Annotated in this window: 51 protein-coding genes and 3 tRNA genes (1 of these 54 only partly in view); 10 read left to right on the top strand and 44 right to left on the bottom strand. The window is 39.4% G+C overall.

Annotation, left to right across the window (positions count from 1 at the left end; all coding sequences use genetic code 11):
• On the top strand, positions 1–962 hold a 962-nt coding region (locus tag VAHSUH02_RS00855; protein ID WP_105112023.1), incomplete at its 5' end, for an ISL3 family transposase.
• Positions 963–1,034: 72 nt separating this feature from the next.
• Here the strand turns inward: VAHSUH02_RS00855 and VAHSUH02_RS00850 are convergent.
• From VAHSUH02_RS00850 to VAHSUH02_RS00835, 4 genes are all read right to left on the bottom strand, one after another.
• A complete protein-coding gene (locus VAHSUH02_RS00850; protein WP_005382223.1) occupies positions 1,035–2,282 on the bottom strand; it encodes an L-cysteine desulfidase family protein in 1,248 nt (415 codons plus the stop codon).
• 1 nt (position 2,283) lies between these two features.
• A complete protein-coding gene (locus VAHSUH02_RS00845) occupies positions 2,284–2,655 on the bottom strand; it encodes a RidA family protein (RefSeq protein WP_005375663.1) in 372 nt (123 codons plus the stop codon).
• A gap of 74 nt (positions 2,656–2,729) precedes the next feature.
• Positions 2,730–3,554, bottom strand: a complete 825-nt coding sequence (locus tag VAHSUH02_RS00840; protein WP_005382221.1) for a hypothetical protein — start codon at positions 3,552–3,554, stop codon at positions 2,730–2,732.
• Positions 3,554–4,498, bottom strand: a complete 945-nt coding sequence (locus VAHSUH02_RS00835) for a hypothetical protein (RefSeq protein ID WP_005382219.1) — start codon at positions 4,496–4,498, stop codon at positions 3,554–3,556. Before VAHSUH02_RS00835 ends, VAHSUH02_RS00840 begins: the two co-directional genes overlap by 1 nt.
• Positions 4,499–4,700: 202 nt before the next feature.
• On the opposite strand from VAHSUH02_RS00835, the gene VAHSUH02_RS00830 reads away from it, so the two are divergent.
• Together VAHSUH02_RS00830 and VAHSUH02_RS00825 are read left to right on the top strand one after the other, a co-directional pair.
• A complete protein-coding gene (locus tag VAHSUH02_RS00830) occupies positions 4,701–5,597 on the top strand; it encodes a prenyltransferase (protein WP_005382211.1) in 897 nt (298 codons plus the stop codon).
• Positions 5,598–5,832: 235 nt separating this feature from the next.
• Positions 5,833–6,654: a MetQ/NlpA family ABC transporter substrate-binding protein gene (locus VAHSUH02_RS00825; protein ID WP_005382209.1), complete on the top strand. Its 822-nt coding sequence runs from the start codon at positions 5,833–5,835 to the stop codon at positions 6,652–6,654.
• Positions 6,655–6,736: 82 nt separating this feature from the next.
• Here VAHSUH02_RS00825 and VAHSUH02_RS00820 read toward each other — a convergent pair whose 3' ends face one another.
• The 4 genes from VAHSUH02_RS00820 to VAHSUH02_RS00805 all read right to left on the bottom strand — a co-directional run bounded on the left by VAHSUH02_RS00820 (position 6,737) and on the right by VAHSUH02_RS00805 (position 9,862).
• The gene (locus VAHSUH02_RS00820) at positions 6,737–7,141 is read right to left on the bottom strand and encodes a cytidine deaminase (RefSeq protein ID WP_005382207.1); all 405 of its coding nucleotides are present in this window, start codon (positions 7,139–7,141) and stop codon (positions 6,737–6,739) included.
• Between the two features lie 10 nt (positions 7,142–7,151).
• A complete protein-coding gene (locus VAHSUH02_RS00815) occupies positions 7,152–8,453 on the bottom strand; it encodes a pyrimidine-nucleoside phosphorylase (RefSeq protein ID WP_005382205.1) in 1,302 nt (433 codons plus the stop codon).
• A 53-nt stretch (positions 8,454–8,506) separates the two neighbouring features.
• Positions 8,507–9,169, bottom strand: coding sequence for a deoxyribose-phosphate aldolase (gene deoC / locus VAHSUH02_RS00810; protein ID WP_005382204.1), 663 nt, complete (start codon positions 9,167–9,169; stop codon positions 8,507–8,509).
• Between the two features lie 63 nt (positions 9,170–9,232).
• Complete coding sequence (locus VAHSUH02_RS00805; protein WP_005382203.1) at positions 9,233–9,862, bottom strand: 3'-5' exonuclease; 630 nt, start codon at positions 9,860–9,862, stop codon at positions 9,233–9,235.
• A 231-nt stretch (positions 9,863–10,093) separates the two neighbouring features.
• Here VAHSUH02_RS00805 and pyrF point away from each other — a divergent pair, with 231 nt between their 5' ends.
• Both pyrF and pyrE read left to right on the top strand, forming a co-directional pair.
• Positions 10,094–10,813 carry an orotidine-5'-phosphate decarboxylase gene (gene pyrF, locus VAHSUH02_RS00800; protein WP_005382201.1) on the top strand — a complete coding sequence of 240 codons (720 nt, stop codon included), beginning with the start codon at positions 10,094–10,096 and terminating at the stop codon, positions 10,811–10,813.
• Entirely contained in the window at positions 10,810–11,397 is a 588-nt protein-coding gene (gene pyrE / locus VAHSUH02_RS00795; protein WP_005375671.1) for an orotate phosphoribosyltransferase, read from the top strand. Before pyrF ends, pyrE begins: the two co-directional genes overlap by 4 nt.
• 190 nt (positions 11,398–11,587) lie before the next feature.
• Here the strand turns inward: pyrE and VAHSUH02_RS00790 are convergent, their stop codons facing one another.
• Genes VAHSUH02_RS00790 through VAHSUH02_RS00780 form a run of 3 tightly spaced genes read right to left on the bottom strand, consistent with a single transcriptional unit; the run spans position 11,588 to position 12,857 of the window.
• Positions 11,588–11,956, bottom strand: a complete 369-nt coding sequence (locus VAHSUH02_RS00790; protein WP_005380198.1) for a hypothetical protein — start codon at positions 11,954–11,956, stop codon at positions 11,588–11,590.
• A gap of 9 nt (positions 11,957–11,965) precedes the next feature.
• Positions 11,966–12,541: a DUF1700 domain-containing protein gene (locus tag VAHSUH02_RS00785; protein WP_005382199.1), complete on the bottom strand. Its 576-nt coding sequence runs from the start codon at positions 12,539–12,541 to the stop codon at positions 11,966–11,968.
• The gene (locus tag VAHSUH02_RS00780) at positions 12,528–12,857 is read right to left on the bottom strand and encodes a PadR family transcriptional regulator (RefSeq protein WP_038124780.1); all 330 of its coding nucleotides are present in this window, start codon (positions 12,855–12,857) and stop codon (positions 12,528–12,530) included. Before VAHSUH02_RS00780 ends, VAHSUH02_RS00785 begins: the two co-directional genes overlap by 14 nt.
• Before the next feature lie 223 nt (positions 12,858–13,080).
• Here VAHSUH02_RS00780 and VAHSUH02_RS00775 point away from each other — a divergent pair, with 223 nt between their 5' ends.
• Positions 13,081–14,067 (top strand): IS30 family transposase, encoded by a 987-nt coding sequence (locus tag VAHSUH02_RS00775; RefSeq protein ID WP_005382195.1) that lies wholly within the window; start codon positions 13,081–13,083, stop codon positions 14,065–14,067.
• Between the two features lie 108 nt (positions 14,068–14,175).
• Here VAHSUH02_RS00775 and VAHSUH02_RS00770 read toward each other — a convergent pair whose 3' ends face one another.
• From VAHSUH02_RS00770 to VAHSUH02_RS00730, 9 genes are all read right to left on the bottom strand, one after another.
• Positions 14,176–15,273, bottom strand: a complete 1,098-nt coding sequence (locus VAHSUH02_RS00770; RefSeq protein WP_005382188.1) for a S1C family serine protease — start codon at positions 15,271–15,273, stop codon at positions 14,176–14,178.
• 444 nt (positions 15,274–15,717) lie between these two features.
• On the bottom strand, positions 15,718–16,407 hold the full coding sequence (locus VAHSUH02_RS00765) for a response regulator transcription factor (RefSeq protein WP_005377711.1): 690 nt from the start codon (positions 16,405–16,407) through the stop codon (positions 15,718–15,720).
• Positions 16,400–17,743 (bottom strand): sensor histidine kinase, encoded by a 1,344-nt coding sequence (locus tag VAHSUH02_RS00760; protein WP_005377717.1) that lies wholly within the window; start codon positions 17,741–17,743, stop codon positions 16,400–16,402. The genes VAHSUH02_RS00765 and VAHSUH02_RS00760 overlap by 8 nt, the downstream gene beginning before the upstream one ends.
• 138 nt (positions 17,744–17,881) lie before the next feature.
• Positions 17,882–19,234, bottom strand: coding sequence for a pyruvate carboxylase subunit B (locus VAHSUH02_RS00755; RefSeq protein ID WP_005380179.1), 1,353 nt, complete (start codon positions 19,232–19,234; stop codon positions 17,882–17,884).
• 490 nt (positions 19,235–19,724) lie between these two features.
• On the bottom strand, positions 19,725–20,042 hold the full coding sequence (locus VAHSUH02_RS00750; protein WP_005382186.1) for a hypothetical protein: 318 nt from the start codon (positions 20,040–20,042) through the stop codon (positions 19,725–19,727).
• An 82-nt stretch (positions 20,043–20,124) separates the two neighbouring features.
• A complete protein-coding gene (gene waaF / locus VAHSUH02_RS00745; RefSeq protein WP_005382184.1) occupies positions 20,125–21,204 on the bottom strand; it encodes a lipopolysaccharide heptosyltransferase II in 1,080 nt (359 codons plus the stop codon).
• A 168-nt stretch (positions 21,205–21,372) separates the two neighbouring features.
• Positions 21,373–22,314, bottom strand: a complete 942-nt coding sequence (locus tag VAHSUH02_RS00740; protein WP_005382182.1) for a hypothetical protein — start codon at positions 22,312–22,314, stop codon at positions 21,373–21,375.
• Positions 22,315–22,322: 8 nt separating this feature from the next.
• Entirely contained in the window at positions 22,323–23,261 is a 939-nt protein-coding gene (locus tag VAHSUH02_RS00735; RefSeq protein WP_038148444.1) for a phosphodiester glycosidase family protein, read from the bottom strand.
• Positions 23,262–23,272: 11 nt separating this feature from the next.
• Positions 23,273–24,079 carry a polysaccharide deacetylase family protein gene (locus VAHSUH02_RS00730; RefSeq protein WP_105112022.1) on the bottom strand — a complete coding sequence of 269 codons (807 nt, stop codon included), beginning with the start codon at positions 24,077–24,079 and terminating at the stop codon, positions 23,273–23,275.
• A gap of 176 nt (positions 24,080–24,255) precedes the next feature.
• On the opposite strand from VAHSUH02_RS00730, the gene VAHSUH02_RS00725 reads away from it, so the two are divergent.
• Positions 24,256–25,047, top strand: coding sequence for a carbon-nitrogen family hydrolase (locus VAHSUH02_RS00725; protein WP_005382175.1), 792 nt, complete (start codon positions 24,256–24,258; stop codon positions 25,045–25,047).
• A gap of 42 nt (positions 25,048–25,089) precedes the next feature.
• Here the strand turns inward: VAHSUH02_RS00725 and VAHSUH02_RS00720 are convergent, their stop codons facing one another.
• The 6 genes from VAHSUH02_RS00720 to VAHSUH02_RS00690 form a co-directional block, all read right to left on the bottom strand.
• Entirely contained in the window at positions 25,090–25,302 is a 213-nt protein-coding gene (locus VAHSUH02_RS00720; protein ID WP_005380157.1) for a hypothetical protein, read from the bottom strand.
• 648 nt (positions 25,303–25,950) lie between these two features.
• Positions 25,951–27,384 carry a hypothetical protein gene (locus tag VAHSUH02_RS00710; RefSeq protein WP_005382173.1) on the bottom strand — a complete coding sequence of 478 codons (1,434 nt, stop codon included), beginning with the start codon at positions 27,382–27,384 and terminating at the stop codon, positions 25,951–25,953.
• Positions 27,385–27,455: 71 nt separating this feature from the next.
• Positions 27,456–27,541: transfer RNA gene (locus VAHSUH02_RS00705), tRNA-Leu, on the bottom strand.
• A 14-nt stretch (positions 27,542–27,555) separates the two neighbouring features.
• Positions 27,556–27,631 (bottom strand) — tRNA-Phe (locus VAHSUH02_RS00700).
• A 20-nt stretch (positions 27,632–27,651) separates the two neighbouring features.
• A tRNA-Asp gene (locus tag VAHSUH02_RS00695) sits at positions 27,652–27,727 on the bottom strand.
• A 299-nt stretch (positions 27,728–28,026) separates the two neighbouring features.
• Positions 28,027–29,250 carry an inverse autotransporter beta domain-containing protein gene (locus tag VAHSUH02_RS00690; RefSeq protein ID WP_005382171.1) on the bottom strand — a complete coding sequence of 408 codons (1,224 nt, stop codon included), beginning with the start codon at positions 29,248–29,250 and terminating at the stop codon, positions 28,027–28,029.
• A 147-nt stretch (positions 29,251–29,397) separates the two neighbouring features.
• On the opposite strand from VAHSUH02_RS00690, the gene VAHSUH02_RS00685 reads away from it, so the two are divergent.
• Complete coding sequence (locus tag VAHSUH02_RS00685; protein ID WP_005382170.1) at positions 29,398–30,015, top strand: DUF2939 domain-containing protein; 618 nt, start codon at positions 29,398–29,400, stop codon at positions 30,013–30,015.
• A gap of 161 nt (positions 30,016–30,176) precedes the next feature.
• Here the strand turns inward: VAHSUH02_RS00685 and VAHSUH02_RS00680 are convergent, their stop codons facing one another.
• The 18 genes from VAHSUH02_RS00680 to VAHSUH02_RS00595 form a co-directional block, all read right to left on the bottom strand.
• Positions 30,177–30,554 carry a PaaI family thioesterase gene (locus tag VAHSUH02_RS00680; protein WP_005382168.1) on the bottom strand — a complete coding sequence of 126 codons (378 nt, stop codon included), beginning with the start codon at positions 30,552–30,554 and terminating at the stop codon, positions 30,177–30,179.
• A complete protein-coding gene (gene menC, locus VAHSUH02_RS00675) occupies positions 30,551–31,693 on the bottom strand; it encodes an o-succinylbenzoate synthase (RefSeq protein WP_038148441.1) in 1,143 nt (380 codons plus the stop codon). The genes VAHSUH02_RS00680 and menC overlap by 4 nt, the downstream gene beginning before the upstream one ends.
• Positions 31,686–33,113, bottom strand: a complete 1,428-nt coding sequence (gene menE, locus VAHSUH02_RS00670; protein ID WP_038148439.1) for an o-succinylbenzoate--CoA ligase — start codon at positions 33,111–33,113, stop codon at positions 31,686–31,688. Before menE ends, menC begins: the two co-directional genes overlap by 8 nt.
• 127 nt (positions 33,114–33,240) lie before the next feature.
• On the bottom strand, positions 33,241–34,083 hold the full coding sequence (menB, locus tag VAHSUH02_RS00665; RefSeq protein WP_005382165.1) for a 1,4-dihydroxy-2-naphthoyl-CoA synthase: 843 nt from the start codon (positions 34,081–34,083) through the stop codon (positions 33,241–33,243).
• Between the two features lie 5 nt (positions 34,084–34,088).
• Entirely contained in the window at positions 34,089–34,949 is an 861-nt protein-coding gene (gene menH, locus VAHSUH02_RS00660; protein WP_005377726.1) for a 2-succinyl-6-hydroxy-2,4-cyclohexadiene-1-carboxylate synthase, read from the bottom strand.
• Positions 34,946–36,685 carry a 2-succinyl-5-enolpyruvyl-6-hydroxy-3-cyclohexene-1-carboxylic-acid synthase gene (menD, locus tag VAHSUH02_RS00655; RefSeq protein WP_005382160.1) on the bottom strand — a complete coding sequence of 580 codons (1,740 nt, stop codon included), beginning with the start codon at positions 36,683–36,685 and terminating at the stop codon, positions 34,946–34,948. Before menD ends, menH begins: the two co-directional genes overlap by 4 nt.
• 68 nt (positions 36,686–36,753) lie before the next feature.
• A complete protein-coding gene (locus tag VAHSUH02_RS00650; protein ID WP_005382159.1) occupies positions 36,754–37,896 on the bottom strand; it encodes an isochorismate synthase in 1,143 nt (380 codons plus the stop codon).
• A gap of 171 nt (positions 37,897–38,067) precedes the next feature.
• Entirely contained in the window at positions 38,068–39,330 is a 1,263-nt protein-coding gene (gene purD, locus VAHSUH02_RS00645) for a phosphoribosylamine--glycine ligase (RefSeq protein ID WP_005382158.1), read from the bottom strand.
• A gap of 8 nt (positions 39,331–39,338) precedes the next feature.
• A complete protein-coding gene (gene purH, locus VAHSUH02_RS00640) occupies positions 39,339–40,868 on the bottom strand; it encodes a bifunctional phosphoribosylaminoimidazolecarboxamide formyltransferase/IMP cyclohydrolase (RefSeq protein WP_005377666.1) in 1,530 nt (509 codons plus the stop codon).
• An 8-nt stretch (positions 40,869–40,876) separates the two neighbouring features.
• Positions 40,877–41,497, bottom strand: coding sequence for a phosphoribosylglycinamide formyltransferase (gene purN / locus VAHSUH02_RS00635; RefSeq protein WP_005382157.1), 621 nt, complete (start codon positions 41,495–41,497; stop codon positions 40,877–40,879).
• Entirely contained in the window at positions 41,490–42,551 is a 1,062-nt protein-coding gene (purM, locus tag VAHSUH02_RS00630; RefSeq protein WP_005382156.1) for a phosphoribosylformylglycinamidine cyclo-ligase, read from the bottom strand. Before purM ends, purN begins: the two co-directional genes overlap by 8 nt.
• A complete protein-coding gene (purF, locus tag VAHSUH02_RS00625) occupies positions 42,538–43,956 on the bottom strand; it encodes an amidophosphoribosyltransferase (RefSeq protein ID WP_005382155.1) in 1,419 nt (472 codons plus the stop codon). Before purF ends, purM begins: the two co-directional genes overlap by 14 nt.
• Positions 43,957–43,970: 14 nt before the next feature.
• Positions 43,971–44,699 (bottom strand): phosphoribosylaminoimidazolesuccinocarboxamide synthase, encoded by a 729-nt coding sequence (gene purC, locus VAHSUH02_RS00620; RefSeq protein WP_005377738.1) that lies wholly within the window; start codon positions 44,697–44,699, stop codon positions 43,971–43,973.
• 24 nt (positions 44,700–44,723) lie between these two features.
• Complete coding sequence (purE, locus tag VAHSUH02_RS00615) at positions 44,724–45,215, bottom strand: 5-(carboxyamino)imidazole ribonucleotide mutase (protein ID WP_005382153.1); 492 nt, start codon at positions 45,213–45,215, stop codon at positions 44,724–44,726.
• 383 nt (positions 45,216–45,598) lie between these two features.
• A complete protein-coding gene (locus VAHSUH02_RS00610; RefSeq protein ID WP_005377730.1) occupies positions 45,599–46,039 on the bottom strand; it encodes a hypothetical protein in 441 nt (146 codons plus the stop codon).
• Between the two features lie 9 nt (positions 46,040–46,048).
• Positions 46,049–46,501 (bottom strand): hypothetical protein, encoded by a 453-nt coding sequence (locus VAHSUH02_RS00605; RefSeq protein ID WP_005377736.1) that lies wholly within the window; start codon positions 46,499–46,501, stop codon positions 46,049–46,051.
• Positions 46,502–46,534: 33 nt separating this feature from the next.
• Positions 46,535–47,110, bottom strand: coding sequence for a xanthine phosphoribosyltransferase (locus VAHSUH02_RS00600; RefSeq protein ID WP_005377657.1), 576 nt, complete (start codon positions 47,108–47,110; stop codon positions 46,535–46,537).
• A 113-nt stretch (positions 47,111–47,223) separates the two neighbouring features.
• Positions 47,224–48,129, bottom strand: coding sequence for a LysR family transcriptional regulator (locus VAHSUH02_RS00595; protein ID WP_005377632.1), 906 nt, complete (start codon positions 48,127–48,129; stop codon positions 47,224–47,226).
• A 247-nt stretch (positions 48,130–48,376) separates the two neighbouring features.
• On the opposite strand from VAHSUH02_RS00595, the gene VAHSUH02_RS00590 reads away from it, so the two are divergent.
• A complete protein-coding gene (locus VAHSUH02_RS00590) occupies positions 48,377–52,120 on the top strand; it encodes a phosphoribosylformylglycinamidine synthase (protein ID WP_005382152.1) in 3,744 nt (1,247 codons plus the stop codon).
• A 222-nt stretch (positions 52,121–52,342) separates the two neighbouring features.
• A protein-coding gene (locus tag VAHSUH02_RS00585) for an FprA family A-type flavoprotein (RefSeq protein WP_005382151.1) crosses the window boundary here: on the top strand, positions 52,343–52,588 show its 5' portion. 990 nt of this gene lie beyond the right edge of the window; only the first 246 of its 1,236 coding nucleotides appear in the window; it begins with the start codon at positions 52,343–52,345; the stop codon falls past the right edge of the window.

Genomic DNA, 52,588 nt, shown 5'->3' with positions numbered 1-52,588 from the left:
ATCCATTTGTACGAAAACATATGCAACTAAGTGTAACTAATATTAGAATGCTATTTGATAAACTTACTGAAAGTGTAACCTATACAGCTATTGCTAACGAGTGTGATACATCTATTACTACAGTATTACGTTATTGCTCTATGATCACTATACCTAAGCCCAAGACCTTACCCACTGTGATTGGTATTGATGAGTTTAAAGGAAATGCAGAAGGCTACCAATACCAAGTTAATTTAACTAATCCAGATACACATGAAATATTAGATATTTTACCGAAACGTGATACGCAAGCATTAATCCACTATTTTGCATCATTTAAACATAAGGATCGCCTACAAGTTAAGTTTATTGTAATGGATATGTCCATACAATTTAAGCGCATCATGGAGGCGCTATTTCCACATGCGCATATTATCTGTGATCGATACCATGTATGTCGACTTGTAGATTGGGCGGTAGAGCGAGTTAGAAAGCGTGAGCAACATAAACTGGCTGCTTATTCACGTATGTTAAAACAGAATCGACGTGTACTAATGAAGCATCCAGACCATTTAACGGAAGCCGAACATATTAAACTATGTGAAATACTCAGAATATCTGATGATTTACGAAAAGCATATGCTTTAAAACTTTCTTTTAGAAAAATCTTTTCAATCTATGGTAAACAAAGAATAGCTGCACATTTAACGCATTGGTTGGAATTAGTAAAAGCATCTGGCTTAAATGAATTTAATAACTTCTTTACATCATTTCCTGCATGGATGACGCAATTAACTAATGCATTCTTACTTCCATATTCTAATGGATACACAGAAGGAACTAACAATAAAATTAAAGTATTAAAACGGATAAGCTATGGACTTCGCCACTTTGGTAGATTTAGAGTATGTATTCTACTTTTGAGCAAAAAGAATGGCACCAACCATAACTATGATTGGTGCCAAAGAAGACTCGTAGGGTGAATACCCCAACATTTGACAGAGAGCCTTTATAGAGAGCTTTTATTATATCTAATTTTATTTTCAATATAAAGCTTAATGTTTTAACATCTCATTCAAAATAACGACATCCGTTTCTTTCATGCCTTGAGCCACGGTACCAATACTGCGGATGGTATCATCAACGGAGTGAGCTACAAGGCCATCACCCTTTTGATAACTCTTGTTAAGGCGAGCTTGTTTATAGCCCATGAAAGCTCCATCTAAGGAGATGGCAATTTTACCGGCACAAGATGGTTTCGCCCCATCACATACGATACCGGATAGACTAACAAGGCCATTTACAAGTGTATCTTCGATGATATCTTTGCTATCGCCTTTCAAGAAGGCAATACCAGCTACACTTACAATGCCAGCCGATACAACGCCACAATATGCGGATAGTTTACCAATACCAGATTTAACGTAAAGCGTTAACAAATTGGCAAATACAAGGGATCGATATAATTCCTCATCGGTTTTATCGAGTTCCTCAGCAGTTGTAATGATAGGCATTGAAACGGTCAATCCTTGATTGCCAGAGCCTGAGCAAATAACTACAGGCAACGGGCACCCACTCATGCGTGCATCGGATCCTGCTGCGGCACGAGCCTTACACTTTGTTTCTAGAGATGGGGTTTCATCATCAAGCAATAACAATCGCCCAATATTGGCACCATAATCATTGGATAAACCTTCATTCGAAATGGCCGTATTATATTCTACCTGCTGCTTAATGCTAGGTAAGATACCGGAAATGTCACTAGCTTTTGCAAATTCGTAGATACTATCGAATGTCATCGGACAAGTACTACTTTCAGCCTCTTTAATTTCATTAATGGTTTCAGAAATCACATTTCCATCTACGGACACATAGGTAATATTGGTATGTGCATTTTCAATGCGTACCACTGCCGTATGTTCATCGGTGGTTGCCGTAATTTCAATGTAGAGATTATCAACACCTTCTGCTAGTTCTACAGTGCAAAAGTTAGCCTCTAATAAGGTGCCTAACCACTTACGATCTTCATCGGTAGTCGATTCTAACACCTCTAGTTCTCGTTCTGGATGGCCTACGATGGCACCGAGTACGGTAGCCGCCGCTAAGCCTTTGCGGCCTCCAGAGTTCGGAATGACCACGGATTTTACGTTTTTAATGATATTGGCACTGCATCGTGCATGAATGTGGTTGGGAAACTCATCCAATACGGATGCGGCCTTGGCTGCTGCATAGGCAAGAGCGATTGGCTCTGTACAGCCAAAGGCAGGTCGCATTTCTTTTTGTAATAATGAAATATAATCCATATTATACTTCCGCGATGATTTCCACTTCTACTGCAACGCCCAATGGAAGATCTTTTACAGCCACGCAAGAACGAGCTGGTTTAGATGTAAAATATTTTGCATATACTTCGTTGAAAGGTTTGAAGTCATTGATATCAGCTAAGAAGCATGTTGTTTTGATAACCTTGGAGAAATCAGAACCTGCTTCGGCTAATACAGCTTCAATATTTTTGCATACTTGTTCAGTTTGTGCTTCGATACCTCCTTCAACTACGGAACCCGTAGCCGGGTTAATCGCTACCTGACCAGAAGCGAACAAGAAACCGCCAGCTACTTTAGCTTGGGAATAGGGACCTACTGCTGCAGGCGCTTTATCTGTGTGAATTGTTTTCATAATAGGACTCCTTTTACAATACATACATCATATAGAAATTATTATACATTAATATCGATGTTTTTCAATATATTTTATTTAATAGATTTGAAAGCATCTGCAAAGATTGGCATAAAATATTGACGTTGTACATCACTAGTCAATGCCAAGAACAATGTAGGCTTTTGTGGATTCATTACGAGTGCTGCTTTTGCATAATATGGGAATTTGATACCTTCCGCATCAACTAATACACGAGAACCTACCGTATATGTTTGATACTTTGTATTATTCATTTTCTCCATTTGTTCTGTGTTTTCTACAGTAATTGTAGTAGGTTTTTGGCTTTCACCAACTACACCAACGGCAGTGCTGTAACCTGTACCAGCACTTACATAGATGGAACCGGGTACGTTCTTATCTGGCAATGTAAATGTTTTAGATTCTTTTGGCAACAGATTATTAACCGTAGTCAACATGAGTTGTTCTGTAATCGGATCCAACTCACCATTATTGAGTATGGCTAATACAGGAAGGACAGACGCATTAGCCTTAGGGTTATCAAACAATGCATTGGCTGCTGTTTTCAAATCTACGGCCACTAACAAAGCGTCCTTTTGGCCGGTTTTATCTTCCCCTTGTAATTGATATACATCATAGGAAACGCCCATATAGTTAAGCGCAGATAATGCATCCTCATTACTTTGACGGGTCCGTTTATTCGTAGTTGGTTTTGCATTATCCTTGATAAGCAAATCCTTTATAATATCCACTGAATTTGTATCAGATGCGGTCGCCACCGTAACTGTATTAGGAACAGACATAGTCCCTGCTAATGTTTTTACATCCGTTGCGCCCGCAAAACTAGTCACAGCACCAACTAAACATGCTGCTAATACAAGAGTTTTTAAAGGTTTCATTATTTATTGCCTCCCTTTAGGGTTTTCAATCCATACATGGATTCTAATTGTCCTGACCAGTAATCTCGGCTCGTATCTTCGGTAGCCAAGATTTGTACTGTAAGCCCATCGTTTTGTGGCATTGCATACATAGTTAAGCTACCAGGCAATACAAAACCATCATATTTTAAGCTGCCGCGCACACTCATACCAGCCATAGCACCAAACTTAGATGTATATGGTTTAAATGATATTTCTGTAGCGCCCATTGTAAAGTTAGGGATGACTCTCTTAAACAGATCTACGCCCTCTTGCACACTTTGTCTATTCTTTTGCGACAACGACGCATCTTGCATAGCACTTTGTTGTATTGTTTTAATCATGTCGCGATGCATAGTAGCATTTAAATTTGCCATTTGTGGTTCTAACATCTTGCGATCAAGTGTAACTGTGGCCATTTTTGAAATAAACTTCTCTGCATTAGATTTTGTGTAAGGCTCGCTAACAGATTGTGCTTTCACTTGTTTATCGGCCATTGCTGCGTTAACAATTTGAGTAGCTGTACGATCGAGATAATTAATCGCCTCTTTATTTACATTGTATGTAAGCAACCAACCTGTATGATGACCTAATATACTATCCCCAGATAATTGGTACAAACTATACCCATCTAGAGCAGTACCTTTAAATTCCTCTTTTACCATTGGGTAGGATGTTTTTATGCGGTCATTCATAGATTTTGCAGCTCGCTCATTAGCTGTTTGAAGGGTCTTATTTTGTTCCATCGTTCTGAAAGTAGGATTTGTAGGAATCGCATCTACAGCTACCGCGTGTACACCATTATTAGTGGTAGCATACTGACCATAGCCTAAATCAATTGTATCGGCACAAGCTACAGCCGCCATACCTACCGTTAAGCAGGTCGCGCAAGCTAGTGTCATTACCTTCTTACTCCACGTTTTCATAGTCTCACCTCATGAATATATGAATTGAATTATATAAGTAAGTTAAATTAAGAATTTTAAATATACATATAATATTATACTATACAATTGTACTAACATGATAGGTACACCAAATTTACATTTCTCCTAATGTACTATACAATACTTAAAGATAAGAAAACGTATTTCTAACAGAAAGGAGTTGGCATTTCGCCACACCATTATGATACAAGAATTAATTCCTCTCACTAGACCTCGCACATTGGCTGCTGCATTAGGGCCAACCATCTTAGGTGCTGCATTTAGTTATTATACCTTCGGTGCACTTCATGGCACAGGACTCGCCATATTCCATACAATTCTTATATTTTTAGCCGTCGTATCGGCTCAAATCATTGCCAATTTATGGAATGAATTGAAAGATTTTAAATCTGGTCTTGATGCGGGGCAAAAAATAGGTAATGCTGGTTCCCTTACCCGTGGTGCTGTGACGCCAAAGCTCATCTCCACTATGATTAAGGTTCTTATGATTGTACCTATCATCATCGGCCTATACCTATCAGCCACCATTACATGGTGGTACATTCCGGCCGGCATCATCTGTATTTTAATTAGTTTTTTGTATTCAGGTGGCCCAAAGCCAATTTCTCGCACACCATTTGGGGAGATCTCATCCGGTATCGCCATGGGTTTTGCTATTGTCCTCATTACAGGCTTTGCGTGGACGCGTGAACTTTCACTAGCATTCCTAATCCCTGCACTACCGGCTACTCTATTAGTTGGATCCATCATGCTCACCAACAACATTCGAGATATTCGAAACGATGAAAAACACGGTCGTCGCACATTACCAATTGTATTAGGCCGCGACCGTGCCATCAGCCTAATGAGCATCACCTATATCTTTAACTTCTTCTGGATTGGAGCCTGGATCTATTTGAAAGTCCTCCCAATCCCAGCATTACTCGCATTACTAGCCATCATCCCAGCATTTAAAACCATCAAAACATTCTATACCCATGTGGACGAAATCAAATTAGATAAAGCCATGGGTACTACCGCTGGTGCTGCTATGTTATATCAATTACTATTAGGTATAGGGCTCATTATTAGCCGTTAACCAAACTAAAAGACAATAAGCAAAGGAGCTACCACTCAAAACCTCCACCGGCCGGGTCTGACTCCGGCCTACGGCCTACGCAGGGCCAAAGTCGGTTTTGAATGGCAGCTCCTCTTTCTATATAACTTTTAGTTATGGATAACTACTAATAATACATACTTGCATGATGGGAAATAATTTAGTACTATAAGCTTATCGAATTACATTTAATTTTCTCGAAAAGGAGAGTGTTTGTATGAACAAATTTTTAGCATTAGCGGCTACAGTCGTTCTCGGCGGTGCGCTATTAATCGCAGGTTGCGGCAGCGATAATAATAAAGCGGCTAGCAGCGGTGACAAACAAGTATTAAAAATTGGTGCTACTGCAGTACCACATGCGGAAATCTTAGAACAAGTAAAACCGATTTTAGCAAAAGATAATATCGATTTACAAATCACAGAATTCACTGATTACAATACACCAAATCTAGCATTGGGTGATAAAGAAATCGACGCTAACTTCTTCCAACATGTGCCATACATGGACGAATTTGCGAAAGCTCATAACCTTCCTCTAGTATCTGTGGGTGGCGTTCATCTTGAACCAATGGGCTTATATTCCCGTCAAATCAAAGATTTAAAAGACCTTCCTAAAGGTGCAAAAATCGCTATTCCTAATGACCCTACAAATGGTGGTCGTGCATTAATGTTATTACAAAAAGCTGGTCTTATCACATTGAAAGACTCTAACAATATCTTATCCACTGTACAAGATATCGCTTCTAATCCTAATGGTTACCAATTCGTAGAATTAGAAGCCGCTCAAGTGCCTCGTTCCATCGACGATGTTGCACTAGCAGCTATCAACACAAACTATGCATTAAGTGCAGGTCTTAACCCTGGTAAAGATGCATTGTTCATCGAATCTAATGATTCCCCTTACGTAAATATCGTAACTGTTCTTAAAGGCAATGAAAACGACCCTCGTATCAAGAAATTGATGGAAGCTCTTCATAGCCCTGAAATCAAAAAATTCATTCAAGATAAATACCAAGGTGCAATTGTTCCTGCATTCTAATGGTCATTATCTTATGCTAAAAGGCTGGAGCTACGCGCTCCAGCCTTTTTCTTGTACTACGTATATTTCACTGTAGAAGGATCTATTTACCAGTTACATCGCATTCAGAAAAACTAAATGGTAATAGTTCCTCCATAGTTACTATTTTTATATTCCCCATCAAGTTCCCCATAATGATTAGAGGTATTTTAAATTCAGCCATTACCTGACGACATGCGCCACATGGCGCACAAGGTCCTTCTGTATCAGCAACTACGGCAAGGGCCTTAAATTTTATATGACCTTCGGATACGGCTTTAAAAATGGCCGTTCGTTCAGCACAGTTTGTGAGACCATAGGAAGCATTTTCTATATTGCACCCTTCGTAAAGGGTACTATCTTCGCATAACAAAGCAGCGCCAACAGCGAAATGTGAATATGGAGAATAAGCGTTTTCGCGAGCTTTTATGGCACAATCCATAAGTTTTTGAATTTCTAATTCTGTCATATACGACTCCTTATTCCACAATATCAAGGATTGTATCCACTACGCTCGGCAGTTCGTCACCAATTGTAATCGCCTCTATATAGGTCTTAGCCGCATTAGCAAGTAAGCTTTCATCAGAGGCATACAAGGTCGCAATACTTTCACCTTCAGTAATGGCATCACCAGTTTTTTTATGCATGATAATACCTGCACTATAATCGATAGGGCCATCTTTAATGGTGCGGCCAGCACCAAGCATAACAGATGCTATACCACATTGTTCGGTATTCATATGGGTAATGTAACCAGCCTTAGGCGCTATTACATCAGATGTACATTGGCCGATAACTAGTAGGCTTTCATCATCAATCACAGAGCTATTACCACCTTGAGCGTCAATCATGAGGCGTAGACGTTCGAGTGCAGCGCCAGAATCGAGAGCCTCACGCACACGAGTTAGGGCGGTTTCATAGTCGCAGATGTGGCTTAAAACGAGCATGTGAGCAGCCATGATAATACATTCATGAGTCAAGTCCTCAGGGCCATGACCTTTTAATGTATCAATGACCTCACGAATTTCTAAGGCATTGCCTATGGCATGACCAAGGGGCCGATCCATATCCGTCAAAACAGCCTTAACGGAACGACCGTTTTCACGTCCAATATCTACCATAGCCTTAGCCAAGGAACGGGCCTCTTCAATGGTTTTCATAAAGGCTCCACTGCCGACCTTTACATCTAGTAGAATGGCTTGCGCACCAGATGCCAATTTCTTGCTCATCACGGAGGAAGCAATAAGAGGAATACTGTCCACTGTTCCCGTTACATCGCGCAAAGCATAAAGTTTTTTATCGGCTGGTGCCAAGCCTTCTGATTGACCTATAACAGCAAGGCCTATTCTATTGACTTGGGCGATAAAATCTTCTTGACTTAAGGATACTTTCAAATGAGGAATCGATTCCATTTTATCGATAGTCCCCCCTGTATGCCCTAGGCCTCTACCAGACATTTTTGCGACCTTACCACCACAGGCGGCCACTAAAGGAGCAATGATAAGTGTCGTCTTATCCCCTACACCACCTGTACTATGTTTATCTACGGTGATACCATCAATTGACGATAAATCCACCATTTGTCCAGACTGAGCCATCGAGAGTGTCAACGTACCGAGTTCACGAGCATTCATACCATTAAATACGATGGTCATCAATAGAGCACTTACTTGATAATCAGGAATAGTACCATGTACATAGCCCTCTATGACAAAGCGAATTTCCTCATTTGTTAGTGCTAAATTGGCTCTTTTTTTCAAAATAATATCATACATGCGCATAGTTACACCGCCATTCTAAGAAACCACCTAAGCACTGCCTAGGTGGTTTTTCTTTATACTTCTTCGTCCAAATGATCTTTTAGGAGCTCTACGGCCGCACTCGCCCCGATACGACTACACCCTTCTGCAATATAAGCCTTCATATCAGAAATGGAACGAATGCCTCCGGCAGCCTTAATCTGTACATTAGGACCAATGTGCTTCTTAAATAGTTGCACATCTTCTAATGTAGCGCCACCACTACCAAATCCAGTTGAGGTCTTGATAAAATCTGCGCCGCCTTCCGTTACACAATGGCATAGTTCTATCTTTTCTTCATTCGTTAAGAAACAGGCCTCGATGATAACCTTTAAAATGTTATCACCGCATACGGATTTAAGAGCCTTGATTTCCTCTGTTATAGCATGAAAATCCCCTTGTTTCGCATCACCTAGATTGATGACCATATCCACTTCTGATGCACCTTCTGCAATAGCTTGTTTCGCTTCCGCCACCTTGGATTCTGTCGTTTGATAGCCTAGAGGAAACCCAATAACGGTACAAACATTCAAATTGGGATATGCATTATGAGCGGATGCCACAAAATCGGGGGGAATGCAAACTGATGCCGTATGATAGGCCAATGCATCTTCACAAATCACCTTAATTTCGTCCCATGTAGCAATGGGTCTTAACAATGTATGATCCACATAGGTTAATAGTTCTTTACCTAACATGACTACCTCCAAAACAATCTATTATTCTATCAGGATTAGTTACCATCGTAACCGAGCACGTCTTTAGAAAAAGGACATCTGCTCTGGTTCTGGTTCCTTATGTAATTCTGCTTGTGCAGCTTTATTTTTTTCATCGATAAATGGTTCAAGAGGTACGCCTGTTTTTGAAAGTAGTTCGGGTAGTGAGTTCGCCCCTTTCAAGCGAGCTGCCTCGATAGCAACCTTGGCGCATGTTTCAGCATCATCCAATGCATAATGATGCTTAAATTCTATGCCTAAGTACGCCGCCATTGTGTTCAATTTGTGATTTACCAAATCGGGCCATACGGCACGAGAAATTTTTACAGTACACGCATAGTCAAGTTCTGGCCAAGGAATGTTATAGTAATCAAGAGTGGCACGCAATACATTCATATCGAATTTTGCATTATGGGCAATCATGATTTTTCCCTTCAAATGATTTTCATAGATAGCAGGCCATAGTTGATCAAATGTCTTTTCATGCAACACTTCTTTAGGTTCAATTCCATGAATTTCAATACATTCTGGGTCAAAGGACATAAACGGTGGTTTAATAAGACTATATGCTTTTTTGGTAATCTGCCCATTTTCAACGGTAATGACCGCTAAGGAACAGGCGCTATTTTTATATTTATTAGCTGTTTCAAAATCCAATGCTACAAAATCTAACATGGTAATCCTTTCTTAGCTATTAACAACATATTATATACATCAGTCCGATATACATATATCAACTCGTATTAGGAATCATCTTCACTTCTGTATTTATTATATCATGAACGCGAAGAAAATCGATGTATAAAAGCAGTTCTTAAGCCGACTTTCACAACGGATTTTCATTGACAGGACGCCCTATTCTATGTGAAAATTATTTAGATATATAAGTACTATGGAGGTTATAACATGGCAGATGACAGATTAATCGTCGCCCTCGACGTATCCACAATGGATGCGATGAAATCTATCGCTTCCTCACTCGGGGACTCCGTTAGTTTCTATAAGGTGGGCATGGAATTATTCTACGCCGAAGGGGACCAAACGGTTCGCTATTTGCAAGAGCACGGCAAACATGTATTTCTCGATTTGAAATTACATGATATTCCTAATACGGTGGCCCATGGCGTATCTTCCCTTACTCGTTTAGGCGCCAATTTAATTACCATTCATGGTCAAGGTGGCCCTATAATGATGAAAGCTGCCGCTGAGGCTGCTCGTGAAAGCGCTGAAAAACTAGGCATCGAACGTCCAAAACTATTGGCTATTACCGTTTTAACGAGCTTTGATGACGAATCTTGGACATCTATTGGCGGTCAATTACCAATTGCAGACCAAGTCATTCGCCTTGCTAAACTAGCAAAAGAATCCGGTATGGACGGTGTTGTATGTTCCGCTTTAGAGGCTAAGATGATTCGCGAGGCCTGTGGACCTGATTTCCTTATCGTTACACCAGGTATTCGCCCATCCTTCGCAGCTACAAATGACCAAAAGCGCATTGCTACACCATCGAGTGCATTACAGGATGGTGCATCTCGCCTTGTTATTGGCCGACCTATTACGCAGGCTGAACATCCACAAGAGGCGGTACGTTTAATTATTGAAGAAATGGAGAGTGTATCCAAATGATGTCAGAACAAGAAGTAAAACAATTACTTATCGATACTCAAGCAATTTTAGAAGGTCATTTCTTATTGACTTCTGGTCTACATAGCCCTATGTACGTTGAAAAATTCAACGTATTACAACATCCAAAGTACACTGAAACATTGTGTAAAGAATTAGCTGAACGTTTCCGCGATCAAAACGTAGAACTCGTTATTGGACCTATGACTGGCGGTATCTTATTAGCTCACGAAGTCGGTAAAGAATTAGGCACACGCGCTATCTTTACAGAACGTGAAAAAGGCGTTATGACATTGCGTCGTGGATTCAAAATCGAACCAGGTACACGCGTACTAATCGTAGAAGATATCGTAACTACAGGCGGTTCCGTACAAGAAGTTGTTAACGTAGTTAACCAATCCGGCGGTGAAATCGTAGGCGTAGGTCTTCTCGTTAACCGTTCTGGCGGAAAAGCTGAATTCGGTGTACCAAAAGAAAAAGTACAAGCATTACTTAACCTTGAAGTGCCAACATACAAACCAGAGGAATGCCCTCTCTGCAAAGAAGGCGTAGCTATGACAGAACGCGGTTCTAAACATATTAAATAAAATTATAAACAAATACAAAAAGAGCTCCTTCACTGAGGAGCTCTTTTTGCTTGTGTGTAGTTATTGTGTGTAAGAGAGAGATTCTGATACGAATGTATCACATAGAGTGTGTAGCTCTATGGTGGCCATGAATGCACTTTCATGACCACGCGCTCTAAAAGTGTTGTGAGAGAAAAGAATCAATAGAATACTATAGATTTTGAGTAGTCTGTGGTGCACCTTGTTCCACAGGTGGTTGAGGCGCATTACCATTTGGTTGACCCCCTTGAGGCATTTGGCCAGGTTGACCTTGAGGCATCATTTGGTTTTGACAATTTTGGTACATATGTTGACCATTATTTGGTCCCATACCATCTTGAGGCATCATTTGATTATTTCCATCCATCATATGTTGGTCCATATGCATATTAGAACCATCATGTCTATGTGGTTTTCTAAACTGTTGTTCATTGGTTTTCATCCATTCACCAAAATTTGGTAAATCATTTACAGCAAAGGATGTACCTACCCCTACAGCACTGATTACAGTTAGAATGGCAGCAATTATAATTCGTCTCATAGGTCCTCCTTAATCTACATTGCTGAAATAACGTTCGCGTACACCACGAAGTTCAGCACCGATAAATATACATGTAAGGCCACCAAAAAGGCCTACACCTGCGAGTGCAACTAAAGTTATCATAGATAACGCAGGAAATGCGGTTACATTTTCAAATGGTTGCCATGAGCTACCTAATAAATATAAAATAGCTGGCGTAATTACCAATATAAGTACGCCTACAATATAGGCTAACGCACTGCCAATAGCAACTAATGTCTTCGATGCCTTTTTTGCCATTCCCGGCAGTTGTGGTAATAAGCGTTCTTTATACTCATCAAATCTAGCATAGATTTCTTGCATATTTACAGATTTACTTGTATTACCATCCTCATTTAACGTATCTGTAATAATTCCAGCATCTACATAGGATGCATAAATTTCCTCTGGAGTCCCCAAGGATTTAATAATTTCATCATCTGTAAGGCCTTTTTCATGGCCTACAGCAAAGTGTTCCTCATAAACCTCTATAATACTCTCTACATCGGCAACGTGCGCCTTTTTAAAAATATTGCGCAATGCCTCTAAAAAGCTATTTTTGTCCATTATAGTCGACTCCTTTCAACAGGATATTGATGACACCAGAAAATTCATCCCATTCTTGGCGCATCTGATTGTATGCTGCACGGCCGTTTGCCGTGATGTGATAATATTTTCGAGATGGCCCTGTGGACGACTCTTTCAAATACGTTTCAACATACTTTTCTTTTTTCAATCTATTAAATAATGGATATATCGTTCCTTCAGAAATTTCTATGTATTCCGAAATAGTGCTTACAATTTCATATCCATAGCGATCCTGCTGTGTTAATAATGCTAGCACCAACATATCCATAACACCTTTTTTTAATTGAACTTGCATAGTTCCTCCCTTTAGGCTGTGCCTACTTGCCAATGTGAAAGCTCTCTTACGGTCACTATCATGTACTGACAAATACATAATAACACAAGGTACCTCGAATTGCAAGGTACCTTGTAAAAAACTTTTTATAAACTTGAATTTATAATCTAAGTGCAACTAAAAAAGATTCATGGCTTTCTGATAAAATAGTGTTTGCAAAGACATCTAAAAATCAGGAGGAGCCATGAATCATTATACTCATTTTACACTAAAAGAGCGCGAAATTCTAAAACATTTTATTGATATAGGAAAAAATCAAACAGAAATTTCAATTTTACTTGGGAAAAATAAATCGTCTATATCAAGAGAAATCAAAAGAAATAGTCAAAATGGCGAGTACATACCTTGTGAAGCCCATGACAGATATAAAAATAGACGCTTTAATTGTAAACCAAGAAAAAAGCTAGATAATCCAAGTCTATATGAATGTGTAAAGAATTTATTTTTTAGACATCAATGGTCTCCGGAACAGATCTCCTCTCGATTGAAATTTGAAAATTCAAGCTTCACTATTAGTTACAATACAATTTACAGGGAAATATATAATGGTCGTTTTGATGAAAAAGAATTATCACATGGAAATAGAGGAGTTGTTCGCAAACTACGACATCGTGGTAAAAGTCGTCATACAAAAAATTATGAAGAAAGACGTGGAAAAATTCAAATTAGTAATTTAATTACAGATAGACCAGCTCCTGCAAATAATCGAGAACGATTAGGTGATTGGGAGGCTGATACACTTATGGGGCAGACTGGTAAGGCTTGCTTAGTAACATTAACTGATCGAAAAAGTAGGTATCTGCTATGTAAAAAAATTGCAAAAAAGAATGCATTTTTAGTCAAACAAGCGATGATTAAGCTTTTAAAAAATCAACCTCTAGAAACAATAACTCCAGATAGAGGGAAAGAGTTTTCTAAACATGCAGAAATTAGTCAGGAGTTGAATTTAGTAGAATTTTATTTTCCATTTCCACATCATCCTTGGCAAAGAGGAACAAACGAAAACACCAATGGATTGCTTAGAGAATATTTCCCGAAAACTGTGGATATTAATCAATCAGATAGCTATGTTGAAGCAAAAATGAAAGAAATAAATCTTAGGCCGCGCAAATGCTTAAATTGGAAAACTCCATACGAGGTTTATCATTCAGTAGAGTTGCATTTGACTTGACAATTCAAGAAATAAAAAATCCTTTCAACGTGCTGGAAAATGCAGATAATATCTAGAGTTCCACCAGTCGAAAGGATTTTATATATAATTTTTCTATTTCTAAAACTATTAGTTAGACGAGGATTGCCCTAATGTAACTTGAGTACTTTTCATTTTACCATTATGAGTATAGGATACTAAAATAGTGTCGCCAGGGCTCTTGGCGTCAATTTGCTCTTTCAATTCGATTAATGTACTTACATTCTTACCATCGATTTGAGCAATCGTATCACCTTCTACAATACCAGCTCGAGCCACAGGACCGGTAGAATCCAATTGTACAATAAGAAGGCCTTCTCCTTCATAGCTTACATTATTACGAGCCGCTGTTTGCCGATCTACAGCCCATACGCCTAAATATGGACGAATGACCTTACCGTTTTTAATGATAGAATCAATTATAGGTTTTGCAGAATTAATAGGAATGGCAAAGCCCATTCCTTCTACACCCTCTTTAGAAATTTTAGAGCTATTAATGCCTATTAACTCACCATCAGCATTTAGCAATGCACCACCAGAGTTTCCTGGATTAATAGCAGCATCAGTTTGAATCAATGGGAAACGTTGTCCTTGATCATCAATGGTACGAGCTAAAGCACTAATTACACCAGATGTAACAGAACCTTTAAATTCCAGACCTAGTGGGTTACCAATGGCAATTGCTGGTTCACCTACCTGTAAAGAATCGGAGTCACCTATAACAACAGGTTGAATATTTTTAGGTGGGTCTATCTTTACGACAGCTAAATCAGATTGTTCATCAGTGCCCATAACAGTACCTTTAACGGTAGTACCATCAGACAGCGAAACTGTAACCTCACCATTGCTAGCACCGGATACAACGTGGTTATTCGTTACAATATGACCTTCATTATCTATTAAAACACCTGAACCAACGCCTTCACCTGCATAAATGGTACGATTAAAAATATCCTTTTGGAATACTTGTGTTGTAATACCCACTATGGCGGGGCCCGATTTTTTAGCCGCTTGTACAACATAGGTATTACGAGCTTCAGTCAACGGTTTTGTTTGCTTAGTTTGATTTGTCACAACACTCTGTTCCGTACCTGCTGGTGTACCAAAGAAATAATAACCTCCTCCTACACCTACGCATAGTGCAATAGCACATGCTATAATCTGTTTTTTATAATGTTTTATATTCATATACTGTCTCCTATTTTAATTGCATACAATTAATCCACACTCATTATAGGTCTTATTCCTTAGATTTGCAATACAACAATTTCTACCATTTCTAAATAATATGTAAAAAAGCAAGAAAACAAAAGAGGTATTCATTAGCATTAACTAATGAATACCTCTTTTGCATATAGTTTGAGAGTGTAAGGACTGTGAGAGAGAGTTATATATGAAGACGGAAAAGTTGAGAGAGAACTTATTAAGAGAGAGAAGTTAAGTGTATCTTTTCCGTATATCTTCATAATAATCCTTACAGTTATAGTATACACAAAATCTCTAAAAAATAAAGCATAGTATATAAAAAATATATAAAACTTCGATTATTTCTCTATAAGATAGCCCCTAAAAACATATATAACATCAACAGCTCATCAATCCATGAACTAAAAGTGAATTTATCTATGCTTTTTATACAAACTTGTAACCTACGCCCCAAACTGTAATGATATGTTTACTATCAGATGGATTTTCTTCGATTTCTTCACGCAAACGATTAATGTGAACAGCTACTGTTGCATAATCACCATAAGAATCTAACCCCCATACACGGGAATATAATTCTTCTTTAGAAAATACGATATCGCGGTTACGCATAAGAAATTCTAATAATTGGAATTCTTTTTTCTTAAGATGAACTTCTTTGTCATTTACCCAAACTTTCATCATCTTAGGATCAAGGCGAATATCACCGGATTGAATAGCATTTGTATCAACAACATCTTTTTCAGTAAGTCGTTTATATTGTGCTAACATAGCCTTAATTTTTGCAATCAATACAGATGGAGAGAATGGTTTTTCGATGTAATCATCAGCACCTACGCCAAGGCCACGGATTTTATCAATATCATCGAGGCGTGCAGTTACCATCACGATTGGTACGCGCACTTTATCACGAATGGCGCGACACACTTCAAAGCCGTCCATTTCTGGCAACATAACGTCCAAAATAATTAAATCTACTGGCGTATTCAAAGCAGCTTCAATACCATCAGTACCATTATTCATAACAGTTACGTCATAACCAGCAACCATCAAATAATCACGCTCAATATTAGCAATATCAATATCGTCTTCAATTATTAGAATATGTTCACTCATGATTTTCTCCTTTTTTCGGGAACTCTAAAATAATTCTAAGTCCATGTGGTCTAATATTTTCTATCACTACACGACCTTCGAAAATTTCCATAATACGTCTAATAATCGAAAGACCAAGTCCACTCCCCTCCTGTGGATTAGTGCGGGACGAATCAACTCGATAAAACGGACGCATAAGTCGGTCAAGTGACTCTGGCGGAACCCCAGGGCCATCATCACTTACCACACAGTACACATGACTTTCATCTTCGGTGACATCAATAACACTATGTCCTATATCTGCCATCTTATATTTTGCACTATTATTTAAAATATTTTGCAAAACCCGCTGTAATAACTGCGGATTCGCCATAATAGTAGCATCCTTAACTGTAACACGTTGGCTCAGTTCAAGACCTCTAGACTTATAATGTTCTATATGATCTTCTACAAAACCTTGTACGTATTTCCCTAATTCTATTTTCTCTGATGGTCTAGATTCCTTTTTATAGTTCAATGTTGTAATAAGGAACAATTCCTCCAACATAGAATCTAGATCATTAGCGCGCTTCAAAATGATTCCCATGTAGCGTTTTTGTTGCTCTTCGGTTGGCGCGATACCATCCCGAACGCCTTCTGCATAGGCCTTAATTGCAGTTAATGGAGTACGGATATCATGAGAGATACCTGCAAGCAATTCTTTTTGTTGCTCCTGCTCCATTTCGATTTGGTAATTAGCAGCTCGTAATGATTCCGTCATATTGCGGACGTGAATCATAATGAACTTCGTTACAAATCGGTTGATCGCAAAAAATGTAACTATAAACAAAAGTAATGCAACAATGCTAATGTAGAACGAAACGGTCTCCATCAAGCTATCACTACCATGCACAGCTCGTTTAATAGCTATGTGATATAGATATGCATGACGTCCTTCATTCTTACGCATTTCGTACACAAAGGTATGATTTGACTGATAGACAATCCCTTGTAACTCAGGATTTACATCAATCAAGCCAACGATAGCAGATTCATTGTAAATCTGTTGTGTACCGTAAGAATACAGAACCTTTCCCTGATCGAGAATTTCTACATACACCTCATTAGGGTCTAACAAACTATAGCTTGGTTTAACAAGAGAATCCATTAAACCATTGTCTATACCATAAAAGGTAATAGTCTCAGCCACACGGCTAACACTTTTAAACTGTTGTTCTTGCTCGATACGCAAATAGTATCCGGCATTCGCTAAAATGCGTAGTCCTGAAAAATATAACAAAAATAGAATAATTGCAATTAATATAGGAACTACAAATAGAACAACATTGGATATCCAAATTCTAATTTGTAAATTCACAGGATTACCTCAATATCATAATTAGTAGATACTCCTTATAGTGTACGCTATTTTACTCATGATTAGCAAGAGAAAATATAAAATTCGTATAAACATAAAAACAGCCCTACCAAAAAGGTAGAGCTGTTAATATTAAGATTAACGACGGTTAGCTTCGAAGAAGTTAATTGCAACTTCTGGGAACATAGCGTATGTTAATACGTCTTCTTCAGTGATGTTTTTGTAACCTTTAGAGTTCAAATCTTCAGTGTAGCCTGCCAATTCAGGTTCAATAAGATCTGCTGGACGGCAAGTGATAGGTTCTTCATCGTCAATGATAGTGTGACGAATTTCGTCAGAAATTTTACCAGGCAATGCACCATATTTACCGCGTACAAGATCTTTAACTTCGTTAGGAACCATTTTATAACGGTCGCCCATCATAACGTTCATCATAGCCATTGTACCAACGATTTGGGATGTTGGAGTTACCAATGGAGGGTAACCCAAGTCTTCACGAACGCGTGGCATTTCATCCATTACGTCGAAGAAGCGATCGCCCATACCCATTTCGTTCAATTGGTTTTGAGTATTGGACAACATACCGCCAGGAATTTGGTAACGACGAACAGCTGGGATTACATCGCTAGCTGGTTTCAAGTTGAATTCTTCAGCGATTTGTTGTTTTACTTTACGGAAATGATCAACTAATGGAATGTATTTATCAAGGTCAAGACCAAGATCCCATTCAGTGCCTTTGAACATTTCGATCATAGTTTCAGTAGCTGGTTGGCTAGTTGCATGAGCGAATGGGGAGATAGCAGTATCGATGATATCTACACCAGCTTTAGCAGCTTCCCAGTATGTAGTGCTTGCAAGACCGCAAGTGAAATGGCTGTGCAAGTCGATTGGCAATTCACCAAAACGTTTTTTGAAAGTAGAAACTAAATCGAATGCATCAGCAGGTCCTAACAAACCGGACATATCTTTAATGCAAAGAGAATCAGTACCCATTTCAACCAAAGTTTCAGCAACTTTCAAGAAGCTTTCAGTTGTATGAACTGGAGAAATAGTGTATACCATAGCGGATTGAACGTGTGCGCCTGCTTTTTTGGAATATTTAATAGCAGCTTCCATGTTACGAGGGTCGTTCAATGCGTCGAAAATACGGATACGGTCGATACCATTTTTTACAGCAGCTTTACAGAATGCTTCCACTACATCATCAGAGTAATGTTTGTAGCCCAACAAGTTTTGACCACGAAGTAACATTTGTAGTGGTGTATTTTTTACATTAGCTTTTAATTTGCGAAGACGTTCCCATGGATCTTCGTTCAAGAAACGAAGACAGCTATCATAAGTAGCGCCGCCCCAACATTCAAGAGCTTCATAACCGATTTCATCTAAAAGGCCAAGCACTGGTTCCATTTGTTCGTAACGCATGCGAGTTGCCAAAATAGATTGATGACCGTCACGAAGAACGGTTTCACAGATTCTTAATTTTTTAGCCATGTTAATCCTCCAATTCGAAATAGTAAGGTGATGTAATTTTATACATACACTCAATGACTATCTCATACCTATTTATCAACAATTCCTATAGTTCCTACTTATGTAGGTAAAATGTGCTAGGAATTATCGGAACATACTTATATTAGACTACTTCTAAAATTCTTTGTCAACAAGTATATTATGCTTATTTATCATCAAAAAGCATGCATTTTTGATATGAAAGTGTAAAAAAAATCACCAAAAACTCTCGTTATGCTAGATTTTATCTTGCATTTTTAATCATTACCAAATGAGTATGTTAATGAGAATGTAAAAGCAAACTAATCCTCATATCGTTATAATTTTTATTTATGTACGAAAGTATATCAGTATTTATTGATGTAGTACAACGAATTATCTTGATTTACAGATCTTGTTATCACTTTTTTTGATGACTGACAAAGGTAATCTAATATTCATGAATATACATTTTCTATTTCAAATATACTATTTATTTCACCTTTTTAGGTGCTGTTTCAAGAACAATATTCTTGCCATCTCGTTTTACTTGGATAGAGAATGCCCCTTCGCCCTCTTTAAAATACTCCATTTTAATGTCTAACAGCATCTTACCGATAAGTGTTTCCACCTTCTCAGTTAAAAATTCACGATAAAATGCATCTTGTGTTTGCTTAGGACTTTGATGAATCACAGGTTTCGCTGCATTGCGTTCCGCCTGCATCATAGTTTCTTCAAAGTTATCATTTCCACCCCATTGCTTCATCATTTCTGCGTCTGATAAGCCTTTTTGAATTTTAAACTTTGCCATTATATACTCCTATTCTACTAGTTAGACGACCAACATAATGCGTATTCTAACTAACTTTATATATTATCACTCTTATTTAAGTCTAATTCTTTACACCTAATAATTCAATAATATGTTCCTTCACCATAACTGGATCAATACCAGACATACAGTACGCTTTTCCCTTCGGACATTTTCGTTTACGGCATCCTAAGCACTCCATATCATGATTTTGTAGCACTTTATAGGTTCCAGTCAGAGGTCCCCACTCTGCGGGGTTTGTAGGGCCAAATAAAGCTATTACAGGGCGTTGTAGAGCCACGGCCATATGTAGTGCACCCGTATCACAGGCCACTACCACCTCACATTCACCAAGAAGAGCCGCCATTTCACGTAAAGTAGTCTTACCTAATTTATTGTAAACTGGCAAATTCTCTTTCTCTACATGTTGCATCAATTCTTCAAACTCTTGTGCTTCTTTTGGTCCACCCAAGCATATAAAATTGCTTCTATAGGACAGGGAATCAATTAGTTGTTGCCACTTTTCATAAGGCCAGGACTTAGTCTGCCATGATGAACCTAAAACTAAACCTATCAATGGTCTATCTTTTTCTGCAAACGCCGTTTCCACTTCGAATTTAGCTCGTTGTTGCTCATCAGCTGTCACAATGAGATCCATTAGATTCATATTCTTAGTCTCAACAGGGATAGTCTCTGTGTTTAATGCACCTGGCAGTAATTTAGCTACATCAAGATATTGCTCTATAACATGCTTTGACCGATTCTTCGATTTGTAATTAGTAAATAACCAATTCAGTTCTTTAGTACCCCCTAATCCTAACCGTATAGGTGCACCAGATGCCAATAGTACAAGCCCCGTAATAAGCCGGCCTTGTACATCAACAGCTATATCGAAGTGATAAGGCTTTAAACGTTTTCGTAAATCCCACCACATATTCCACATGGTACGAAGGTGTAATTTTTTTGAATGAGCCTCATATTCATCCCGTTCCCAAGGAATTATATGATCAACATAGGGATTATGTTCTAATAGTTCAGCCATGCTAGGTGTAACAATCCAATGTAATTTTGCATCCGGATACTGTTGCTTTATCCACCTTGCGGCGGCTGTGGCATGCAGTATATCACCAATATAACTGAGCCGTACAAACAATATATTCATAGACAACCGCCTTTCTCATGTATTATCGTCGCCCGTTAAATCATCATCTCGTATACTCATATACCGATTATAACGAAATATATATGAGTTCAACTTGAATTATGTCGTATAAAACTAAATAATTTTATAAATAAAGCCTTTATAACCTGCGATTATAAAGGCTTTATATTAATTCTTTTTCTTAGAGCTAGAGTCTTTAGATGATTTATCGTTATCTTCTGTTACTTTGGTCGTATCATCACTGCCATTGGCAATAATTTCTTTCACCGCATTCATAGTTACTTCAGACAAGGTAGTCGGATTATTATATTTATAAATAGGTTTAAATCCTACGCCTAATTTACCAGAGTATACAGTTAATACATTATTATCTTCATCGACACGAGCGATATAGATGGTCTTGCTAGTATCTACACCAAGCAAACGGAATCGTCCAGGTGGATTGATAACACGCCAACCACCTTCGATACCATTAAACATGAAGATGTCGCCAGTTTTAGCATTATCATAGAAGAAATTATCTTCATCATAGAATACAGCAATACGACCAATGTCCGTAGCTTGCATGTAAACGCGACGCGTATCATAGTTCGCATCAGTTCTGTAAATCCGGTATGCACCTTCACGAACTTTCACCTTCATGTACACCACATTTGTCGCTTCGGAATATGCCGCATCAACAATGCGACTTCCCTTTGGTACATCTTCAAGTTCTGTATCTACTTCGTGTTCCGGATCATCTGCATTGAGTCGGGCCATAACAACCTTGTTGTCCGTATACAGGCCCATAATTGCGTAGTTACGATCTGGCATCCAGTCAAAATAGCTAATGGAGCGACCGTTCAAACTAACCGTTGTAGGCTTGCTTTCACCAGCCTTATAAATCCGAAGAGATTCATCTGTAACAACAGCCATAAATTGATGGTCATAAGATACGTATTTACGTCCCTCCTTTACGTCAGGGAAGTTTTTCGTGTCATCCTTAGACGCACCAGAGACGTTAAATTCTGTAGTCGGTGCAAACATATATTGATCAAGGTACAGATACACCCCTCCTTGCAGTAGAATACCTACCGCAAAGGCGCTCAGTACACGCGTAAAAGGTTTCATTGTTCCTCCTATTTCACGATAAACGCCGTAGGAATCATCCGTTCCCCTAACAAATCGGCTGGTTTATTTACAACTTTGCCATTTAAATACAATGTAGAGCTAGAGCCACCATCGAGGTTAGCCGCAATGTATGCGCCCTTTTCATAAAGTACATCTTGCACATCACGCAAGGTAGCACCCAAGGAATAACCTGGTTGACGACCGTCGATTACAACGAACAACACAGTACCATCCTTACGTTGACCTATGGCCGTACGAGGACCTACGCCCCAACCGCCATCGCCATCGGTGATCATCTTCTTACCATCTACGATAAGAGGTGGCCCAAAGGTAATACCTTCCATAGCTTCCATATCAGCTAATTCAGTTTTATCATAGTTGCCCGCAATGAGGTTGCCAGATTTAGAGAAACCTACAAAATCAACAGATTCATCAGGCCCTACATCCTTACCGATGATATAATCCCCTTCGTGAAGGATAAAGCCATATGGCAAGCGGCCTGTACCAGTACCATTAGGATCGTGAAAGCCACCGCCATTGATAGCCGCTACGGCACCATTCATTTTAGCAATATTACTTGTAGTATCCCCTTTTTCTTGAATGTTTGCAGCTGTCGCAACTTGGATACGACGAGGATCTGGAATTTCAAGCACGTACCCTACATAACGAGAAGACTCAATTTTTTCCAATTTTAAGTCTTTATCTTCGCGAGCATTAAATTTAAACAAATCTTGACTCTTTACAACGCCTACTGTCCCCAAAATAGATTGCAATTCATCGTTGCTGAATAACCATGTAATGTATTGAGGATGACGAGATTGTAAGATAGCACCAATTACGGCACGTTTTACATTATTAAATGGTCCAAACAATACAACGAATGGTGATGTGACTGCGGTAAATAAGAACACCATAATGATGAACTTTACCCAATTCTTTTTAAACAATGTATATCTCCTTATAAATCACTGTAATGTTCAGTGCTAATTCGTTCTTCAAAATGCTTGATGTCTACGGCATTACCAACCCAAACACGTAAAATATTGTATGGATTATCCCCTGTATGAGCCCAACCGGACTTCATAGCCATTGCCATCTTTATACCACTGTCTTTTGTGGCAGCATCTGTATCCTTATTTTTGTCCCCATAGGGATAACAGAACCAAGGGTTATCTGTAATTCCTAACTTATCAGCTAACGCTTGTTGTGCTTTTTGAATATTTTCCATTTGTTCGGCTTTTGAAAGTTGGCCCATTTCCACATGTTGGAATCCATGATTAGAAATAGTTATACCATTGTCTTTCATTTCTTTTAGCTGTTCCCATGTAAGCCGCGTTCCTACATCGCCTGGATTAACAAATACAGTAGCAGCAAAACCATATTCTTTCATCAATGGATACACGATAGAGTATGTATCTGCATAACCATCATCAAAGGTTAGTACCACAGGCTTTTCAGGTACCGCTGCACCATTAACTACATAATCGTATAATTGATCCATCGTCAACGGATGGTATCCATTATCCTTGAGAAACTTCATTTGCTGACGGAATAAATCCTCGCGGATAACCGCATCATTCTCTTTATCATCGCCAATCTTGTGATACATGAGTACCGGAACTCCCGACGGATGTACCATCGTAACCTGTTGTGTAGGTGGCGTTTTAGTTTCATTTTCTGTCGTTTGCTGTGAAAGCATTCCACATCCTGCTAACGCTGTAGCAATTACAATTGTGAAAAGCACTACCAATGAAAATCGTTTCATAGGTCCCCCTTTATATAGACACAATTTAATAACTTATATTATATCATTTATAAGGAGAATAGTAAAAACTAGCGAATTGTTTACCCGTGATTGTAATCTACTCAATAATGTTTTAATATTTTAATTATAATATATTTCACATAAACGATACCATTTCACCAAATAAAGGATGTACTATGAAAAAACGCCTAACTATTATTCAAATGGACGTCCATGTAAATGACGTAGAATATAACTATACTCGTGTTCAGGAATTACTCTCTCAATCACTTTCTGAACATCCAGATATTATCGTATTACCAGAAACTTGGAATACCGGGTTCTATCCATCAAAAGAGTTAATCAACATCGCTGATAGAAACGGAGAGCGAACTCAATCATTATTAAGTGCATTTGCGAAAGAGCATAACGTAAACATCGTAGGTGGCTCTGTAGCAGTTGCCAAAAATGATGTTGTGTTCAATACATCCTATGCTTATAACCGAGAAGGCACTCTCGTTGGAGAGTACTCTAAAATGCATGGATTTAGTCCAGCGAAAGAAGATCAATACTTCGCAGGCGGTACGCACACCACACATTTTGAGTTAGATGGCATTCCGTGTAGCACCGTTATTTGCTACGATATCCGCTTTCCAGAATTAGTGCGCATGGCAGCATTACCGAATACAGAATTGCTATTTGTGCCAGCTCAATGGCCTACTATGCGCCTACGACACTGGCAAGTACTTAATGAAGTACGCTCCATAGAGAATCAATTATTCGTGTGTGCTGTAAACGGCTGTGGCACGGTTGGTCGCGTCCAAAGTACGGGACACTCCGCCGTATATGATCCATGGGGTACAAATCTATTAGAAATGAATACTGAGGAGGGTATTGCTTCTGCGAATATTGATTTCGATGTTGTCGAAGACATTCGCAATAAAATCAATATATTCAGGGACCGTAAACCAGAACTGTATAATCTATAACACAAAAGACACATTGCTATAATTTGCAATGTGTCTTTTACATTAGAATTCAATAAGCTTCCACATATCCTCTGGTACTTGTTCTAGAGGTTTGTTTTTTGCTATCGCTTCTTTTAAAATATCAATCGTATCTTGAACCTCTTGCTTGTCCTTTGTATTAGGATCATGAAGGATAACACGATTTAAGGAATCTTCGCCAAATTGTTTTAAATATTCCTTTTCTACTTGGTTTAATTCACGACGTAAATATTTCAAAACATCACCTCTTATAAATTATATATTTATACTCAATGTAATATATTAGGAGGTAATTGTCTACAGATTTACAATATCATCTATATTATTTTGTCATGCTTGCTTTTAATGCAGCAATTTCTGCACGAAGTTCTTGTAATTGAGTGTCTTGTGTAGCATCCTTTTTTGACATTAAAAACAACTCGATACACCTTATTCATTTGAAAGTTCCCTCCTAAAGCTCTCACACTATAGTTGTTAAATTATTTTCTCTATCTCTATTTACGAAAATGAATATCACCATCAATATATCTGTTTATAATTCTAATGTCAATATTTTATTTATTTTTAAGTATATTTATCAAATAATTAAGTGTAAAATGAAAATATTTTTATGAGTAAAAAGTGAGCTATCATCTATTTTTAGGCATACAAAAAAGACATGTTACTCTTCTCTCGTCTCTCTCGTAACATGTCTTAATTTGTATATAGATCTCTCGAACTATATCATATTGTATCTGGCTGAACTCTCTAATCCCTTTTTGACACGCCAGTATGTCTACAATTATTTTATATTTTAAAATAATTTATGTCAATAATTTATTTTTAGTTTAACAATTGTCATTTGTAAAGAGATTAAATCAGCTAATTACAATATTAGACCTACAATTAACCGCGCTGACAGAAATAAATAATATAATTTTTCTCAGGGCTCACCGCTGCGCCTAACGCATATGGATGATTCCAATTACCACCAAAATCAAATAAATATATTACATAATCATCAGGTATTTCTACCGAATCTTCATTAAAAGAGAATCTATGTAAATATTGTTTCTGTAGTTTTCGATTCTCCGACTCTGTATAAATAGGATATTTCTTCTTACCTAAACCTACCGTATCCGTCGGTTTAGGTTTTAATCTATCTCGCTCAGCCTCTACTCTCTTGCGCGTTTCTACATAACGTTTATACTTAGCTTCGCTATCCTCACCATCAATCTTAATCTTATTAAATTCAGCCAACACTTGATTCTGTAATGCATACATTTCATCAACAGATTTCTCAATAGGATTTTCCACTTGATTTTGTACATATTTGCCCATAGGTACTGTTGTATTTTCTACAATAACTATCAATGTGGGCAGTAAGGTTTTCAAAGTATCTGCATATTCCATATTTGAATCAACATAGTTTTTTACATATACATTGGATAGATCAGATTTCGAAATAACAACTTTAGAATCTGTTCTTGCCTCATCAATATAAGGCTTCAATTGATCTGGTGTACCACCAAAAGCCAGTTGTACATATGAACCGCCTTGCAAGAACGGAGGATTACTATGCAGATGAATATTCTTTGCAAAGCTAGGTATTTGTTTAGGAAACCCTGGAATCGTAGCAACTAGCTTATAATCCTTAGGATTATTAATAGGATACTCAATTAACTCTATGGGCTTAAAAAATGCCTCTATTGATTCTTTTATCTCCTCTTTAGTTCTAGCCGTATACAGATCATAAGATTTCCCTTTATTCTTTTCTAGAAAGGCTTTAAATTCTTTATCACTTGCTTTATTCTTATCTGCACGCGTTCTGTAGGATGGAATATTAACTGGGTTCGTTAATTTAATTTCCCCGTGTCCATTTTTTCTCATATAAGGACTTACGATACGTAATGGTTTATCTCTACTGCCATATCCATAGCCTTGCTTATTTGTTTCTAACGTATTGTAACGTGTGATTTGTTTGAGTGCCTTTTCATCTCGATCATTATAAAGGGGATCAAAAATCTGATACTCCACTTTCATATCTGACTTTTGTAGTTCTAATAATCGTTGTTTAGCTCGTTTCTGACTTTGTGCTTTCAATAACTCAATTTCTTCTGCTGAAAGCTTTCTTGGTGTTTTTGAATTGCCCGTCCCGACTCTTTTAAAAGCACCAGGAATAACTTCAACAACCTCTGACTTTAAAGAATCTTCAGATTTTGTATTACTTTTGATTGTAATACTTGACGTCTGACTTTGATTTTCTACTGATACAGCCAAACTAGATTGACAAGACAATGCTAGCGAAAGCATGCATAAGGCAATACTTTTTTTAATCATATCTCTCCCATAAAACTCTGCTCATACAGATATAAAAGAAGGACCTACAGTGAACTGTAGGTCCTTATATTTGGTGCGGTTGGAGGGACTTGAACCCTCACGAGCGTACGCTCACCACCCCCTCAAGATGGCGTGTCTGCCATTCCACCACAACCGCGTGGAATACAAAAATGGTGCCTCAGGACAGAATCGAACTGTCGACACACGGATTTTCAGTCCGTTGCTCTACCGACTGAGCTACCGAGGCATGTTTTTTGTAAAAAAAAATGGCGACCCCGATCAGATTTGAACTGACGATCTTCGCCGTGACAGGGCGACATGTTAACCGCTACACCACGGGGCCGCGTATCAACTCTCGTTGACTACTCGTATATATTAACATGAGCCACTAATATAATGCAAGTACTTTTTTCTAATTTTTTGATGAATTTCTCCAAAATATATAGAAATAAGAATTATACATCAAAAATCGTATATAATAGCCATTTATATTCAGTATACTTCAATATACTCCAGATTATATCCCCAAATTACAGAAATAAAATTGGCACCTAAAATTCTACAAGGGAACTTTAGGTGTCAATTCAAATATAACTATATTAAATTAATTATTATACAGTATTTCTACAGATATGATACTAATTATAAATGATCCCAAGGACCGTCACGCAAGTCTTGTTCCCAATAATACTCAACCTTCATATCACTGCGTTTAACCTTATCAAACATCTTAGAACGTGCCGAAGTCATCACATTTTCACTATGTTTACCACCAAAGTACGCATATCTAGACTTACCTAAAGTATACATAACAGATACATAAGGTTCTACAGAACTAATATTGCTTTTACCAATTCCTAAGTCTACAGAGATATGAGGCGTCACATTCATTTTAGCGCCTACCTTTAGCCCATGTATGGATTGCCACTTATGTTGGTCAATATAGTACATCTCTGCTGGATGTTCTCCTGGTGCTTTTGTTTTCCAATGATATCCTTCCACATAACTAGATAGCCAACGGGCATTCTTATAATCTCGTGTATACCGTATATCAAAGCCATCCAATACATGTTCATAAGAATATCGGGGTGTTCTACGAATACCATCAGGTGGTGTACTAAAGCTATCATGGAATATTATTGCCCGTGGTACTTGACGCAAAGGTGTGTTAATGTCATAAGGCCCTACCTTTTTCTCTGATAGTCCATGGTATACATTGACACTAATCGTATTTAGACCAGCTACATATTCTAATCCTGCACTAACACGAGAAAATTTATCCTTAAAAGCATAGTCATAGAATACATTGGCACCGACGTAGGCATGCTCATGTGTACTAAGACGACGATAGCCAATACCAGCAGTACCGACAACACCAAGAGTATCATGTTCTACTACTTCACCTTTATCAATATAAGTTCCTTGACCGTCAATTCTTCCAAGATCTGCGTCCGACCCATTCCAATATGTAGTAGTGGAAACTTTTTCGCCACCATTAACATCTAAGCGCCCTTGTACAAACACCATAGATTTGACATTTTTGCCATATTTTTTTATAGGTTGCAATGTTTCTATAAAATACTTTGCGTTCATTTTCTGCTTAGAATTATGATTATGATAATGGAATCGTGTATCATAGCTTAGATTATTATCAGTCATTTGTTTATTAGGCATTGCATAATCATGATAAGAATCTTTCTGAGACCCTTGTAAACCAATACCGATGTCCGTACGATCCATCCAGCTACTTTGTTCAGTATCCCCAGCTTTTACATCCATGCTCACATCTGCAGCCATCGTTCCCACACTTAGACTGCACATAAAAGCACTGCAAACCAGAGCTTTTAGTATTAATTTATCTTTCATTTCTAACTCCTCTCTTACACATTCACTTTAATGATGAATATAAAATGAATACACTTTATTATACCTATAATCTAAAGCGCTGACAACTATAGAGAAGGAGAAATTTATGTGTTAAAATATATGTATTATATACATCGGAGCAACATTATGAGATCAAAAACATTAACAATAGCAATTATTATTGCCATCATAGCTGCACTGAGCGCTATGTGGTATTTCTTATGGTATATTCCTCATACACCAGTCTATACGTTCCAAACTATCCGTGAAGCCGTTGAAAACAAAGATGCGGACACGGTATTGGAGCACATCGATACAACATCATTGGTTAAAAATATCGTTACCCGCGAGGGCAACACCTATGTGGATACATCCTCACCATTAGGCAAGGCCGCTGTGGCAGCAACCAAAACATTTGGACCAGCCCTTCTTGATGATGTAATTCGTAAATATGTAGAGGATCCAGATAGTTTCAAATCGCAAAATAGTAGTGATTCAGATGTTGAAAGCGAAGATACATCCAATACGTTTTCTATGGTAGACCGCATCCAACGAGGTGAATTATTTAAACAACGCCATTTGGAAATCAAGAACATTACCTCTGAAGATGATGGCGATACTGCCACAGTAACCGTAACGATTCACAATACAAAAACAAACCAAACAGCTCCCATCCGAGTACTTATGAAGCACATCGGTGACGGAACTTGGGCTATCTATGATATCCCAGATATCGAAGCACTCTATAAAATCACAAGAAAATAAAGACCTCTTTCGTAGCAAATACGTTTGTAGAGGTAGATGATAGCAAAACTCTCCACCGGCCAGGTCTGTCTACGCCCTTCGGGCTTCGCAGGGCCAAAGTCGAATTTTGCTATCATCTACCTCTTTTCCGTATCAGCTTACAAAAAGAGGTCTTTTTTTTCTTATCGATTTTTAGGTACTATCGCACAGGTTACGGTAACCTGAGATATCAAGCGATGGCTTTCATCATACATATCAAAGCGCCACACATGAGATGTTTTCCCTTGTAAGAGTAGCTGTCCTTTAGCAATCAAATCGCCTTCTGCTTTCATAGGTCGCATGTGATTTGCGGTTACCGATTGACCTACAGCAAATTGATCATCTCGAATCAGTTGATTGCTGAGCATCCCTGATAAAATTTCACCAAAGGCCAAGGTAGCTCCGCCATTGAGATAGCCTTGTGGCTGCGCATGATAACTAGTTAAATGCATCACCCCTTGCCCACTGGTAGGTCCAGTTAGCTCTACACAATCGATTTGTAATGCGTCTATCATTGTCATAGTGTTCGTTTCTCCACTGTATATTCTTCAATACGATTATCCAATACATCAACGCCAAGACCAGCACCATTAGGCACCTGCATGGACCCATCGGTAAATAAAATTGCTGGATTGATAAGGTCATGTTCAAAATAGCGACTAGAATCGGATAAATCCCCTGCCATATAGGTATCACCTAAGGCAGCAAGTTGAACATGTAATATCTTTGAGATTCCTGATTCAACCATACTACCAATCCAGTAGGGAATACCTGCTTCGCGGCATCGTAAAATAGCGGCTCGCGTCTGTATCAAGCCCCCAAGACGACCTACTTTCACATTGAGTACATCGATTAATCTATACTCGATTGCATAAGATAAGTCATCATAGGATAAAATCGACTCATCTAAACAAATAGAGGTCGTAATAGGCCAATTAGGCAACGATTCCTTCCACGCTTTATAGGTAGTCAAATTCGTCATGCTAAAGGGTTCCTCTATGCATAGTAAATTCAAATCATTATAGGCAGCCATCATATCCAGCTGGTCATAGGTATAACTTTGATTAGCATCAACAGCTAAGGCTAATTCTGGATAAGCATCACGCACAAGTCGGGTCCGTTCATAACCATCACGAGGCGATACCTTGAGTTTAATTCGTTTACAACCATTGGCTACATGCTGTTCCACGATACCTAATAGTTCATCCATGGACACGTCACCAATGACGATGCCATTGGAAATAGTTGATTCTAAAGACTGCCCCATGATATACGACACAGAATTCACGCCTTTTCGATTGCAATCTAGATTAATTAAAGCATTTTCAAGGCCTGCTATCGTCATGGGCATATTATCGCGCTTTAACCAAAATTGTAACTGCCGAATATAGGCCATTAATGGTTTTGGCCGCATCAAGCGCAACTCTAGAATATAGGTATCCACCAATTGTTTCCATGCGGAATCAACAGTTTCCGCCGTATAAAAAGGGTCTGTGAAAGCGACACACTCCCCGTATCCAACATAGCCTTGTTGATCTTCGATACGAACGATGATACTTTCACGAACACGAACAGTACCCTTAGCCGTTTTAAATTCAAACTTTAACGGCAAAGCCACACGATACGTCGTTATGGATTTAAAGTTCAATACATCATTCATGAGAACCTCCATTTGACGCAGTCATATCGAGATGGGAGGCCAACGACTTACGCATAATCTTACCTGTCCCATTACGTGGCAATGCATCCATAATTGTAATGTATTTAGGCACCTTGTATTTGGCTAGCTTACTAGAAATATAGTCTCGCACGATCATTTTCAAATCGGTACCTAATGCATCTATATCATCAAAAGCAACAAATAGTGCGGGCACCTGCCCCCATTTCGTATCGGCTACAGGAATAACCGCACATTCCTTCACACCTTGCATAGCATACACAGTATCTTCAATTTCCTTCGGATAGATATTCTCGCCTCCAGAAATAATCAAATCTGTACGGCGATTTAAGATGTATAAAAACCCATCTTCATCGACATAACCCATATCATCGGTATTAAAATCGCCATGAATCGGCTCGCGATTGATATAACCACTCATAACCATGGGCCCATTCAAATGGATTTCCCCGACCCCATCGACATCAGGATTTACGATATGTACGGTCATCCTCGGCAAGGGTTTACCTACCGAATCGAGTTTATTTAGATTTGATAATACAGGCATGGTCACGCTTTGACTAAAGGTTTCTGTCATGCCATATGTTTTATAAATCGGAAGTTGTTTCGCCACACATGCATCAACTAGAGGCCGCGGTATAAACTCACCGCCCAATAAGATGACACGCAATTGATGGTGAGTAATACGCGGTTCTAACTTCTTTAAGATGGTAGGCACCAAAGACATCATATTAATGCGCCCATCATGAATACATTGCAGCACTTGTTCTTCATCATAGGATTCCATGATTGTCATTGCGGTTCCATTGTAGAGTGATCGCATCAAGATGGATAATCCACTCACATGAAATAAGGGCAATACCATGAGCCAATTGTCCTGTTCAGACCTACCAAGCACCTCTTGTGATGCTTGTACATGCGCTTTAATTTGACCCCAACGAAGTGGCACTGATTTAAACTGCCCCGTTGTAGCACTGGTATTCATGATAGCTGCTATATCATTATCATTAACAATCCAATCAAAGATATCCTTTTCCCCATTATGCAACATAGACTCCATAGATTCGAACTCCATAGACGTTACCGATTTAGGTACTTGGCCACATCGCTTAGCACTGTGTAACACAGTTGTAATATGCAGCTGGCATAACTGTTTTTCTATTTCACGCGCTGTAAGATGAACATTTAATAAGAGTACTTCTTTGCGGACTAGCATGGCTGCCAAGAGATAAACGGCCATTGTTACAGAGTTATCCGACACTATAGCGATACGTATATCTGACAGTGTTTGTAATCGCGTCGCCACGTTCACAACAGCACTATATATATCCTGATAGGTGTAATTATTCATACATATACGATTCGGATAGTACTGTTTTCCATATCGTAACCATTCCATCATCTCACCTCTTAGCTAGCCATAATACTATAAAACATATACGTATAAGAAAGGCGCCTCATATAGAGGCGCACTGCTTATTATGTAAAGGGTTCAGGTCCATACATAAGGACTGATAACCATATTCCGATTAAGGGAATTTAGGGAATTGTTTGAAGTCTGGTTTGCGTTTTTCTTTGAACGCATCACGGCCTTCTTTAGCTTCATCTGTTGTATAGTACATCAATGTTGCATCGCCTGCAAATTGTTGTAAACCTGCAAGGCCATCAGTATCTGCGTTGAAGGATGCTTTTAACATACGCAATGCCATTGGGGACAATGCCAAAATTTCATTACACCATTGAACTGTTTCTTCTTCCAATTTGTCGAATGGTACCACGCAGTTAACCATGCCCATTTCATAAGCTTGCGCAGCCGTGTATTGACGGCAAAGGAACCATACTTCACGAGCGCGTTTGTGACCAATCATGCGTGCTAAGTAGCCAGCACCATAACCAGCATCGAAGGAACCTACGCGAGGACCTGTTTGACCGAATTTTGCATTTTCAGAAGCGATGGTAAGGTCGCATACGATGTGCAATACATGTCCACCACCGATGGCAAAACCATTTACCATAGCGATAACAGGTTTTGGAATGATGCGGATTAAATGTTGCAAGTCAAGTACGTTAAGACGAGGAATATTGTCATCGCCTACATAACCACCATTTCCGCGCACACGTTGGTCACCGCCAGAGCAAAATGCCTCTTTATCTTCACCTTGGCCGTGGTTAGCACCAGTCAATATAATAACGCCGATGTCTGCATCGTCGCGAGCAATTGTGAATGCATCAATAAGCTCAATTACGGTTTTAGGGCGAAATGCGTTTCGCACTTCTGGGCGATTAATCGTGATTTTTGCAATACCATTATAGGTTTCGTAAATTACATCTTCATAATTACGATCCAATACTTTCCAATCAAATTTGCTCATGGATATTACCTTTCCTTATATAAAAAATCTGCTAAGGCCGTCATAAATGGGCCTGGCTTTTCTAAATGTACATTATGTCCCGCCCCATTGACGATGACATGTTCACAGTTTGGTACATTACTAAACAGTTCTTCTCCTATTGTAGTATATTTTGTATCTAGTGCGCCACTAATATATAAAGATGGCATGGATAATTCTTGTAAGCGATGACCCACATAGGGCATTACACCTTGCCCCGAGCCACGCAATGTAGCCGCTAATGCATAAGGACTATTATGGGACCGACGTTGAAACAACTTATCTTGTACAACTGGTGAAAGCTGATGTTGACTTTCAAAAATAGAAATGTTAGCCCATTTAGTAGCAAACCACTCTCCATCATTATCTTCTATAGCTAGTGCTAATTGTTCATCAGCAGCTTTACGCGCTTGTCGCTCTACCTCTGATTCAATGCCAACAGAACCACTTTCTAAGATGAGGTTTTCAATTTTAGAACTATACTCAAGAGCATATAGTAAAGCTAATCGTGCCCCCATGGAGTATCCCATGAGAGAATAGCTTTCACCAGCCACGGCAGAAATTACCGTATGTAAATCGTTGAGCATAGTAGGAATAGAAAAGGCAGTCTCATCCTCTGGAATATCCGAATCCCCATGTCCAATCGTATCGATACGGATAAGTTGATAGCCTGGCACAACGATGCCATCCCAGGTATAACCAGACTCAGAAAAACCATGTAAACACACAAGAGGTTTACCGGCGCCAGCTAGCGTCACCCCATATCGATACTCACCAAGATCGACATACATGCGAAGTGCTGGATTGAATAGGGAGTTATCTATAATACTGCAAGCATATTGGCTCATAGTTGGTCCTCCTTGTTTGTAGGAATCGTCGTATATAGCGCATGTAATTCCCGACTTCGTTCTTTAGATGTGGGGATTTCAATAACGTGAACACCTGCTGTTCCAACATAGTTTTGTAACGCATTTTTCAATTCATCATTGCTCAACACACATACAAAGTCGATACCATATAGTGTCGCAAGGCCACTATAGTCTAGGCCTTGTGCGGTACTAAATAAATAATCAAAATGCGGCGTTCCCTTTTGCGGCAAATATTCAAAAATACCACCCCCATCATTATTGTGAACAATGATGGTTACATTTAAGGGGTGCGTTTTTGCCACGGCGAGGCCATTCAAATCGTGAAAGAAGGTCAAGTCTCCCGTAAGCAATACGGTAGGCATGCCATTTGTAGCGATGCCAAGGGCGGTAGAAATGGTACCATCAATACCGTTAACGCCACGGTTACCATAGATAATAGCACTATGACGATTGCCAGACCAGAAATAATCCATATCTCGAATGCTCATACTGTTGGCAACCACAAGTTGGCTATTCTTCGGCAACAATTCTTGTAATAGATGAATCGTATATCCTTCAAATAGCTCTTGTTCCCTAGCTACTGTATCGAGTTGTTTACAGCCTACACCGTCTGCATCAATCCACGTAGCCAAATAGCCATTATCCTCTGTAACGAGTTCCTCATAAGCACCTTCTACATATTCCTCATCTTCTATGGCATGAAGCTCAGGAATCTCCATATTCAGTGCATCAACCAAACCTTGTGGCGTCGATTGTACAAAGAGTGTCGTGTTTCCTGCAGGGTTTGTATAGTCCATTGTAGGGCTAACAGATATGATTGGGATATGTTGCATGGATGCCACCCACTGCTGAACGCGCTTAGATACGACCATCTGACCAATTTGTAACATGCAATCTGGTCGCAATGTATCTCGATACACTTCTTGTGAAAGCAATGCATCATAAGATGTAATGACTCGTTCATCATAAACACGACGCATATTGGACAATGGATCACCTAATATTGGCGCATGGAATATATTAGATAGACCAAGAATGGCATCGGCATCCTCAAGATTCGTACTTGGCCCTGCTAAGATAAGCACTTTTTTATTCGCAAGGAGGTCATAGATAGTGCATACATCACCTGGCTGAATAGCAGCCGGAACAACAGAAAATGGTTGCCTGCCACATTCAAAATGTCTCCTATCTAACTCCGGTACCAATGGCTCAAAGAGCGGTACATTAATATGCACCGGCCCCCTTTTCACATCCATAGACTTCATATAAGCCTTACGAGCTACTAGGCGCGGATATGTATAGTAATGCTCCTGTTGTGGTACTGCCAATTCCTCGTAATAATTAACAGCTGTACCAAATATTTTTTGTTGATCTACCGTTTGTGGAGCCCCTACATGTTGCAATGTGTGAGGCCTATCTGCGGATAAAATAATCAAGGGTACACCGCTATATTGTGCTTCTAGTACAGCCGGCATATAATGTGCTACCGCTGAGCCCGACGTGCACACGAGAATTACAGGCTTTCTATGGGCCTTTGCGATGCCTAAGGCCATAAATCCTGCGGACCTTTCGTCAATATTCATATAGGTTTCAAAAGCACCGTGTTCCATAAATAGCATGGCCATCGTTGTAGAGCGCGAACCAGGGCTAAACACGGCATATGTGATGCCTAATTGGGCGAATTCATCCACCAAGGCGGCGATATATTCATTCATGTAATTTCTCCGTAATATAGATGAGGATATATTCCTCATCATATTTTTTCGCACTAGATCTTTACCATTTACAATGCATCTAGAATAGTACGCATTTTATTATTAGTCTCTATATATTCTTCATCCGCATCAGAATCGGCAACCACACCACATCCTGCATAGGCATAGAGAATATTATCCATAATCAAAGCGGAACGAATGGCAACGACAACAATGCCATCCCCCATATCCTTCATAAAACCAAATGGTGCAGCGTACATACCGCGCTCATGAGCTTCGTATGTTTCTAAGAGAGCCATCGCCTTCTCTCGTGGTTCACCACCAAGAGCCGGTGTTGGATGTAGTAATTTTGCCCATTCTACGAGAGATTTTGTGCTATCTTTTGCAGTAATAATGGTACGTAAATGATAGAGATGAGCTAGCTCCATAATACCAGTTTCCCCCACCGTAACGTCTGGAGTGATTTGCTTCATCGTGTTCACGATACGGTCACGGACGATATTATGTTCAAAGAGATTTTTCTTATCACTTAGCAACTGTTCCTTAGTCCACGCATCAGGGCCATCCTTTAGCGCGGTTCCAGCCAGTGCATAGCTAAGAATTTCGCTACCACGATGACGCACCAAAATTTCAGGAGAGGCCCCCACAAAGGTGCGCCCATCCTTCTCATAGCCAAAGATGAAACAGTTCGGATTATTTTCAACCAAATTGGCCAAGATACTCGCCACATTAAACGGTGTATCACTTGTGAATTGCACTTCACGGGATGCGACCACCTTTGTCATCTCTCCACGGCCGATGCCATCTGAAATGGCATTCATCAAGCGGTCCCAATCGCCTTTATCATCACTAGTTTCACGGAAATCATGACGAATATGAGGCACTTCTATATCTTCGATGCTAACACTTTCACCAGCATGCAAATAAAAGGCTTCTCCATTTTCTACGATGTAGTAATGGGTGAACGCAATCATTTCATGCCCCATTCCCGACCACTTAGAATCCTTTGATGTGTCAAAAAAAGTATCCCCATAAAATACATACGCATAATTATGGCGGTCCTCATCATCTTTAACTGTGGCTAGACGTTTAGCGCCTACAACAATACGATTACTTTGCCGGTCCACCCAAAAAACACGTTCCTCATTGGGGAAATTAAGCCAAAAGGCTACAGGACTATTCAGTTGTAACGGTTCTTTATTATAAATCATAATGGTATATCGCTATTACAAAGAAAACAGACTCTATTACTTCACCAAATGTCATCTACATTGGTGTTTCTATGTATATCGATATTATTATATCACGGGTACATACTAAATTATAGGCAATAAAAATCCCCTACACCGTATGCATACGCATATAGTATAGGGGATTATGTATTATTTGAAAGCTTTTGCGCCAATATCCTTACGATATTGCATGCCCTTAAATGTAATATGATCAACGCGCTCATAGGCACGGTCTAAAGCGGTTCGCAAATCCTTACCCAGCCCCACAACGCCAAGAACACGACCACCATTCGTGACATAATGGTCACCTTCTAACTTCGTACCAGAATGGAAAATGATGGATGTATCATATTGTACAAGTTCACCTAAGATGACATCGCCTTTAGACGAGGTTTCTGGATAGCCTTTTGAAGCGAGAATGACACAGGCAGCAGAAGAGTCTTTCCATTTCACCATATTAGATTGTAATGTACCTGTAGCACAGGCCATCATAATTTGGCCCAAATCACCTTCCAACAATGGTAATACCACTTGTGTCTCTGGATCGCCAAAGCGTGCATTAAATTCTACCACCTTCGGACCTTCATTGGTAATCATAAGGCCTGCATAAAGACAGCCCACATATGGCATACCTTCCTTTGCCATGGCTGCTACCATAGGCTCTAAAATGGTCTTCATGGCTTCATCGCGCAATGCATCAGTTAGCACAGGTGCTGGTGCATAGGTTCCCATACCGCCTGTATTAGGACCCTTATCACCATCAAAGATGCGCTTATGGTCTTGAGAGGCAATCATAGGAACTACGGTCTTACCATCTACAAAGGCAAGAAGGCTCGCTTCTTCACCTTCCATAAATTCTTCGATAACAACGGTACTGCCAGCCTCACCAAAGCGATTTCCACTTAGCATGTCATCAACTGCTGCATTAGCTTCTTCAACAGTCATTGCCACTACAACACCCTTGCCAGCTGCTAGGCCATCTGCTTTCACCACAATAGGTGCTCCGGTTTTGGCGATGAATTGTTTTGCTTCATCTACATTGGAGAATACACCGTAAGCAGCTGTAGGGATATTATATTTTTTCATAAGATCTTTAGCAAAGACCTTAGAACCTTCCAATTGAGCAGCCGCCTTGGAAGGCCCAAACACAGGGATTCCTGCTTCATGCAACGCATCTGCAAGACCTGCCACAAGAGGCGCTTCAGGACCTACAACAACAAGGTCCACCTTATTATCTTTCAAAAAACGGATAAGATGATCCGTATGAGACCAATCAATGCCTACTAGTTCAGCACAATTTTTCATAGCTGCACTGCCAGGAACGGCATACACCTTTTCTACACTCGGACTGATGGATAAACGCCACGCTATAGCGTGTTCGCGGCCGCCATTACCGATTACGCAAACCTTCATAGTTACCTCTAATGTTTAAAATGACGAATGCCTGTAAATACCATCGCAATACCTGCTTCATCAGCAGCCTTAATGGATTCTTCATCACGGATAGAACCACCTGGTTGGATAATAGCAGCTATACCATGTTTAGCCGCTGTTTCTACGGTATCGCCAAATGGGAAGAACGCATCAGATGCAAGAACAGCCCCTTTTGCAGCCTCTCCAGCTTGTTCAAGGGCAATTTTAGCCGATCCAACGCGATTCATTTGACCGGCACCAACACCGAGTGTCCGTTTTTCATTGGAGATTAAGATAGCATTGGACTTTACATGCTTTACAAGCTTCCATGCAAATTCAAGAGCTTTCCATTGTTCTTCCGTAGGTTGCGCCTTTGTAACAACCTTATAATTAGCACGGTCTTCTACGATGTCATCTTCCGTTTGTACGAGCATACCGCCAGACACCTTTTTCACAGTTACTTGGCCAGATTCAGGCTTAGATAACTCGATGAGACGAATATTTTTCTTCGCTTCCAAAATATCTAGCGCTTCCTTTGTGAAAGCTGGCGCCATGATAACTTCTAAGAAAATCTTGCTCATTTCTTCGGCAGTGGCCGCATCAACTTCGCGATTTAACGCAACGATGCCACCAAAAGCGGATACAGAATCGGCTTCATAGGCATTGACATACGCATCGTGCAATGTGGATGCCGTTGCGGCACCGCATGGATTAGTATGTTTAATAATACATGCAGCTGGATCCGTAAATTCCCACACCATATTCCACGCAGCTTCCATATCGACGATATTGTTATAAGATAATTCCTTACCGTGTAGTTGTTTTAATGCCCCCATGCCGTGAGCCTTGCCAATTTCTTTATAAAAAGCTGCCTTTTGATGAGGATTTTCGCCATAACGAAGGTCCATAACCTTTTCATAAGCACTTAAATATTCAGGAGGTGTAGGGCCTTCTCCAATAACACCACTCATATAATTAGCAATCGCCGTATCATATGCTGCAGTATGAGCAAATGCTTCTTTAGCGAGTGCAAAACGATACTCTTGGGTCAACGCGCCATTCGTTTTAAGCATTTCTAGAATTTCATCATAGTGATCAGGGTTAACCACAATGCCTACATATGCATTATTTTTAGCCGCAGAACGCACCATAGTCGGGCCCCCAATATCTATATTTTCAATAGCATCTTCTAATGAAACATTTGGTTTTGCAATCGTTTCGCGGAAAGGATATAAATTTACAACCACTAAATCGATAGGTAAAATACCGTGTTCTTCCATAGCAGCTTGATGCTTTGCATTATCACGAATCGCTAAGATGCCACCATGTACCTTTGGATGTAACGTCTTTACACGACCATCCATCATTTCAGGAAAACCGGTAAGAGATTCTACAGCCTTTGCAGGAACGCCTGCATCAGAAATAGCTTTCAACGTGCCACCTGTAGAATAGATAGTCACCCCTAAGTCTACAAGACCTTTGGCAAAGTCGACAATACCTGTTTTATCAGAAACACTAAGTAATGCGTTTTGAATCATCGTTCCTCCTAAATATAATGTACAATGCGTCCTTCTATACGTAATGCATCTTCACAGAACAAGCGAAGTGCTTCACGATAGGTCGCATGTTCTACGGGCAATAATCGTTCGGACAAAGTATCCTCTGTATCATCTGGATATACAGAAACCGTATTTTGCATGATGATAGGTCCTGTATCCATACCAGCATCCACAAAGTGAACGGTACAACCAGTTACTTTTACGCCCGCATCAATAGCCTGTTGATGACCATGAAGCCCTGGAAAGGATGGCAATAGAGCAGGATGAATATTTAAAATCTTATGCTCATAGCGAGCAATAAGGCCGGTCCCTACAATACGCATGTAGCCTGCCAACACAATACCATCAACACAATACGGCTCAAGAGCATCCAATTGAGCTTGTTCGAAGGCTTGTTTTGAATCAAATTGACTACGTTCAATAGCAATGAGTGGAATACCCCATCCTTTAGAGCGTTCTACAATACCTGCATCTGCATGGTCTGTAATAATAACGACAAACTCGCCATTGATAAGCCCCTCTTGCATCGCCTTGTACAAGGCTTCGCCATTTGAGCCTCTACCACTGGCAAATAGAGCAAGACGCTTTTTAGATACGGAATTAGTCATTAAATACCGCCCCTTTTACGACAACAGGACCTTTGCCTGCAACGATACGACCAATTTCATATACTGCTTCATTTCGGCTTTCAAGATTAGCTTTCACCGTATCTACATCATCGGCATCGACGATGAGAATCATACCGATACCCATGTTAAACGTACGGTACATTTCATGCCAATCCACATTGCCCCATTCTTGCAATTTTGTAAACACAGGAAGGCGTGGCCATGTATCACAATCTACCTCAGCAGTTACGCCATTTGGTAGTACGCGTGGAATATTTTCATAGAAACCACCGCCTGTGATATGAACCATACCTTTGATATAGTTTTCTTTAATCAACGGTAATACAGCTTTAGGATACAAGCGTGTTGGTGTTAATAGTTCTTCGCCAAGGGTTTTACCAAATTCTGGAATGTCTTGATCTATAGAGAAACCCTTATGGTCGAAAACGATTTTACGAACTAAGGAGAACCCATTGGAATGAACACCGGAGGATGGCAAACCAAGAATGACATCACCAGATTTAATATGTTCACCTGTAATCAGTTTAGGACGATCTACAATACCTACGGCAAAACCTGCCACATCATAGTCACCTTCACCATAGAAACCAGCCATCTCAGCTGTTTCCCCACCAAGGAGAGCACAACCTGATTCTTCACAAGCATTAGCGACGCCACGTACGATATCAGCGACTTGTACTGGATCAAGTTTACCAACCGCTACATAGTCTAAGAAGAACAGAGGCGTTGCTCCTTGCACAAGAATATCATTTACACTCATGGCCACACAGTCTTGTCCAATCGTATCATGTTTATCCATCATGATAGCGAGGCGCAATTTTGTGCCAACACCGTCTGTGCCAGATACGAGCATTGGTTCCTCCATGGAATGACCTGCCAAGGAGTATAGGCCACCAAAGCCACCTAAATCACCTACAACACCTGCTGTGTATGTTCTTTTTACGGATTCTTTCATCAACTCTACGGCTTTATTACCGGCATCGATATCTACACCTGCATCACGATAGGTTAATCCTGTTTTATTCGAGCACATATTTGACCCCTTCCTCTTGTTCTGTAGGCACATCTACCCTGTAATCGCCATTGAAACAAGCGAAACATAAATCCGCTTCTGGCACGCCGCTAATAGCTCGGCACAAGCCTTCTTTTGATAGATAATGCAATTTATCTGCCTTAATATAATCTTTAATTTCTTCGATTGTGTGTGTGGCCGCAATCAATTCTTTACGAACCGACGTATCAATACCATAGTGACAAGAATATTCGATAGCCGGCGAGCTAACACACATATAGATTTCCTTAGCACCTGCCTCTTTTAACATCTTAACGATAAGGCCGCTTGTGGTACCACGCACGATAGAGTCATCGATTAATACAATACGTTTACCGCCTACAACCTCTGGCATAGCATTTAGCTTCATGCGCACAGCTAGTTCCCGTTCTTCTTGATTAGGTTTGATAAATGTACGTCCACTGTATCGATTTTTAATCAAACCTTCTGCAAAAGGGATGCCCGACGCACGAGCATATCCAAGAGCAGCTGTCGTGCCAGAGTCTGGAATAGACATGACGATATCTGCATCATATTTAGTTTCATTATATAGTTCACGTCCCATATTGAGTCGTGTTTCATATACAGATTGGCCATCAATTTTACTATCGGAGCGCGCAAAATAAATATATTCAAAGACACAAAGTTTTTTATCAATTTTTTGAGGTTCTGCATAGATTGTGCTGCGCACACCACGATCATCGATAATAACCATCTCACCTGGGTCAATATCCCGAATAAATTCAGCCTTTATAGCATCAAAAGCACAGCTTTCACTAGATAACACATAGCCATGTTCAGTCTTGCCCAAGCAAAGAGGTCTAAAGCCTTGAGGATCGCGAACCCCAACGAGAGAGTCATTAGTTGTAATAACCAAGGAGAAGGCCCCTTCGATTTGTCGAGCCGCATCAGCAATGCGTTCCTCTTGCGTTTCAGCCTTAGAACGAGCGATTAAGTTTACGATAACCTCTGAATCCATAGTTGTTTGAAAAATGGAACCATCTGCTTCAAGTTGACGACGGATGCCTAGAGCATTCGTCAAATTGCCATTATGGGCTACTGCAATTTGGCCACCTTGATAATGGATTACAAGAGGTTGAATATTACGTGGGTTATTAGAGCCAGTTGTAGAATACCGAACATGACCAGTCCCCATATGGCTTTTTAATGTTGGTAATTCCTTGATAGCCTCAGTCAATAAACCCATACCTTTTTTTAGAGCCACTTCATTACCATCGGTAATAGCGATACCTGCACTTTCTTGACCGCGGTGTTGAAGGGCAAACAATCCCCAGTATACATATCGTGCAACGTCAACAGTGCGGTCAAACACACCAAAGACGCCACATTCTTCATGCCATTTGTCAAAAATTGGATCGTAGTTCATCAATAACCCCCAGGTTATGCACGTTCGCCCGTTAAGCGGAATAACATTTCTTTATAAGCTTCTTCGATATTGCCAAGGTCGCGACGGAAACGGTCTTTGTCGAGTTTTTCACCTGTTGTTGCATCCCAGAAACGGCATGTATCAGGAGAAATTTCGTCACCAAGCAACACTTCTCCATTATGTGTACCAAATTCAAGTTTAAAATCAACTAATGTTACATTCTTAGTAGCCAAGAAGTTTTTAAGGATATCGTTAACCTTCATAGTAATTTCGGAAATTCTATCCAATTGTTCTTGCGTAGCCCAACCAAGAGCTGTGATTTGAGATTCGTTGGCAAATGGGTCGCCAAGTTCATCATTTTTGTAGCAGAATTCAAGAATTGGATGTTTAAGAGGCGTACCTTCTTCAATGCCAAAACGTTTAGCCATAGAACCAGCAGCAATATTACGAACGATAACTTCTAGAGGAACAATGTTCAACGTCAATACTGTTTGGTTACGGTCATCTTCACGACGAACGAAATGTGTTGGAACACCTTCTTTTTTCAATAATTCAAAGAAGAATGAGGAAATTTTATTATTCAATACGCCTTTACCAAGGATAGTATCATGTTTTTCACCATTAAATGCAGTGGCATCATCTTTGTAGTGAACAATATATGTTTCCTTGTCATCTGTTTGATACACTTGTTTTGCTTTGCCTTCGTATAAAAGTGTTAATTTTTCCAAATCGATATTAGCCATGATAGTAATCCTCCTATGTAATAATTATTTATTTAATTCTGCTTGTAATGCAGCATTATCTGCTAAAACCTTGTCAGCCATATCTTTGCGATAGGCAACATATTTTTCTTTTAGTTCCTTGTTGAAAGTAGCACCGATTTGTACTGCAAATAATGCAGCATTTTTTGCACCATCTACGGCCATTGTTGCTACTGGCATACCAGACGGCATTTGTACGATTGCCAAGAGGGAATCAATGCCCTTTAATGCGGTTGCATTAAGAGGGATACCGATAACAGGTACGGTTGTAAAACTTGCCACCACGCCAGGTAGATGGGCTGCAGCGCCTGCACCTGCGATAAAAGCGATAGCCTCTTCTGCTTCAAGGCGTTCCACAAAAGACTTAACAGCCTCTGGTGTACGATGCGCAGAAGCGATCACCATTTCATAAGGAATATTGAATTCATCTAATATAGCAGATGCTTTTTTCATCGTGTCTAGGTCAGATTTACTGCCCATGATAATGCCAACCTTCATTGTTCCTCCTTAATAAAAAAACTCGACCTAAAAAGGCCGAGTTTACACACTGATAGCGTTAGCAGAAATAGTCATAATAGTAACGGATGTTAGGTTCATATGTCTCTTCATGATAACGCCTCCTTATCTGTATCTAAATTGTATCAGACCAATTTGTATCGGTCAATCATTTTTCGAATAATAATTATATTAGTTTTTATAATTGTTCGTTATATTCCGAACTATATAGTACTTATATCAAAAATCACACAGTATGATACGAATAATAATTATTATATACGAATGTACATTGATAAAAAAAGACTTCCACACATAGGTATGGAAGTCCCTTGTATTCTATTCCCTATTCACACGATATACTATCTTATAAGGAATATCATATTTTATTGTACATTGCTTTCAAAAGCAGCTTTCAAATCGCCAACAGCCTCAGGAATATAATCCACAATCGACGTCATTAAAGCATACATCAACTCTGGTATAAACTCATCATTAGCACACATGTATACGCAATCTAAATACAATGTAGAATCTTGTTCATCAATATAGAATTTATAGTTTTTATACATTGCATTCTCACGATTGATCAATGCATTAATGGCCGCCATATTCTGTGCTGTTACCTTTTCAGGGCCAAGCACTAAACGGATAACACTGTAAATACTATTATCTAAGATCACGAACATCGGCATATCCCAAAGCGGTGATTTAATATAGGATCGATATACGACTGTACCGTCTTCATCATCAAAATCTTTGCGCTCAAAAGCCGTTACTTCTTCTGCCTTCATAAATTTATCAAAGGCTAATGCTTTAGGATTCATACTAACCTCTTATTTTGCTTGTCCTACAATTTTCAAAATTTCTGGATGAACTTCATCTAAGTGCGGTTTAATAACCTCTAACATAAGATTAACCAATACTGCTGGTTCAAATGTTTCAGCTGTAGATGGCACAGAAATATCAGTGTAAATATTGCTGTCCTCATCATTTACATAGTATTTTGTCACTTTAAATTGTTGGTTAAGCTCATTCAATTTAGGCAATACTTTTTTAATGGCTGCATCGGTAATACTCGTTGTTGTAACTGCAACACGAATATAGGAGAATACAGAATCATCCAACACGATAAAAACAGGTAAAGAATTACCATGAATTTCTAAACGACCATGGTATACAACCGTATTGTATTCATCGCCTTCAATAACATCCTTTGTAAACCATTTATTGCCAGATTTTTCAATGTCCGCTACTAGTACATCAAATTTCTCAGCTTTTACGTTCATTATTTCTACCTCTCTCCGCAAAAAACTATAGGACTAGTCCTCTATAAAAACACATTTATTATCTTTAAATTCTTTGATGCGCACTAAGGATTCAACACGGAAACCAGCATTTTCTAAGCGTTCACGACCTGGTTGGAAAGACTTTTCAATAGCAATTGCCATACCAACCACTTCATCGCCTGCATCTTTTACAAGTTTAGCAAGCCCCATAGCTGCTTCACCAGAGGCCAAGAAGTCATCAATAATTAAAACTTTTTCGCCTGCTGGCAAGAATTTTTTAGAAATTGTAATGTCATAATTTTCTTCTTTTGTATAAGAATATACAACAGAATGATACACATCATCGACCATAAGAATAGATTTTTTCTTACGAGCAAATACTAATGGCACATCTAGTTCAAGAGCAGCCATCAATGCCAAGGCAATACCAGATGCTTCAATGGTAACAATACGTTGAACACCAGCATCACGATAGCGGTCAGCAATTTCTTTACCAATAGATTTAAATAATTGTGGATCGATTTGATGATTCAAAAAACCATCAACTTTTAATACACGATTGTTTAAGACAATACCTTCTTCACGAATGCGTTGTTTTAATAATTCCATTTCGTTTTACCTCCGCATAACTATCTTTAAATTTTAACGTAAATCAACGCTTAGGGTCAACAAAAAAACACACTTTATTGAAAAAAAGAATAAAGTGTGTTTGTAATTCATATTTATAAAACTTTGTCTCGTTTATCTTCACGATTAGTCAATAAATTTGTAAATCTAGCAGCGCCTTCGGATTGTGGAACGAGACGTGACCGAACAAGTACGATATCTCGCGTTGGCACAGGAATATCTGTATCAATTTTTACGACAGTACCTTCTTGCATTTTTTCTTGCACCACATTACTTGGCAACATAGCGATACCCATGTTAATTTCCACAAGATCGAGGAGAACGTCTACACTACTCAATTCAAAACGCGGTTTACTACAAGCACCATGCGTTACTTCATCAAAGAAAGTACGACTAGCTGTTCCCTTTTGTAGTAACAACATAGGCTCACTGAGCAAGCGGCCTTGGTCAAAGAAGCCTGCCCCTTTATATTCATGACCGCCCACAAAGATATCTTGGATGCTCGCCAAGGTAGTAACTTCTAATTGTGTATTGCTACGCAAACCTTCGTAGTCATTAACTACAGCTAACTGCACTTCTTTATTAATAACCATTTCCACACAATCGGGGGATGGTCTGTTTATGATATGCAAGCCAATTTGATTTTCTTGCAATTGCCATTTATGAAAGTAGGGCAACAAGAAATGACGACATAGTGTATCTGTAGCGGCAATATTCAAGCTTTCGTAAGCTTGATTCACCCGTTCTTGTAATTGCGTAATCCCATTATCTAGAATGGAAAATGCTTTGGCTACTGTATCGAATAATTCCTTGCCTTCTGGCGTAAATGCTACCGATTTAGTAGTGCGCACAAATAAAGGCATTTTTAATTCGCCTTCTAATTGTTTGATACTTTGACTAATTGCGGACTGCGAAACACCTAGCTCTTTTGCAGCGCGAGAAAATGACAAATACAACCCAACTCCTAAAAATGATCTATATAGATCTGCTGATACTGCCATTTTATCCTCCTCTGTTATATACTAATAGTATAGTAATACATTATTAATATTCTACTTTTTACTCAAAACAAGATGCTATTGTTACGGTTTATGAAATTTTGGTCTTATGACCTTCATGAAAACTTCATATTTATAAGTGGTGTTAATCTTTATATAAGTAAGATTATCTTTACTTATAAGTCTAGACCGACTATACTTATCTTGTCAACACCAGAACTCATTTATTCTGCATATTACAGGAGGCTATATGGCTATTCAACGACTATTTGTAAGAAAACGTGATGCTTTCGCTAATGAAGCAGCACATGTATTAGCTACATTACAGCAAGAATTACATGTACCAGCTACAGCCGTGCAAATCTATGAACGTTATAATGTAGAAAATCTTAGCGATGACGCATTACAAAAGGCTAAACATTTGATTTTTTCTGAACCACCTGTTGATTTAGTAGCAGAAACATTAGATATTCCAGCAAATGCATTTGTCTTTGCTATCGAATATGTACCAGGACAATACGATCAACGTGCAGACAGTGCAGAGCAATGTATTTCTATGCTCACACTTACAACAGGTCATACCGTTCGTTGTGCAAGAGTATTTGTCATAGAAGGTACTTTTACAGACGAAGAAAAAGAATCAATCAAACAATATTACATCAATCCTGTTGATTCTAGAGAAGCAAGTCTCGAGTTACCTGATACCTTGGCACTTAAACTAGAAGAGCCAGAAGATGTAGCTATCATCGACGATTTTACAGAAATGTCAGAGGATGCACTACAAGATATGATTAGCGAATATGGACTCGCTATGACATTGGCAGATATCAAATTAATTCAAAAGCAATACAAGAATGTAGAAAAACGCAATCCAACGATTACAGAAATTCGCTTATTCGATACATATTGGTCTGACCATTGCCGCCATACTACATTTATGACAGAGTTAACGGATATTACTATCGAAGATAGTCGTTTCACAGAACCAATCAAGGAAGCACTAGAAGAATATACGGAAGGTCGCAATTTGTTATATACAACTAAGGTGAAAGCTCGTTCTCTCATGGATATGGCCACATTAGCTGTAAAAGAATTACGTCATGCAGGCGGTCTTACTAATCTTGATGAATCCGAAGAAATCAATGCATGTACTATCATCGTTCCCGTTGATGTAGATGGCAAAGAAGAAGAATGGCTCTTGCTATTCAAAAACGAAACTCACAATCACCCAACTGAAATCGAACCTTTTGGTGGTGCTGCCACATGTCTTGGCGGTTGTATCCGCGATCCTCTAAGTGGCCGTTCTTATGTGTATCAAGCTATGCGCATCACTGGTAGCGGAGACCCTCGCACACCGCTAGCCGATACACTAGAAGGCAAGCTACCACAAAAGAAAATTACTGTTGAAGCCGCACGTGGCTATTCCTCCTATGGTAACCAAATCGGCCTTGCTACTGGTGAAGTTAAAGAATACTATCATCCAGGTTATGTGGCAAAACGCATGGAAATCGGTGCTGTTATCGGTGCTGCTCCGCGCAATCAAGTGCGACGTGAAGTACCAACACCAGGTGATATCATCGTACTACTCGGTGGTAAAACAGGTCGTGATGGCTGCGGTGGGGCTACAGGTTCTTCTAAGGAACATACATTAGAATCCCTCGCTACATGTGGTGCAGAGGTTCAAAAAGGGAATGCCCTTACAGAACGTAAAATTCAACGCTTATTCCGTCGCCCTGAGGTAACAACACTCATCAAACGTTGTAATGACTTTGGTGCTGGTGGTGTCTCCGTAGCCATCGGCGAACTAACAGATGGCGTTACCATCAACCTTGACTTAGTACCTAAAAAATACGACGGTCTCGATGGTACAGAACTCGCTATTTCCGAATCCCAAGAACGTATGGCTTGTGTCATTGCACCAGCCGATGTGGATGCATTTATGAAATATTGCGATGAAGAAAATCTTGAATGCACAATCGTTGCTGATGTAACCGATACCAATCGCCTCATCATGACATGGCGCGGAGAAACAATTGTCGATATTAGTCGTGATTTCTTAAATACAAATGGAGCGAGTCAACAACAAGAAGCTGTAGTGACAGCTCCTACTGAAAAATCTTATTTCCGCCGTGGTTCTGCAAGTGCCGACAATTTCAAAGATCAATGGCTCGAAGCAATATCTACATTAAACACTGCGTCTCAACAAGGACTTGTTGAACGCTTTGATAGCACAGTTGGGGCCAACACAGTGCTCATGCCATTTGGTGGTAAATATCAAAAAACACCTACCCAAGGTATGGTGGCAAAATTACCAGTTCTTCACGGTGAAACAACAACTGCTAGTATCATGACACATGGCTTTGTACCTGAATTGTCCGCTTGGAGTCCATACCATGGCGCACAATATGCCGTGCTTTTATCCGTTGCAAAACTTGTGGCACTCGGTGGTCGTCGTCAAGATGCATACCTTACTTTACAAGAATACTTTGAACGTTTACACTCCAAAAAATCTTGGGGTAAACCGGTAGCAGCACTTCTAGGTGCTTACAAAGCGCAAAAAGAACTTGAGATTGGTGCCATTGGCGGCAAAGATTCTATGAGTGGTACATTTATGGATTTAACAGTGCCTCCTACCCTCGTATCCTTCGCAGCGGTAACAGCTCCTGTTAAAAACATTGTAAGCCAAGATTTAAAAGGACCTGACCATCGTCTCGTATACTTTGATGTACCTCGTACGTACAACGATACACCTGACTGGGATCACTTCAAAGAAAATTGTGATATCTTACAAGAGGAAATTGAAAAAGGCCGCGTATACTCTGCCTATGTAGTAGACCAAGGTGGCATCCCTGAAGCAGTTTCCAAAATGGCTCTCGGCAATAAAATTGGCGTTAAGTTCGACAAATATGCAGAACGAGCTATTTTCCAACCAGCTATTGGTTCTTTCATTGTAGAAGTAGATATTACAGCGGTTAACCATTTACTTGAATTGTCCGACGTTCGCGTTATTGCAGTTACCCAAGACAAACCGGTCATCGAATGGAACGGCCAATCTGTAACACTTGATGAAATCGAAAAAGCATACGAAAAACCATTATCCGATATATTCCCATTGGAAGCAAAATCCGGTACTGGTGAAGCGGTAGCTTACATTCACGATCAACACGCAAAACCTCGCAGTACCTCCTTAGGTGCTAAACCAAAGGTACTTATCCCTGTATTCCCTGGCACTAACTGTGAATTCGATTCCGCTCGTGCTTTTGAACGAGCTGGTGCTATTGCAGACATCGTACTAATTCGCAATCAAACGCCAGAACAATTAAAAGAATCTATTGACGTAATCAAAGCTAAATTAGCAGAGTCTCAAATTCTTATGTTCCCTGGTGGATTTAGCGGCGGCGATGAACCAGATGGGTCTGGTAAATTCATGGCTACCCTATTCCGCAACCCATATCTTGCAGAAGGCCTCGAAAACCTACTTTATAAACAAGATGGTCTAGTTCTCGGTATCTGTAACGGTTTCCAAGCGTTGATTAAATTAGGTCTATTGCCTGGTGGCCATATTGAAACATTAACGGCAGATCACCCTACCTTGACATACAATACCATTGGACGCCACGTATCTCGTATGGCTAACACTAAGGTTATTTCTACAAAATCTCCTTGGATGTGTGAAGCTAAGGCTGGCGAAATTTATACGGTTCCTATATCTCATGGCGAAGGTCGGTTTATCGCATCTCCTCAACAAGTATTGGAATTCAATAAAACTGGTCAAATCGCTACACAATATGTCGACTTTGACGGTATAGCATCCATGGATGGACGATTTAATCCTAACCAATCCGTGGCTGCTATCGAAGGTATTTATAGCCCTGATGGCCGCGTATTTGGTAAAATGGCGCACTCCGAACGCTGTGGTGCAGATATTAGTAAAAATATTCCAGGCAACTTAGAAATGCCAATCTTCACATCCGGCGTAAAATACTTTAAATAATCTATATGGCCCATTCTTCGGAATGGGCTATATTTACAAACTTTCACAATACACATTCTAATATGTGAAAGTTAACACAGTTATAACACATTGACATATATCGATATATTGATTTTTTTCGAAAAAAACTGTATTATAAGATGTCAATATAATTAATTAAACCGTCATCACATGGATGAGGTTAGTTATGTATATACATATGTGTAAGGAAAGGATATTACTATGCATTGTGCTCAAAAAATGACCCATAATATCTACTGGATTGGTAGTAATGACTGGACAACTGAACGTTTTGAAAACTTATTCCCTATTCCAAATGGTGTAAGCTACAATAGCTATTTCATCGATGATGAAAAAACTTGCGTTGTAGACTCTGTTGATGCAGAAATTCGCGAAGAATACTTTGACAACTTATCCCACCTTTTAAATGGTCGTGATCTTGATTACATCATCGTAAACCATATGGAA

The sequence above is a fragment of the Veillonella atypica KON genome (genome assembly GCF_002959915.1).
GTDB classification, from domain to species: Bacteria; Bacillota; Negativicutes; order Veillonellales; family Veillonellaceae; genus Veillonella; species Veillonella atypica.
This window is presented reverse-complemented; position numbering and strand designations above follow the sequence as displayed.

Coding starts and splice junctions, on each gene's coding strand:
- purF (WP_005382155.1), bottom strand. CDS start 43,956: ATGAACTACGATCCAATTTTTGACAAATGGCATGAAGAATGTGGCGTC.
- VAHSUH02_RS00590 (WP_005382152.1), top strand. CDS start 48,377: ATGGCTATTCAACGACTATTTGTAAGAAAACGTGATGCTTTCGCTAAT.
- VAHSUH02_RS00730 (WP_105112022.1), bottom strand. CDS start 24,079: ATGAAACGATTTTCATTGGTAGTGCTTTTCACAATTGTAATTGCTACA.
- menB (WP_005382165.1), bottom strand. CDS start 34,083: ATGAGCAAATTTGATTGGAAAGTATTGGATCGTAATTATGAAGATGTA.
- VAHSUH02_RS00775 (WP_005382195.1), top strand. CDS start 13,081: ATGAATCATTATACTCATTTTACACTAAAAGAGCGCGAAATTCTAAAA.
- purH (WP_005377666.1), bottom strand. CDS start 40,868: ATGATTCAAAACGCATTACTTAGTGTTTCTGATAAAACAGGTATTGTC.
- VAHSUH02_RS00750 (WP_005382186.1), bottom strand. CDS start 20,042: ATGGCAAAGTTTAAAATTCAAAAAGGCTTATCAGACGCAGAAATGATG.
- VAHSUH02_RS00840 (WP_005382221.1), bottom strand. CDS start 3,554: ATGAAACCTTTAAAAACTCTTGTATTAGCAGCATGTTTAGTTGGTGCT.
- purM (WP_005382156.1), bottom strand. CDS start 42,551: ATGTGCTCGAATAAAACAGGATTAACCTATCGTGATGCAGGTGTAGAT.
- VAHSUH02_RS00710 (WP_005382173.1), bottom strand. CDS start 27,384: ATGATTAAAAAAAGTATTGCCTTATGCATGCTTTCGCTAGCATTGTCT.
- VAHSUH02_RS00805 (WP_005382203.1), bottom strand. CDS start 9,862: ATGTTAGATTTTGTAGCATTGGATTTTGAAACAGCTAATAAATATAAA.
- VAHSUH02_RS00610 (WP_005377730.1), bottom strand. CDS start 46,039: ATGAATCCTAAAGCATTAGCCTTTGATAAATTTATGAAGGCAGAAGAA.
- VAHSUH02_RS00680 (WP_005382168.1), bottom strand. CDS start 30,554: ATGACAATGATAGACGCATTACAAATCGATTGTGTAGAGCTAACTGGA.
- VAHSUH02_RS00835 (WP_005382219.1), bottom strand. CDS start 4,498: ATGAAAACGTGGAGTAAGAAGGTAATGACACTAGCTTGCGCGACCTGC.
- menH (WP_005377726.1), bottom strand. CDS start 34,949: ATGAGCCAATATGCTTGCAGTATTATAGATAACTCCCTATTCAATCCA.
- menE (WP_038148439.1), bottom strand. CDS start 33,113: ATGATGGAATGGTTACGATATGGAAAACAGTACTATCCGAATCGTATA.
- purE (WP_005382153.1), bottom strand. CDS start 45,215: ATGAAGGTTGGCATTATCATGGGCAGTAAATCTGACCTAGACACGATG.
- VAHSUH02_RS00605 (WP_005377736.1), bottom strand. CDS start 46,501: ATGAACGTAAAAGCTGAGAAATTTGATGTACTAGTAGCGGACATTGAA.
- VAHSUH02_RS00820 (WP_005382207.1), bottom strand. CDS start 7,141: ATGACAGAATTAGAAATTCAAAAACTTATGGATTGTGCCATAAAAGCT.
- VAHSUH02_RS00690 (WP_005382171.1), bottom strand. CDS start 29,250: ATGAAAGATAAATTAATACTAAAAGCTCTGGTTTGCAGTGCTTTTATG.
- purD (WP_005382158.1), bottom strand. CDS start 39,330: ATGAAGGTTTGCGTAATCGGTAATGGCGGCCGCGAACACGCTATAGCG.
- VAHSUH02_RS00830 (WP_005382211.1), top strand. CDS start 4,701: ATGATACAAGAATTAATTCCTCTCACTAGACCTCGCACATTGGCTGCT.
- VAHSUH02_RS00815 (WP_005382205.1), bottom strand. CDS start 8,453: ATGCGCATGTATGATATTATTTTGAAAAAAAGAGCCAATTTAGCACTA.
- VAHSUH02_RS00650 (WP_005382159.1), bottom strand. CDS start 37,896: ATGATTTATAATAAAGAACCGTTACAACTGAATAGTCCTGTAGCCTTT.
- VAHSUH02_RS00785 (WP_005382199.1), bottom strand. CDS start 12,541: ATGGACAAAAATAGCTTTTTAGAGGCATTGCGCAATATTTTTAAAAAG.
- VAHSUH02_RS00770 (WP_005382188.1), bottom strand. CDS start 15,273: ATGAATATAAAACATTATAAAAAACAGATTATAGCATGTGCTATTGCA.
- VAHSUH02_RS00740 (WP_005382182.1), bottom strand. CDS start 22,314: ATGAAACCTTTTACGCGTGTACTGAGCGCCTTTGCGGTAGGTATTCTA.
- VAHSUH02_RS00725 (WP_005382175.1), top strand. CDS start 24,256: ATGAAAAAACGCCTAACTATTATTCAAATGGACGTCCATGTAAATGAC.
- VAHSUH02_RS00685 (WP_005382170.1), top strand. CDS start 29,398: ATGAGATCAAAAACATTAACAATAGCAATTATTATTGCCATCATAGCT.
- deoC (WP_005382204.1), bottom strand. CDS start 9,169: ATGTTAGGTAAAGAACTATTAACCTATGTGGATCATACATTGTTAAGA.
- VAHSUH02_RS00765 (WP_005377711.1), bottom strand. CDS start 16,407: ATGAGTGAACATATTCTAATAATTGAAGACGATATTGATATTGCTAAT.
- pyrE (WP_005375671.1), top strand. CDS start 10,810: ATGATGTCAGAACAAGAAGTAAAACAATTACTTATCGATACTCAAGCA.
- VAHSUH02_RS00825 (WP_005382209.1), top strand. CDS start 5,833: ATGAACAAATTTTTAGCATTAGCGGCTACAGTCGTTCTCGGCGGTGCG.
- purC (WP_005377738.1), bottom strand. CDS start 44,699: ATGGCTAATATCGATTTGGAAAAATTAACACTTTTATACGAAGGCAAA.
- VAHSUH02_RS00755 (WP_005380179.1), bottom strand. CDS start 19,234: ATGGCTAAAAAATTAAGAATCTGTGAAACCGTTCTTCGTGACGGTCAT.
- menD (WP_005382160.1), bottom strand. CDS start 36,685: ATGAATGAATATATCGCCGCCTTGGTGGATGAATTCGCCCAATTAGGC.
- VAHSUH02_RS00600 (WP_005377657.1), bottom strand. CDS start 47,110: ATGGAATTATTAAAACAACGCATTCGTGAAGAAGGTATTGTCTTAAAC.
- purN (WP_005382157.1), bottom strand. CDS start 41,497: ATGACTAATTCCGTATCTAAAAAGCGTCTTGCTCTATTTGCCAGTGGT.
- VAHSUH02_RS00790 (WP_005380198.1), bottom strand. CDS start 11,956: ATGAGACGAATTATAATTGCTGCCATTCTAACTGTAATCAGTGCTGTA.
- VAHSUH02_RS00850 (WP_005382223.1), bottom strand. CDS start 2,282: ATGGATTATATTTCATTATTACAAAAAGAAATGCGACCTGCCTTTGGC.
- pyrF (WP_005382201.1), top strand. CDS start 10,094: ATGGCAGATGACAGATTAATCGTCGCCCTCGACGTATCCACAATGGAT.
- VAHSUH02_RS00595 (WP_005377632.1), bottom strand. CDS start 48,129: ATGGCAGTATCAGCAGATCTATATAGATCATTTTTAGGAGTTGGGTTG.
- waaF (WP_005382184.1), bottom strand. CDS start 21,204: ATGAATATATTGTTTGTACGGCTCAGTTATATTGGTGATATACTGCAT.
- VAHSUH02_RS00780 (WP_038124780.1), bottom strand. CDS start 12,857: ATGCAAGTTCAATTAAAAAAAGGTGTTATGGATATGTTGGTGCTAGCA.
- menC (WP_038148441.1), bottom strand. CDS start 31,693: ATGAATGATGTATTGAACTTTAAATCCATAACGACGTATCGTGTGGCT.
- VAHSUH02_RS00845 (WP_005375663.1), bottom strand. CDS start 2,655: ATGAAAACAATTCACACAGATAAAGCGCCTGCAGCAGTAGGTCCCTAT.